The organism is Streptomyces sp. CB00316 (genome assembly GCF_001905595.1).
Classification (GTDB): Bacteria; Actinomycetota; Actinomycetes; order Streptomycetales; family Streptomycetaceae; genus Streptomyces.
Genome location: NZ_LIXI01000010.1, coordinates 1 through 57,208, shown reverse-complemented (window position 1 = coordinate 57,208; position 57,208 = coordinate 1). Strand labels below are relative to the sequence as shown.

47 protein-coding genes, 6 pseudogenes and 1 riboswitch (1 of these 54 cut by a window edge) are annotated in these 57,208 nt (G+C 70.8%); of the genes and pseudogenes, 37 read left to right on the top strand and 16 right to left on the bottom strand.

The window, feature by feature from the left end:
• From AMK21_RS25660 to AMK21_RS25645, 4 genes are all read left to right on the top strand, one after another.
• On the top strand, positions 1-1,053 hold the 3' portion of the coding sequence (locus tag AMK21_RS25660; RefSeq protein WP_073881549.1) for an alpha/beta fold hydrolase. It extends 486 nt beyond the left edge of the window; the window shows 1,053 of its 1,539 coding nt (coding positions 487-1,539); the start codon falls outside the window, past its left edge; it ends in the stop codon at positions 1,051-1,053.
• A gap of 12 nt (positions 1,054-1,065) precedes the next feature.
• Positions 1,066-1,719 (top strand): MBL fold metallo-hydrolase, encoded by a 654-nt coding sequence (locus AMK21_RS25655; protein ID WP_073881548.1) that lies wholly within the window; start codon positions 1,066-1,068, stop codon positions 1,717-1,719.
• 42 nt (positions 1,720-1,761) lie between these two features.
• The gene (locus AMK21_RS25650) at positions 1,762-2,541 is read left to right on the top strand and encodes an exodeoxyribonuclease III (protein WP_073881547.1); all 780 of its coding nucleotides are present in this window, start codon (positions 1,762-1,764) and stop codon (positions 2,539-2,541) included.
• 73 nt (positions 2,542-2,614) lie between these two features.
• Positions 2,615-3,361 (top strand): Clp protease N-terminal domain-containing protein, encoded by a 747-nt coding sequence (locus AMK21_RS25645; RefSeq protein ID WP_073881546.1) that lies wholly within the window; start codon positions 2,615-2,617, stop codon positions 3,359-3,361.
• Between the two features lie 20 nt (positions 3,362-3,381).
• Here the strand turns inward: AMK21_RS25645 and AMK21_RS25640 are convergent, their stop codons facing one another.
• Positions 3,382-4,161 (bottom strand): SDR family NAD(P)-dependent oxidoreductase, encoded by a 780-nt coding sequence (locus AMK21_RS25640; RefSeq protein ID WP_073881545.1) that lies wholly within the window; start codon positions 4,159-4,161, stop codon positions 3,382-3,384.
• Positions 4,162-4,590: 429 nt separating this feature from the next.
• Between AMK21_RS25640 and AMK21_RS25635 the strand changes: the two genes are divergently transcribed.
• Positions 4,591-5,232, top strand: coding sequence for a hypothetical protein (locus AMK21_RS25635; RefSeq protein ID WP_073881544.1), 642 nt, complete (start codon positions 4,591-4,593; stop codon positions 5,230-5,232).
• 50 nt (positions 5,233-5,282) lie between these two features.
• Here AMK21_RS25635 and uppS (AMK21_RS25630) read toward each other — a convergent pair whose 3' ends face one another.
• From uppS (AMK21_RS25630) to AMK21_RS25615, 3 genes and pseudogenes are all read right to left on the bottom strand, one after another.
• Positions 5,283-6,917 (bottom strand): polyprenyl diphosphate synthase, encoded by a 1,635-nt coding sequence (gene uppS, locus AMK21_RS25630; protein ID WP_073881543.1) that lies wholly within the window; start codon positions 6,915-6,917, stop codon positions 5,283-5,285.
• Positions 6,918-7,579: 662 nt separating this feature from the next.
• Positions 7,580-7,897: pseudogene (locus tag AMK21_RS25625) on the bottom strand (IS110 family transposase); the annotation flags it as partial.
• 1,046 nt (positions 7,898-8,943) lie between these two features.
• Positions 8,944-10,218 (bottom strand): PucR family transcriptional regulator, encoded by a 1,275-nt coding sequence (locus AMK21_RS25615; RefSeq protein ID WP_079181254.1) that lies wholly within the window; start codon positions 10,216-10,218, stop codon positions 8,944-8,946.
• Between the two features lie 166 nt (positions 10,219-10,384).
• Here AMK21_RS25615 and AMK21_RS25610 point away from each other — a divergent pair, with 166 nt between their 5' ends.
• A complete protein-coding gene (locus AMK21_RS25610; protein WP_199863286.1) occupies positions 10,385-11,257 on the top strand; it encodes an SGNH/GDSL hydrolase family protein in 873 nt (290 codons plus the stop codon).
• A 279-nt stretch (positions 11,258-11,536) separates the two neighbouring features.
• Entirely contained in the window at positions 11,537-12,424 is an 888-nt protein-coding gene (locus AMK21_RS25605; protein WP_073881541.1) for a bile acid:sodium symporter family protein, read from the top strand.
• A gap of 112 nt (positions 12,425-12,536) precedes the next feature.
• On the opposite strand, the gene AMK21_RS25600 is transcribed toward AMK21_RS25605, so the two are convergent.
• On the bottom strand, positions 12,537-12,704 hold the full coding sequence (locus AMK21_RS25600; RefSeq protein WP_420712523.1) for a hypothetical protein: 168 nt from the start codon (positions 12,702-12,704) through the stop codon (positions 12,537-12,539).
• A 905-nt stretch (positions 12,705-13,609) separates the two neighbouring features.
• Between AMK21_RS25600 and AMK21_RS25595 the strand changes: the two genes are divergently transcribed.
• The 4 genes from AMK21_RS25595 to AMK21_RS25580 all read left to right on the top strand — a co-directional run bounded on the left by AMK21_RS25595 (position 13,610) and on the right by AMK21_RS25580 (position 18,238).
• Positions 13,610-15,295, top strand: a complete 1,686-nt coding sequence (locus AMK21_RS25595) for a cellulase family glycosylhydrolase (protein WP_073881540.1) — start codon at positions 13,610-13,612, stop codon at positions 15,293-15,295.
• Positions 15,296-15,415: 120 nt separating this feature from the next.
• Positions 15,416-15,730 carry a hypothetical protein gene (locus tag AMK21_RS25590; protein WP_073881539.1) on the top strand — a complete coding sequence of 105 codons (315 nt, stop codon included), beginning with the start codon at positions 15,416-15,418 and terminating at the stop codon, positions 15,728-15,730.
• 172 nt (positions 15,731-15,902) lie between these two features.
• Positions 15,903-16,772 carry a polyprenyl diphosphate synthase gene (gene uppS, locus AMK21_RS25585; RefSeq protein WP_073881537.1) on the top strand — a complete coding sequence of 290 codons (870 nt, stop codon included), beginning with the start codon at positions 15,903-15,905 and terminating at the stop codon, positions 16,770-16,772.
• A complete protein-coding gene (locus tag AMK21_RS25580) occupies positions 16,769-18,238 on the top strand; it encodes an oxygenase MpaB family protein (protein WP_073881536.1) in 1,470 nt (489 codons plus the stop codon). Before uppS (AMK21_RS25585) ends, AMK21_RS25580 begins: the two co-directional genes overlap by 4 nt.
• Positions 18,239-18,550: 312 nt before the next feature.
• On the opposite strand, the gene AMK21_RS35180 is transcribed toward AMK21_RS25580, so the two are convergent.
• The gene (locus AMK21_RS35180; RefSeq protein ID WP_073881772.1) at positions 18,551-18,835 is read right to left on the bottom strand and encodes a hypothetical protein; all 285 of its coding nucleotides are present in this window, start codon (positions 18,833-18,835) and stop codon (positions 18,551-18,553) included.
• 580 nt (positions 18,836-19,415) lie between these two features.
• On the opposite strand from AMK21_RS35180, the pseudogene AMK21_RS37205 reads away from it, so the two are divergent.
• Positions 19,416-19,596 (top strand): annotated as a pseudogene (locus AMK21_RS37205) (winged helix-turn-helix domain-containing protein); the annotation flags it as partial.
• Between the two features lies 1 nt (position 19,597).
• On the opposite strand, the pseudogene AMK21_RS37200 reads toward AMK21_RS37205, so the two are convergent.
• A pseudogene (locus AMK21_RS37200) lies at positions 19,598-19,916 on the bottom strand (Hint domain-containing homing endonuclease); the annotation flags it as partial.
• Between the two features lie 299 nt (positions 19,917-20,215).
• On the opposite strand from AMK21_RS37200, the gene AMK21_RS37195 reads away from it, so the two are divergent.
• From AMK21_RS37195 to AMK21_RS25535, 6 genes are all read left to right on the top strand, one after another.
• Positions 20,216-20,497 carry a hypothetical protein gene (locus AMK21_RS37195; RefSeq protein WP_420712522.1) on the top strand — a complete coding sequence of 94 codons (282 nt, stop codon included), beginning with the start codon at positions 20,216-20,218 and terminating at the stop codon, positions 20,495-20,497.
• A 224-nt stretch (positions 20,498-20,721) separates the two neighbouring features.
• The gene (locus AMK21_RS25555; RefSeq protein WP_073881534.1) at positions 20,722-21,162 is read left to right on the top strand and encodes a DUF6278 family protein; all 441 of its coding nucleotides are present in this window, start codon (positions 20,722-20,724) and stop codon (positions 21,160-21,162) included.
• 137 nt (positions 21,163-21,299) lie between these two features.
• Entirely contained in the window at positions 21,300-22,043 is a 744-nt protein-coding gene (locus AMK21_RS25550) for an amino acid ABC transporter ATP-binding protein (RefSeq protein WP_073881533.1), read from the top strand.
• A gap of 13 nt (positions 22,044-22,056) precedes the next feature.
• Complete coding sequence (locus AMK21_RS25545; protein ID WP_073881532.1) at positions 22,057-23,004, top strand: glutamate ABC transporter substrate-binding protein; 948 nt, start codon at positions 22,057-22,059, stop codon at positions 23,002-23,004.
• A 16-nt stretch (positions 23,005-23,020) separates the two neighbouring features.
• On the top strand, positions 23,021-23,665 hold the full coding sequence (locus tag AMK21_RS25540) for an amino acid ABC transporter permease (protein WP_073881531.1): 645 nt from the start codon (positions 23,021-23,023) through the stop codon (positions 23,663-23,665).
• Positions 23,662-24,528, top strand: a complete 867-nt coding sequence (locus AMK21_RS25535) for an amino acid ABC transporter permease (RefSeq protein ID WP_073881530.1) — start codon at positions 23,662-23,664, stop codon at positions 24,526-24,528. Before AMK21_RS25540 ends, AMK21_RS25535 begins: the two co-directional genes overlap by 4 nt.
• A 32-nt stretch (positions 24,529-24,560) precedes the next feature.
• On the opposite strand, the gene AMK21_RS25530 is transcribed toward AMK21_RS25535, so the two are convergent.
• Positions 24,561-26,162 (bottom strand): CocE/NonD family hydrolase, encoded by a 1,602-nt coding sequence (locus AMK21_RS25530; protein ID WP_073881529.1) that lies wholly within the window; start codon positions 26,160-26,162, stop codon positions 24,561-24,563.
• 209 nt (positions 26,163-26,371) lie between these two features.
• On the opposite strand from AMK21_RS25530, the pseudogene murJ reads away from it, so the two are divergent.
• Positions 26,372-27,651: pseudogene (gene murJ, locus AMK21_RS25525) on the top strand (murein biosynthesis integral membrane protein MurJ); the annotation flags it as partial.
• A gap of 12 nt (positions 27,652-27,663) precedes the next feature.
• Here the strand turns inward: murJ and AMK21_RS25520 are convergent.
• Positions 27,664-28,407 carry a hypothetical protein gene (locus tag AMK21_RS25520; RefSeq protein ID WP_073881528.1) on the bottom strand — a complete coding sequence of 248 codons (744 nt, stop codon included), beginning with the start codon at positions 28,405-28,407 and terminating at the stop codon, positions 27,664-27,666.
• 104 nt (positions 28,408-28,511) lie between these two features.
• On the opposite strand from AMK21_RS25520, the gene ggt reads away from it, so the two are divergent.
• Together ggt and AMK21_RS25510 are read left to right on the top strand one after the other, a co-directional pair.
• Positions 28,512-30,329 carry a gamma-glutamyltransferase gene (gene ggt / locus AMK21_RS25515; RefSeq protein WP_073881527.1) on the top strand — a complete coding sequence of 606 codons (1,818 nt, stop codon included), beginning with the start codon at positions 28,512-28,514 and terminating at the stop codon, positions 30,327-30,329.
• A gap of 161 nt (positions 30,330-30,490) precedes the next feature.
• The gene (locus AMK21_RS25510) at positions 30,491-31,249 is read left to right on the top strand and encodes a glycoside hydrolase family 75 protein (protein WP_073881526.1); all 759 of its coding nucleotides are present in this window, start codon (positions 30,491-30,493) and stop codon (positions 31,247-31,249) included.
• Positions 31,250-31,266: 17 nt separating this feature from the next.
• Here the strand turns inward: AMK21_RS25510 and map are convergent, their stop codons facing one another.
• A complete protein-coding gene (gene map, locus AMK21_RS25505) occupies positions 31,267-32,040 on the bottom strand; it encodes a type I methionyl aminopeptidase (RefSeq protein WP_199863285.1) in 774 nt (257 codons plus the stop codon).
• Positions 32,041-32,107: 67 nt separating this feature from the next.
• On the opposite strand from map, the gene AMK21_RS25500 reads away from it, so the two are divergent.
• From AMK21_RS25500 to AMK21_RS25490, 3 genes are all read left to right on the top strand, one after another.
• Positions 32,108-32,377, top strand: coding sequence for a helix-turn-helix domain-containing protein (locus AMK21_RS25500; protein WP_073881525.1), 270 nt, complete (start codon positions 32,108-32,110; stop codon positions 32,375-32,377).
• A 29-nt stretch (positions 32,378-32,406) separates the two neighbouring features.
• Positions 32,407-32,787 carry a PPOX class F420-dependent oxidoreductase gene (locus AMK21_RS25495; RefSeq protein ID WP_073881523.1) on the top strand — a complete coding sequence of 127 codons (381 nt, stop codon included), beginning with the start codon at positions 32,407-32,409 and terminating at the stop codon, positions 32,785-32,787.
• A gap of 152 nt (positions 32,788-32,939) precedes the next feature.
• Positions 32,940-34,445 carry a hypothetical protein gene (locus AMK21_RS25490; protein ID WP_073881522.1) on the top strand — a complete coding sequence of 502 codons (1,506 nt, stop codon included), beginning with the start codon at positions 32,940-32,942 and terminating at the stop codon, positions 34,443-34,445.
• Between the two features lie 95 nt (positions 34,446-34,540).
• On the opposite strand, the pseudogene AMK21_RS33860 reads toward AMK21_RS25490, so the two are convergent.
• Positions 34,541-34,717: pseudogene (locus AMK21_RS33860) on the bottom strand (aldo/keto reductase); the annotation flags it as partial.
• Between the two features lie 368 nt (positions 34,718-35,085).
• Between AMK21_RS33860 and AMK21_RS25480 the strand changes: the two are divergent.
• The 5 genes from AMK21_RS25480 to AMK21_RS25460 all read left to right on the top strand — a co-directional run bounded on the left by AMK21_RS25480 (position 35,086) and on the right by AMK21_RS25460 (position 41,411).
• Positions 35,086-35,928 (top strand): nitrilase-related carbon-nitrogen hydrolase, encoded by an 843-nt coding sequence (locus AMK21_RS25480; protein ID WP_073881521.1) that lies wholly within the window; start codon positions 35,086-35,088, stop codon positions 35,926-35,928.
• A complete protein-coding gene (locus AMK21_RS25475; protein WP_073881520.1) occupies positions 35,925-37,208 on the top strand; it encodes an aspartate aminotransferase family protein in 1,284 nt (427 codons plus the stop codon). The genes AMK21_RS25480 and AMK21_RS25475 overlap by 4 nt, the downstream gene beginning before the upstream one ends.
• 145 nt (positions 37,209-37,353) lie before the next feature.
• Positions 37,354-38,754: a dihydropyrimidinase gene (gene hydA, locus AMK21_RS25470; protein WP_073881519.1), complete on the top strand. Its 1,401-nt coding sequence runs from the start codon at positions 37,354-37,356 to the stop codon at positions 38,752-38,754.
• 10 nt (positions 38,755-38,764) lie between these two features.
• Entirely contained in the window at positions 38,765-39,766 is a 1,002-nt protein-coding gene (locus AMK21_RS25465; RefSeq protein ID WP_073881517.1) for a TIGR03842 family LLM class F420-dependent oxidoreductase, read from the top strand.
• Positions 39,767-39,866: 100 nt separating this feature from the next.
• Positions 39,867-41,411 carry an NCS1 family nucleobase:cation symporter-1 gene (locus AMK21_RS25460; protein WP_073881516.1) on the top strand — a complete coding sequence of 515 codons (1,545 nt, stop codon included), beginning with the start codon at positions 39,867-39,869 and terminating at the stop codon, positions 41,409-41,411.
• A 59-nt stretch (positions 41,412-41,470) separates the two neighbouring features.
• Here AMK21_RS25460 and AMK21_RS25455 read toward each other — a convergent pair whose 3' ends face one another.
• Positions 41,471-42,232: a hypothetical protein gene (locus AMK21_RS25455; RefSeq protein ID WP_073881515.1), complete on the bottom strand. Its 762-nt coding sequence runs from the start codon at positions 42,230-42,232 to the stop codon at positions 41,471-41,473.
• 226 nt (positions 42,233-42,458) lie between these two features.
• Here AMK21_RS25455 and AMK21_RS25450 point away from each other — a divergent pair, with 226 nt between their 5' ends.
• The 5 genes from AMK21_RS25450 (at position 42,459) to AMK21_RS25430 (ending at position 49,327) form a co-directional block, all read left to right on the top strand.
• The gene (locus AMK21_RS25450) at positions 42,459-42,851 is read left to right on the top strand and encodes a hypothetical protein (protein WP_073881514.1); all 393 of its coding nucleotides are present in this window, start codon (positions 42,459-42,461) and stop codon (positions 42,849-42,851) included.
• 160 nt (positions 42,852-43,011) lie between these two features.
• Positions 43,012-44,490, top strand: coding sequence for an amidase (locus AMK21_RS25445; protein WP_073881513.1), 1,479 nt, complete (start codon positions 43,012-43,014; stop codon positions 44,488-44,490).
• 129 nt (positions 44,491-44,619) lie between these two features.
• Positions 44,620-46,842: an NADP-dependent isocitrate dehydrogenase gene (locus tag AMK21_RS25440; RefSeq protein WP_073881512.1), complete on the top strand. Its 2,223-nt coding sequence runs from the start codon at positions 44,620-44,622 to the stop codon at positions 46,840-46,842.
• A gap of 173 nt (positions 46,843-47,015) precedes the next feature.
• Complete coding sequence (locus AMK21_RS25435; RefSeq protein WP_073881511.1) at positions 47,016-48,608, top strand: molybdopterin-dependent oxidoreductase; 1,593 nt, start codon at positions 47,016-47,018, stop codon at positions 48,606-48,608.
• Between the two features lie 71 nt (positions 48,609-48,679).
• On the top strand, positions 48,680-49,327 hold the full coding sequence (locus tag AMK21_RS25430; protein ID WP_073881510.1) for a fasciclin domain-containing protein: 648 nt from the start codon (positions 48,680-48,682) through the stop codon (positions 49,325-49,327).
• 87 nt (positions 49,328-49,414) lie between these two features.
• Here the strand turns inward: AMK21_RS25430 and AMK21_RS25425 are convergent, their stop codons facing one another.
• From AMK21_RS25425 to AMK21_RS25415, 3 genes are all read right to left on the bottom strand, one after another.
• On the bottom strand, positions 49,415-51,076 hold the full coding sequence (locus AMK21_RS25425; protein ID WP_073881509.1) for an FAD-dependent monooxygenase: 1,662 nt from the start codon (positions 51,074-51,076) through the stop codon (positions 49,415-49,417).
• A 79-nt stretch (positions 51,077-51,155) separates the two neighbouring features.
• Complete coding sequence (locus tag AMK21_RS25420) at positions 51,156-52,025, bottom strand: oxygenase MpaB family protein (protein ID WP_073881770.1); 870 nt, start codon at positions 52,023-52,025, stop codon at positions 51,156-51,158.
• 44 nt (positions 52,026-52,069) lie between these two features.
• Entirely contained in the window at positions 52,070-53,134 is a 1,065-nt protein-coding gene (locus AMK21_RS25415; RefSeq protein ID WP_073881508.1) for a lipoate--protein ligase family protein, read from the bottom strand.
• A 250-nt stretch (positions 53,135-53,384) separates the two neighbouring features.
• On the opposite strand from AMK21_RS25415, the gene cobF reads away from it, so the two are divergent.
• A complete protein-coding gene (cobF, locus tag AMK21_RS25410) occupies positions 53,385-54,200 on the top strand; it encodes a precorrin-6A synthase (deacetylating) (RefSeq protein ID WP_073881507.1) in 816 nt (271 codons plus the stop codon).
• Positions 54,201-54,333: 133 nt separating this feature from the next.
• On the opposite strand, the gene AMK21_RS25405 is transcribed toward cobF, so the two are convergent.
• Positions 54,334-54,531, bottom strand: coding sequence for a hypothetical protein (locus AMK21_RS25405; RefSeq protein WP_073881506.1), 198 nt, complete (start codon positions 54,529-54,531; stop codon positions 54,334-54,336).
• A gap of 494 nt (positions 54,532-55,025) precedes the next feature.
• A riboswitch (cobalamin riboswitch) is annotated at positions 55,026-55,155 on the top strand.
• Positions 55,156-55,296: 141 nt separating this feature from the next.
• Between AMK21_RS25405 and AMK21_RS25400 the strand changes: the two are divergent.
• Together AMK21_RS25400 and AMK21_RS25395 are read left to right on the top strand one after the other, a co-directional pair.
• A pseudogene (locus AMK21_RS25400) lies at positions 55,297-55,680 on the top strand (aspartate aminotransferase family protein); the annotation flags it as partial.
• A gap of 119 nt (positions 55,681-55,799) precedes the next feature.
• Positions 55,800-57,185, top strand: coding sequence for a lysine N(6)-hydroxylase/L-ornithine N(5)-oxygenase family protein (locus tag AMK21_RS25395; RefSeq protein WP_073881505.1), 1,386 nt, complete (start codon positions 55,800-55,802; stop codon positions 57,183-57,185).
• The last annotated feature ends 23 nt before the right edge of the window (positions 57,186-57,208 follow it).

Sequence of the window (57,208 nt, the reverse complement as noted above, 5' to 3'; positions counted from 1 at the left end):
CTCGACGGGCTCGGTGTCCAGCGGTTCGGTTACGCGGGCTGCTCGATCGGCGGGGCCGTCGGGGCGGACCTGGCCCTGCGCCACCCGCACCGGGTGGCCTCGCTGGCGCTGGTGGCCTCCTCGCCCCGGTTCGGCACGGCCGACGAGTTCCGGCAGCGGGGGGTGATCGTCCGTACCAACGGCCTGGAGCCGATGGCCCGCACTGCGCCGGAACGCTGGTTCACCCCCGGCTTCGCCGCCGCGCAGCCCGCCATCGTGGAGTGGGCCGTGCAGATGGTCCGCACCACCGACCCCGGCTGCTACATCGCGGCCTGCGAGGCGCTGGCGGCGTTCGACATCCGTGACCACCTGGGCCGGATCGGTGTCCCGACGCTGGTCCTCGTCGGCGCCGAGGACCAGGTCACCGGCCCCGCCGAGGCGCGCACGCTGGTCGCCGGGATACCGGACGCCCGCCTCGCGCTCGTCCCCGGCGCCTCGCACCTGGCCCCGGTCGAGCAGCCCGCCGCCGTCTGCGACCTGCTCCTGACGCACTTCTCCACCGCCTGGCAGGACGCGCCCACCGCCGCCCCCGTACCGCCGCTCGTCCCCGGACCGGCCACGCCGGCCACCCCGTTCGCGCCCCTCGCAGAGATCGCCCCGGCGCCCGACGCGCCCGAGGCCGTGGGCCCGCGGGAGAGCCGCCACGAACGCGGCACGAAGGTGCGCCGCGAGGTGCTGGGGGACGCCCACGTCGACGCCGTGAACGCCTCCACCGACCCGTTCACCGAGGACTTCCAGGAGCTGGTCACCCGGTACGAGTGGGGCGAGGCCTGGAGCCGGGACGGGCTCGACCGCCGTACCCGCAGCTGCGTCACGCTCACCGCGCTCGTCGCCTCCGGCCACCTGGAGGGCCTGGCCGCGCACACCCGCGCCGCCCTGCGCAACGGCCTGACGCCGGCCGAGATCAAGGAGGTTCTCCTCCAGACCGCCGTCTACTGCGGCATCCCGGCGGCCGGCGCCGCCTTCACGATCGCGCAGTCCGTGATCCAGGAGGAAACCACCCCGCCCGCGTAGCAGGATGGAGCCATGAACGCATCGCCTCAGCCACTCACGCTCACCAAGAAGACCCACTCCTGCGTGCGGATCGAGAAGGAGGGGCGCGTCCTGGTCATCGACCCGGGCGGATTCTCCGAGGACGACGCGGCCCTCGGCGCCGACGTCCTCCTGGTCACGCACGAGCACCCGGACCACTTCGACGAGGCCAGGCTGCGGGCGGGCCTGGAGGCGAACCCGGCGGCCGAGATCTGGACCCTGCGCAGCGTCGCCGACCGGCTCTCGGCCGCCTTCCCGGGGCGCGTGCACACGGTGGGCGACGGTGACGCGTTCTCGGCGGCCGGGTTCGACGTCACCGTGCACGGGGAGCTGCACGCGGTGATCCACCCGGACATCCCGAGGATCACCAACGTCGGTTTCCTGGTGGCAGGTTCGGTCTTCCACCCCGGCGACGCGCTCACCGTCCCCGAGCGTCCCGTGGACACCCTGCTGCTGCCCGTGATGGCCCCCTGGAGCAAGATCTCCGAGGTCATCGACTACGTACGCGAGGTGAAGCCGCGCCGCGCGATCGACGTCCACGACGCCCTGCTGACGGACCTCGCGCGGCCGATCTACGACAGCCAGATCGGCGCCCTCGGCGGCGCGGACCACGGTCGGCTGGCCCCGGGCGGCGTCACGGAGCTGTGAGCCCGGCGGCCGCTGTCAGTGGGAGCCGCTAGGTTGGCTGCCATGCGCATCGCGACCTATAACGTCAATTCGATCACCGCCCGGCTGCCGAGGCTCCTGGCCTGGCTGGAGAGCAGCGGCACCGATGTGCTGTGCATCCAGGAGACCAAGTGCACGGCCGAGCAGTTCCCCGCCGAAGCCCTGCGCGAGGCGGGCTACGAATCCGCGGTCAACGCCACCGGCCGGTGGAACGGGGTCGCGCTGCTCTCCCGGGTCGGCCTCACCGATGTCGTCACCGGCCTGCCCGGCGGCCCGGAGTACGAGGGGGTGCAGGAGCCCCGCGCGATCTCCGCGACCTGCGGCCCGCTGCGCCTCTGGTCGGTCTACGTCCCCAACGGCCGGGAGGTCGAGCACGACCACTACGCGTACAAGCTGGCCTGGCTGGAGGCCCTGCGGAAGGCCGTGGCGGCCGACGCGGCGGGAGCCCTGCCATTCGCGGTCCTGGGCGACTTCAACGTGGCCCCGACCGACGAGGACGTCTGGGACCCGGAGCTCTTCGTGGGCGCCACGCATGTGACGCCGGCCGAGCGCGCGGCTCTCGCGGCCCTGGAGGGGGAGGGGCTGGGCGAGGTACTGCCCCGCCCGCTCAAGTACGACCGCGCGTACACCTTCTGGGACTACCGGGAGCTGCGCTTCCCGAAGAACAAGGGCATGCGGATCGACCTGACCTTCGGCAACCCCGCGTTCACCGCCGTGGTCAAGGACAGCTACGTCGACCGCGAGGAGCGCAAGGGCAAGGGCGCGTCCGACCACGCGCCGGTGGTGGTGGACCTGGACCTCTGACGGAGCGGCCAGGGAGCCGCCCAGGCGCAACCCAAGGTTGACACCCTCCGGACTGTCAACCTAAGGTTGACGCATGACGCAGCCACTTCCCGCGACGCCGTCCGTGCGCCTCGACGACTTGATCGAGGCCATCAAGAAGTCCAACCCCGACGCACTGGAGCAGCTCTCCGGCGCGGTCATCGCCGCCGACCACCTCGGGGACGTGGCCGACCACCTCATCGGCCACTTCGTCGACCAGGCACGCCGCTCGGGCGCGTCCTGGACCGACATCGGCCGCAGCATGGGGGTCACCCGCCAGGCCGCCCAGAAGCGCTTCGTCACCAAGAAGGGCGACGAACCGTCCGACCTGGACCCGAGCCAGGGCTTCGGCCGCTTCACCCAGCGGGCCCGGAACATCGTCTTGGCCTCCCATAACGAGGCCAAGGCCGCCGGCCACACCGAAATCGTCCCGGCACACCTGGCGCTCGGTCTCCTCGCCGAGCCCGAATCCATCGCCGCCCGGGTCCTCGCCGGTCAGGGCGTCTCACCGGACGCCCTCCGCGCGGCGGCGAGCCTCGCCCTGCCGACCGCCGCCGACGAGGTGCCGGAGCTGATCCCGTACGACGCGGACGCGCGCAAGGTCCTGGAGCTGACGTTCCGGGAGGCGCTGCGGCTCGGCCACAACTACGTGGGCACGGAGCACATCCTGCTGGCGCTGCTGGAGTTCGAGGACGGCTCGGGCCCGCTGAACGGCCTGGGCCTCACCAGGGAGGCGACGTCGGCGGCCGTCGAGTCCGCGGTGGCCGAAGCGGCGGCCGCTCTGTGGCAGCAGAGCTCCTGACGGCCTGTTCGGCGCGCGGCTCAGTGCACCGAGAACCCGCCGTCGACGAAGAGTGCCTGCCCGGTGACGTACGAGGAGGAGGGCCCGGCCAGGAACACCGCGGCTCCCGCGAAGTCCTCCGCCAGCCCGTTGCGCCCGACGAAGGTACGGGCGGCGAGCGAGGCGACCTTCTCCGGATCGGAGGAGAGTCGCTCGTTGAGTGGGGTCAGCACGAACCCCGGGACCAGGGTGTTCACGGTGACACCGTACGGGGACCACGCCTCGGCCTGGGACCGGGCGAGCGACTCGAGACCGCCCTTGGACACCCCGTACGCACCGCTGTTCACGAAGGCACGGTGGGCCTGCTGCGAGGTGACATGGATGATCCGCCCGTACCCCCGCTCGGCCATCCCGGGCCCGAACCGCTGCCCCAGCAGGAACGGTGCCTTGAGGTTCACGGCCATGGTGGTGTCCCACACGTCCTCACCGAGGTCGTCCATGGGCGGCCGCAGGTTGATCCCGGCACAGTTGACGAGGATGTCCGGTTCCCCAAACGCGGCCACCACCCCATCGGCGGCGCCCCGCACCCCCTCACCGGTCCCCAGATCAGCACTGACCCAGGCGGCCCGGCACCCTTCGCCCTCCAACTCCCCGACGGTGGCCTTCAGCTCGGCCTCCCGCCGAGCCACCACGACGACCTCGGCCCCCGCCCGGGCCAGCGCCCCGGCGATGGCCCGCCCGATCCCGGAACTGCCTCCGGTCACGATGGCGACCTTGCCGGCCAGCGAAAACAGCTCCGACACATACGTCTGCGCACTCATGCCCGAACCCTAGGTCACCATCCTCCAGGCCTCGCGGACTACGACCGCAGCTGCTTCAGAAAGCGAACCACACCCTCCAGCGCACCGAGAAACTCTGCCGCATCCATGGTGCACTTCTCGAACTGCCCGTACAGGTCCCCGATCTCGACCCGCTCCGGCTCACTCCGCCTCACGATCTCACTGGGGGAACCCAGTGTGTGGAGGGAGTGTCTCATCAACGGCTCCGGCCCGTAGTCGGTGGTGACGCCGGGTAGCGGTCAGGGTAGGAGGATGCGGTGCCGGAGGAGGTCGAATGTGTCGCGTCATCGGCCGGAGATTCCTTGCGTCCTTTCGGGTGGTTTGCGGGCTCTCCGCAGACCAGGCAGCAGGGTGCCTGAAGGATTCCTTGCGGGTCGTGCCCTACGGCCCGGGGAAGGATGGTGCGCATCGATGAGTGCGACACGACGAAACGTTCTGGGTGCCGCTCTGGCCGCGCCCTTGCTGGCGCAGTTCGCCGGGACGGCGTCCGCGGCGGATGAGAAGTACGGCACGGTCTCCGACGGCTGGGTCGAGGTCCGGTGGTCCCATCCGGTCCAGGCGGAGCTGGACCGGATGGGAGCGGTGGTCGAGGCCGTGGCCCCTGCCGAGATGGTCAAGTCCTCCGGTGGTCCGGCGGTGCGGTTCCCCGTGCGCTCCGGCAAAGGCGACCCCTCGCTGACGAAGCTGCCGAAGGCCAAGGGCAACGGTGCTCTCGACGGCGGAGTCTCGGTGCGGTCGCCGCTGGGCAACGTTCTGCTCACCGACCTGGAGGGCGCTCTGAAGGACGAACTGGCGTCGGGCAAGTGCAAGGTCAACGGCCTCGCTGTCGAACACACCTCGGCCCTCCGGTGCGGGGCGGAGAAGGGGAAACTGTCCACCGACAAGGTTCCGGTGGGCCAGCCGCTGAAGGTTCGGCTCAGTGAGGTGCCGCTGTACGCCACCGCCGAAATGCTCGAGGCATACACCGCGACGTTCGGCACGTCCACGTTCAGCGAAGACACGGTGCTGGGGTATGTGACCGTAACCGGCACGTACACTCCGCCGAAGCCGTGAGGTAAGCCTGGGCCCGGGCTCAGGACGCCCGGGTCCGGGCTCAGGGGGGCTTAAGCCGGCTTTGCTGAGCGGACTGGCTCTGTTGGCCGGGTGGGTCCGGGGAGAGTGCCGCCGAAGCGGCGTTGGCGGCCGGCGTAGATGGTGACCGCTTCCCGTAGCTGTTCCAGGCCGAAGCTGGGCCAGGGAGTGGGGTCGAAGACCATCTCGGCATAGGCCAGATGCCAGGGCAGGAAGTTGCTGATCCGCTGTTCACCGGAGGTGCGGATCAGCAGATCAACGTCCGGAAGGCCGGGTGCGTACATGTGCCGGTCCAGGTCGGCGGGGCCGATGTCCGCGGGCCGGATCGCTCCGGTGGCCGCTTCGGCGGCCAGTGCGCGGGCGGCCTCGACCAGTTCTTCGCGGCCGCCGTAGTCGACGCAGACGGTCAGCGTCAGCGTCTCGTTGTTCGACGTCATGCTCTCTACCAGGGTCAGTGCGGAGGCCAGCGACGGATCGATGCGGTCACGCCGCCCGCACCAGCGCACCCGCACCCCCAGGTCGTGCAGCCACTCCCCACCTCCGCGGGCCATCGCATCGCTCATGATCTCGAACAAAGCATCCAGTTCGTCCTGGGAACGGGTCCAGTTCTCGGTGGAGAACGCGTAAAAGGTCAGGTGCCGCACTCCCAGCCGCAGTGCGGCGTTGACCAGGCGCATCGCGGACCACTGACCCGCCTGATGCCCCCAGGAGGCCGGCCGGCCCTGCTCCGAGGCCCATCGGCGGTTGCCGTCCATGATGACCGCGACATGCTCGGGCACCGTGTCCACCCCCGCGTGCGCCCATACGGAGCGGCGGGAGGCTCCGTCGGCAGACACCAGCGGCTCGAGACCTTGAGTGAAGACCCGCTCCTGGCGGAGGGCGACCTCGTCGAACTGCAGATGAGCCCCCAGCACCAGCACGTGCAGGAACGGCTGATACTCGCGCTCCACCATTCCCGTCACCGGCGCCGCCTGCTCCAGCAGGACCTTCCAGCGGCCGAGTTGCATGCGCACCAGTTCCGCCAGCGCCCCGGGACGTTCACCGCGCACAAGATCACTCACCTCCAGTCCCAGCGCCCGCAGATCGCCGCGCGGCAGGTAGCACCGGCCGGCAGCGAGGTCCTCCGGCATATCCTCGAACTGGTCCACCGCCTGGCCCGCCTCGCCCAGCAAAGAGGTCAGCGCCAGCACCTTCGGATCCCTCAGACCTACCAGCGGGGACCACAGCTCGAAGTGCGCACCCGTCACCCCCCTCAGATATCGCCGCTGGTCCTGGAACGTCTCGAAGACGGGGGGACTGACGCAATCGGTCTCCAGGACGCCCAGATGCTCCTCGATCACCGCACGGTCGAGCTCCCACCGCCACACCGTGTCCACGAACGCCCGCAGCACCGGATGCCCGCTGTCCCCCGACCGCAGCCCCTCGCGGACGGCGGAATACCACCGGGCAAGCCGTCGCTCACGCTCTGCCGCGGTTCCGCCCCTGTCGGCGATGGCGTCAGTCCACAGAGCGAAGCCGTTGACAGCATGCATGTGCGGGCGCACCGGAGCGGGCAGCAGTTCACCCGCCCGCCACAGCGGCGCATGGGACTGCCTGGTCACCGTCTCGCACAGCTCGTAGGACTCACGCAACTCGGACGAACCAAACGAAGTCGCACCACTCGTCATGCACAGACCTCCCCTTCAACCACGCTGCCGCCAGCACACCGCACCCGTGCAGCGCGGCCGACGAAACCGCCTCCTCACCGACGATGGGCGGGCGACCCTCCCATCACTAACGAGACGCCGACCGGCTGGTACCGGGCAGCAAAGTGCTGGCGGGCCTGCAAAATCGTCGATTGGACGAGCGACTCGCTCTGCGCCTGGCGGGCCATCAGAGTCCAAGCCGTGCGCCGGGCGCGGCGATGACGACGACCGCTCGAACGAGAGTGGGGGAACAGCCGGGTCCGCTGACATCCCTGCGGTCGGCTGACCCCTGTCGTCCCTTGCTCTGACGAGGCATCTACCTACTCGTGCCACAACGCAGAGTATCTACCGAACAACCTCAGCGTCTTCTGCCAACAAGCGTGCGAGTTCGCCAATGTGAGGCTTCGTCACACCCGGTGGTTTCGGTCACGGACGAAACGGCTGGCCAAGGGGTTCAACCGGGCGAAAGCGGATGTGGTCGGTGGGTGGCCGTCAGGCGGCGGTCAAGGGGTGGCTTCGCACGGTGGCCCCAGGTGGCACCTGTGGCACGTGCGCCGTGAAGCGCCGATTGAGACGACCGACGAGATCACCGCCGAGCTGACCGTGCTCCGGGTATCTGCTCGCGGAAGGTCTGTCGGCAGCCGCGCGTGGGCCGCGTCCGAGATCACCGCGGCGTCCTTCGCGCCGGTCGTGGCCGCCCCGGGGTAGAGGCCGGCGATCTGTCGCATCGCCAGTCCGGGCGGGTAGGCGACCTTGCGGCCCGGGGCATGGGCCACGGTCAGCGGGAGAGCGCCGATGGAAGCGGGCTGGTCCAGGATCACCAGGACGTTGCCGAACTTCGCGGTCAGCTTGTCCAGCTTCGGCTCACTGTCGGGCAGCGGCTTGTCGAAGACCTTCTGTTTGCCGGCGTCGTCGGCCGCGGGACCATCCCCGCGTGCGCGGGGAGCAGCGCTACACCGAATTGGGCGGCCGTTCCAGCTTCCGGGGCGCACGGGCCAAGGCGCGCGGCTGCCGCTCGTCCAGCTGGAGGGCCCGCCGTGGACGCGGAAGGTCCAAACCTGCCCACCAACGGCGTCCGTCCGGCGTCGTCTCGACCCCGACGTCGCAGGCACCGAGGGCAGCAACAGTGCGCATGTGCTCGGCGTCTCGGAGTACCTGATCGTCGTCACCGGGCAGCATGTCCTGCCTGTGGCTGAGTGCCAGAACCATCACCTGGTTCCGTTCCTCGTCGTCGGCCAGGTGAAGCGAGACGCGTCGGCCGCCGTCCTCGGCTGCGGAGCGGAACAGCAACTCGACGACCTTCTGGAGCTGGTCGTCGTTCAGCCGATAACCCCACCGATGGAGCGCCTGCGCAACCTGTCGGCCCGCCCGGGCAGCGGCGGCCGGGCTCGCCGTGAATACCCAGTTCCGAACACTGCGGCCGCGGATCGTGACAGGGACGGGCGGCGGGGCGTCCTGCTGCTCTGGCCGAGGAACCTCTACGGGCCGCTTGGGAGGCGGCGGAGACTTGGGCGGGTAGTCGGGACGGTGTGGCGACACAGCAGCCTCCCGGCGGGAACGGAAGTCCCCATCGTAGGGCGGCGCCGCCAGACCAGAGACCGCTTCGGGCCAACGCTAGAGACATCCGCTCCGGCCGCCCTCTCGGACCTGCGCGTAGTTCCGCGCTGTACGTGCAGGAGACGGGTCCGTTTTGAACGCTGAAGCCCGCCTGTGCAGGTGCTGAGACGTGCGTGGCAGCGGGGAGCTGTTCACCAGAACGCGGGACCGTCCCAAGTGCGTGGGGAGCAGCAATGCCAGGCGGAGACCACCCAGTTCGCGGGACCAGCCCCGCAGGAGCGGAGGTGGGCCGGGGCCGTTGGACGCCGAGCCCGGTGAGGTGCTCTCCGCGCGAGCGGAGGTGAGCCGATGATGGCGCTCGCCTCGCCGTCGATCGCGATTCCTTCACTGCGACGCGCCCCTGCCGCCCAGCACCCTGACAGGAGACCTATCAGCGGGGGGAGGTAGACCGTCAGGCGTTGGCCGGTGTCCGGCTGCGGGTGGGGGAGTCCTGGGCGGTGCGACAGGTGAGGGCTGCGTGGAGGGTGGGCAGGTCGGCGGGGTGTGTCGCGTCGAGGCCGGTGAGCTTGGTGATTCTGCGGAGCCGGTAGAGCACCGTGTTGGGGTGGACGTTGAGGGCTGCGGCGGCGGCGCGCCGGTCCAAGTCGTGGCGCAGGAAGGCGGTCAGCGTGAGCAGAAGGTCGGGATAGGCGTCCAGCGGGTCGAGGAGGCGGGCGACGTGGGCGCGGGCGGGGCCGGGCCGTGAGAGCTGGTACTCAAGGGCGAGGTCTTCCAGCCGGTACAGGCCCGGGGGGCGTGCGGAGGCGGTGGCGATGTGGGCCAGCTCGGTAGCCACGGGGCACATTTCGGCGACATCGCCGAGCAGGGCCGGCACTGCCGCGGCGAGGACGGTGGCGCCTCCAGCGCGCTGGAGGCGGGTCAGGAGCTGGCGGGTGTCGTCCCAGTGAGCCGGGCCGTATTCGACGGGTTCGGTGCTGCTGGGCAGGAGGATCAGGCCGCCGTCGGGGGTCAGCGAGGACAGGGCTGCGCCACGGCTGTACAGGGCGAGTTCCGTGCGCAGGCGGCGGAGTTTGCGCATGGCCGCGGCGTTCGTGTCGATGCCGGGTGTGTGCTCGTCGGCGTGCGGCGCTATAGCCAGGGCGAGGATGAGATAACCGGGAGGGAGGGGGAGGCCCGCCGCCCTGGCCGCCTCCTGGTCGACGCGCCCTTCGAGCAGGGCTGTCAGCATCAGTTGGCGGGCACCGTGCCGTTCACCATCGGTGATCTGCATCTGTTGCAGGTAGCCGGCGGTGACGGCGGTGGTGACGTGCTGCAGGTATTCCAGCAGCAGGCTGTACATCGTGGTGACGGCCGGCAGGTCTTCGGGGCGGGCTGTCGCGGCGACATCGTCGAAGCAGAGACGGGCGCCGAGGAAGTAGGCGGAGACGATCGCTTCTGCCGGCAGCCCTTCCTCCGCCCGACGGGTCGCCGAGCTGGTCAGCAGGGCGAGCTGTTCGGGGCCCAGCATGCGGCCGCTTCTCAGCGCCTGGACGAAGTCGTCGATGCTACGGCGGATCATGCGCGCCACATCACCGGAGAGCTGCTCGGCGGGGAGCTTGCGGTAGACCGGGAGCTCCGCTGTCAGCCGCTGGAGGATGGCGGCCTCCAGCCGGGACGCGGAGCCGATCAGGTGCTCCCGCAGCCCTTCTCCGTTGGTTCCGGCCTGGATGTTGTTGTACGTGGACACAAATCACCTCTCGGAACACTGTTCTCCGGACCGGGTGCACGCGGGGCGCGGGCCAACATGATGTATCGCACCACAAACTTGCCGGCCGGTATACAGGGGCGGGCCATCCCTGGATCCCCGACCTGCGGGCGCGTCCGCGCGCCCCGATGAGTTGAAGGAGCCGCACGTGAACCTCAGTCTGCGAACCACGCTGGCAGCTGCCGTGGCTGCGACAGCCATGGCGACGACCCTCGCAGCCCCGGCCGCCGCCGAGAGCGCCGAGCCCCTCGACTACGTGGCCCTGGGCGACTCGTTCGCCGCCGCCCCCCTCGTACTGCCGGTCGATACCTCGAACCTGCTGTGCCTGCGATCCCTGGCCGACTACCCTCACGTCGCCGCCAAGGCGCTGGGAGCCAGACTCACCGACGCCAGCTGCTCCGGTGCGACCGCCGAGCACCTCACCACCTCCCAGTACCTGGGGACCAAGCCCCAGCTCAAAGCCCTCAGCGAGGACACCGACGTCGTCAGCATCACCATCGGAGGCAACGACACCGGCCTGGTCACCGCCGCCCTGGGATGCCTCAACGTGCTGCCCAAGCCCCTCGGCAGCAGCTGCGCAGCCAGGAACACCAAGGACGGCGTAGACAGCGTGAAGGCGGGAATCGACGCCTGGGCACCGAAGTTCGCCACCGCCCTGAACCAGATCAAGCAGCGCGCCCCGCACGCCAAGGTGTTCGTCATCGGCTACGGCAACTACATCCGCCCCGGCGGCTGCTTCCCCACCCAGCCCATCTGGGACGTCGACGCCACCTACATCCAGGGCGCCACCGACCATCTCAGCGCAGCACTGCGTACCACGGCCCGGCAACACGGTGCGACGTTCGTGGACACCTACTCCCTCGGCATCGGCCACGACGTCTGCGCGGCACCCGCCGACCGGTACATCGAGGGCATCATCCCCGCCCACATCGCCACGCCCCTCCACCCCAATGCCAAGGGTTCCGAGGCCATCGGCAGCGCTCTGGCTTCCTCAGTGCTCTCCGCCATCCGTACCGGCTGAACCCGCGCGTGCGGGCCGAACAGATACGACAAGCTGCCGGCCTCATGCGCAAGCCCTGAGAACGTGCGCGTGTCCCTGCAAGGGTCGGCCGGAAGGTCCCCGCGGCGCCTTCCCACCTTCGTGGGATCAGGGCAGGCTGGGGCCCGCGTCTGAGGGGTGGGCGGCCAGAGGCTCACCACTCCCTGATGTTGCGGACGGCCATCGCGCAGCTCGGTCCCCTTCACGTATGCCAGAACCCCCTTGCTGTGCGCCTGCTTCTTCTCAATCCATAGGACACTGATGAATGACTCAGCACTTATCTCCACCGGCCTGCCGATCGCCCTGGCGATCATCATGTTCGGCCTCGGGCTGTCCCTGACCACCGACGATTTCAGGAGGGTCACCCGGTCACCGAAGGCGGTGGTCGTCGCGCTGGTGCTGCAGGTGCTGGTGCTCCCGCTCGTGGCCTTCGGGCTGATCAAGATGTTCGACCTCGACCCATTGCTCGCCGTCGGTGTGATGCTGCTGGCCGCGTCCCCCGGGGGGACCACGGCCAATCTGTTCAGCCACCTCTTCCGCGGAGACGTTGCCCTCAACGTCACGCTGACCGCGATCAACTCGGTGCTCGCCGCCATCACCATCCCGATCATCACCAACCTGGCCATCGACCATTTCGACGCCCAGGGCGACCTCGGTCTGCAGCTCGGCAAGGTGGTGCAGGTGATCGCCATCGTGCTCATCCCGGTCGCCATCGGTATGGCGGTCCGCCGGCGCTCCGCGGACCTCGCCGCACGCGCCGACCGTCCGGTCCGGATCTTCTCCATCGTCGTGCTGGTGATCGTTTCGGTTGGTGCCCTGCTGGGTGAGCGGGAGAACCTGGCCGACTACATGCAGCAGGTCGGGCTGGTGACCGGCATCTTCTGTCTCGCGAGCCTCACCCTTGGCTACTCCGGTGCCCGGCTGCTCCGCCTCGACAAACCCCAGGCGATAGCGAGCTCCATGGAAGTCGGAATCCACAACACGACCGTGGCACTCACCATCGCGCTCAGCGTTCTGGACAGCACCGAGGTCGCGATCCCCATCGCCGTCTACTCGGTCCTCATGTACATCTTCGCGACAGCCTTCGGTTACGCGGTGTCCCGGCCGCACCGGAGCGCCGAGAAGAATCTGCACCAACCAACCGGATGACCACGTGGGCGTCTTCGGACGAGCCGCTGGACTCAGTGCTCGCCAGAGGCGGGTTCGTAGGCAGTTCTACGAGCAGCCGAGTGCGGGGGGAGGGCTGGAGCCCTAGGTGTAACTACCCGTGCGGTTGGGGAGGTTGGGGACGCGGTCGGCGGGTGGTTTGCCTGCGAGCACGGTGTGTCCGCCGTGGTCGGTGGTGATTGTAGGTGTGCGGCCACTTCGGGAACGCGTCGTGTCGTTCCTGCTCTGAGCGGTAGGGCTTCGCGTGGGCCCACTCGTCCAGGAGGGTGCGGTTGAGGCGTTCGACCTGGGCCGGTTGGGCAGCAGGTCGAGTTGGTGCTCCGCCGCCCCGAACGCAAGCTGCTCGGCCGGCCGGTCACCGACGCCCCGGCCGCGGACACCCTTCTCCTTCACTGCGCGCACGGCTGGGAACATCCCGGCGGAGCCACTTTCACCTCCCTGCCGCGGCTGGAGCAGGCCACCAGCTGCAGCGCAACGGACCTCCGCGACGCCCTGCACGGCCTCGCAACCGCAGGTGAGGTCCAGCTGCACCACGGCGTATCGGTGAGAGCGGCGGACCTGCCCGTGCGTGTCGGCTTCGTACCCGTCGTGGATTGGCCACGCGTCAACATGCACCGGCACCAGGGTGTGGAGCGCCACCTGGTGCAGTTCTGGCCGCCAGCATGTGAACGCCAGGGGGAGGGGGCCGGCAGGCCGACCCCCTCCTGCAGGACAGCTCAGGCACCCACCCATGAGGTGATTCTGGCGATGAATCCGTCCTCCGGGCCGTCGATGATCCGGTTCTTGGTCATGAACTGGCCCAGCAGGATGCCCGCGTCCTCACAGCAGTGGCTCGGCCGGCCGCCGCGCCCGCGGCCACATGTCGTTCTGACCGTGGCTCCCCGGCCCACGACTGCGGTAGAAGGCACCAGTGTCGGGAGGCACCTTCGTCCTGCCCTACGCTCCCCGCGCTACCAGGCGAACGCCTCCGGCGAGGGCCCCGGGGGCCCGCGCTGAGCGGCATAGCCGTCATGGCGGGGATGGGGAGCAATAGGGATCGGACGGTTCGTCGGCCTGTATACCGCAGGCGCAATGCCTTGACGTGCCCTTGTCGATCTGCCTTCATGGGAGCGCTCCCACATTTGCGTCGAGCGTCACGTCACCCGGCACCTACTTCCTGGAGTCGCAGTGAGACCAGCAACGAGTACGGCACGTCACAGGCAGAGCCCCTTGAACGTCCTGGTGAGAAGTCTGGCCGCCGCTCTCTGCGTCGTTCTGCTGGGCGCGCTTGGCCCCGCCGCTGCGCAGGCCCGGCCCGCCGCGGCGGAAGCCGCGGTCACTGGCCTGCACGTCAGCAACGGCCGCCTGCTGGAGGCCAACGGCAACGACTTTGTCATGCGCGGCGTCAACCACGCGCACACCTGGTACCCCGGCGAGACGCAGTCGCTGGCCGACATCAAGGCCTTGGGTGCCAACGCCGTACGCGTCGTTCTCTCCGACGGGCACCGCTGGACGAGGAACGGCCCCGACGAAGTCGCGGGCATCGTCGACGACTGCAAGAGCAACCGGCTGATCTGCGTCCTGGAGGTGCACGACACCACCGGATACGGCGAGGACGCTGCGGCAGGCACCCTCGACCACGCCGCCGACTACTGGATCAGTCTCAGGGACGTACTCGCGGGCGAAGAGGACTACGTCATCATCAATATCGGCAACGAGCCCTGGGGCAACACCGACCCCGCCGGCTGGACAGCGCCGACGACCGCCGCCGTCCAGAAGCTGCGCGGCGCGGGGTTCGCTCACACGATCATGGTGGACGCGCCCAATTGGGGTCAGGACTGGCAGGGTGTCATGCGCGCCAACGCCCAGACCGTGTACGACGCCGACACCACGGGCAACCTGATCTTCTCGATCCACATGTATAGCGTCTACAGCACGCCTCAGGCGATCACCGACTACCTGCAAGCCTTCGTCGACGCCCGGCTGCCCCTTGTCGTAGGTGAGTTCGGTGGACCCGCCGATCAGTGGGGGGACCCTGACGAGGACACCATGATGGCCACCGCCGAGGCACTCGACCTCGGCTACCTGGCGTGGTCCTGGAGCGGCAACACCGACCCGGTCCTCGATCTGGCCATCGACTTCGATCCCGGCCGTCTGAGCTCCTGGGGTGAGCGCATCTTCCACGGACCCAACGGCATCGCCCAGACTTCCCGGGAGGCCACTGTCTTCGGCGGTGGCGGAAATCCGGACGACACGGAGGCCCCGACGGCCCCCGGCGCTCCGGTCGCCTCCATGGTGACGGCGGCCTCAGTCACCTTCACCTGGCCCGCAGCATCGGACAACGTTGCTGTCGTCGGTTACGACGTCGTCCGGGTGAGCGGCAGCGTCGAGACCACAGCCGTCTCGTCCGCCACCACCAGTGCCACTGTGACGGGGCTTGCCGCGGACACCGTGTACACATTCGCGGTGTACGCCCGTGACGCGGTCGGCAATCGCTCTGCCCGTTCCGCCACGGTGAACGTCACCACGGACAAGAGCGGGCCCACGCCGGGCGTGGGCTGCTCCGTCGGCTACCGGGTGGTCGGCGAATGGCCCGGCGGGTTCCAAGGTGAGATCACCATCCGTAACACCGGCACCACCGCCATCAACGGCTGGAACCTCGCCTTCGTCTTCGTCAACGGCCAGAAGCTCTCCAACGTATGGGGCGGGACCGCCACGCAGAGCGGCTCGACGGTCAGCGTCGCTCCCGCCGGATACACGGCGGTGATCACAGCGAACGAATCCATCATGCTCGGCTTCACCGGCACCAGGAGCACCACCAATACAGCGCCGACGGCCTTCACCCTCAACGGCAACACCTGCACGACGGCCTGACAACGGCCGGTCCGCCGGCTGGCGGGGAACCCCGCCCCTGCCGGCCGCGGGCCTTCCTCCGTTCCCGGGCCTCCACCGCTCGGGATGACTACGCGGCCCCCCACAGCCTGGGATGACGTCGTGGGTGCCCTCCAGAGGGAGGCCGTTGGGCCGCAGGTGACCGAGGTCGCCCGCTCGGGGTCGGTGGGAGCCCCCGCTGGGCTGAGTGAAGAAGGCCCGGTCCTGCGTGGCATGTGGACGGTCACCGTCGTCGTCGGCGCCGAGTGGCCTGCCGTCGCCCACTGCGACGAAAGCACTCGGCTCTGTGACCCGTACGGCGACGCCTGGGAGAGTCCTCTGTCGTCACGTCACGGGGAGTACCGAAGCGCGGTCGCCTTCGCGCCGCGCGGCAGCCGGTACGCCGCGGGCCACCTGCGACTGGAAATGGCCGAGTAGGAAGAACCCGCGCTGCCCAGCGCCCGCTCAGAGCGCCGATACCGAAGGGAATCGTGCAGATGAGCCAGGGGTGACGGGCCCCTATTTGATCGACCAGGCCCCTTCCATTCCGCCAGACTCCTGGAGAGCGACGCGCCGGTGGGGCGTGCGTAGGGGGCGATACGGGGTGGGTGTGACCGAGCGCGGCAGGGCAGACCGTGCTGCTCAGGGCGAGACGGAGCAGGGCGTGACGGGCCACGGCATCCAGCGCGCACGCGCGGTGACGGGGGACCGGGTGGGTGGGCGACCGGACAGCGACGAGCTGCGGCCAGTCGACGGGCTGGTACGTGCGGTGCCGCGGCACGTGGCCTGCGTGATGGATGGCAATGGTCGCTGGGCGCAGTCGCGTTCGCTTCCCCGGACGGCGGGCCATCGGGCTGCGGAGACCACCGTCATTGACATCATCGAGGCGGCCCGGGCCTCCGGCGTGGAGTGGCTCAGCCTGTACGCCTTCTCCACCGAGAACTGGAGCCGTCCTGATTCGGAGGTGGACTACCTGATGCGCCTGGTGCGTCGGGTTGTGCGCAAGCACGCGCCACTGTTGCTCGCCCGCGGTATCCGCTGCCGCTTCCTCGGAGCGACGGACCCGCGCATCCCCCGTGCGCTGGCACAGGATTTCGAGGATCTGGCGACGCTGACCGCCGACAGCCGGGGGATGACCCTGACTGTCGCCTTCGACCACGGAGGACGCCGGGACATCGTGGAGGCCGCCCGGTCGCTGATTCGCAGCGGAACGCCGGCCGACGAGGTGAGCGAGCGGCTCTTCGCGGACCACCTGCCGTTCCCCGACACCCCCGACGTGGACCTGGCCATCCGCACGTCCGGCGAGCAGCGCATCTCCAACTTCATGCTCTGGCAGGTCGCCTACGCCGAGTGGATCTTCCCCCAAGCCCTCTGGCCCGACTTCCGGGCCGCGGACTTCCTCGCCTGCCTGCACACCTACCGCCGGCGTGACCGCCGCTTCGGCGGCGTGCCGCCCCAGACGAACGGACACCCGTCATGACGACCGGAACCACCACAACAGCCGGAGAAACTCCCCTGTTCGGGCCGCAGTCGCAGTTCCGCGACTTCTTCGACGACCCGCGCTGGGCACTGGCCATGATCCGCGCCACCGTGCTGGAGGCCGCCCACCCGCAGATCGGCGCCGCCCTCGCCGACAACTCCACCTTCGTCACCCACCCCTGGCGCCGACTGCGCAACACCTTCCTCAGCATGCGGCGCATGTTCGACGCCGACCCGGCGGTACGCGAACGCGAGGCCGCCCGGCTCAACAGGCTGCACGCCCGCATGAGCGGCTCCGACTCCCGCGGCCGCGCCTACGACGCAATGGACCGCGCCGCCCGCGCGTGGGTGGTCGCCACCCTCTTCGAGAGCGCCGTCACCATGTGCCGGCTCAGCGGCCAGCCGCTCGACCAGGCCACGATGGAGCGGATGTACGCCGAGTACCGTGCGTTCCTCGCCGCGCTCGACGGCGATGCCGGGGAACTCCCCGAGGACCTGAACGACTTCTGGCGGTACTTCGACAGGGTCGTCGAGGAGCAGCTGGAGAACACCGAGGCAGCCCGCGTCATCCTCTACCGGCTCTTCGACCACCTGCCCGCCCCGGCACTGCTCGACGGCATGCCGACCCTGTGGGCGGCCGGCCGGGCTGTCGTCGGTCCGCTCCTCGGCGCGATCACCGTCGCCTCGCTCCCCGAGCCCTACCGGCGCAGGGCCGGCCTGCCCGAGATGCCCGGCATCCCGACTCTCATGCAGGGCGCCTACCTCGTCGCCGGGCTCACCCGTTTCCTGCCCGAGGGCTGGATCAACGCCGAAGTCATCATCGAGACCCTCTCCCTCTCGCCCGACAGTGACGATCCCCGCGCCCGGACCGTGACCGCGCTGCGCGCCCGCATGAAGCGGGCCTCGGCCCTGCTCCGCCTCCTCACCCCACCGAGCGGCGACACCGGACCCGACCCCCGCCCGGCCCCGACGACAGCCACGGGAGAGGGCCGGCGCTCGGCAGAGGAGTTCTTCCGCCAGGTACTGGACCAGACCGGCGACGGCCACCTCGACTGGCCCGACCTCGCCGCCATGGCACGCGAACTGGCCACCCGCCTCGACCTGGACGAACCCGAGGAAACGCGGCTCTACGACGCCTTCGCCGCATGGTGGCGCGAACTCCAGGCCGCCCTCGATACGGATGGGGACGGCCGCGTCAGCGCCGACGAGTACGCCGCCGCCGTCCCCTCCCTCGCCGGGCCCGCTCTCATCCGCGTCGCCGAGGTCCTCTTCGACGCCACCGACAAGGATGGCAGCGGCACCATCGACGCTGACGAGCACCGGACGCTCTTCCGTACCGCCTTCCACCGAGACCTCACCACCAATGCCGCCGCCTACGGCCGCAGCGCCTTCGTGGGCGACTTCCTCGCCTTCATGTCAGGCCGTCGCACGAACACCTCCTATGACCCTCTGCTCACCGACGCTTGACGTTCGCGGAGCCCGGCTGGAGAGGGCAGACCGGCGGCCTGCACAGCGAGGCGGAGCAGCCGGACAACCCGCGCGCCGCCCACCTGTACGACCCTCGGGTCGCCAAGGTCTGATGGGACGGCCGCCCGGGGCACGGGCCCGGCTGCGCGCCGGAAGTGCTCGCCTTGCGGACGACGTGGCATGCGCGGTGCCTGGTAGCCGACTTCGGTGAAGGGGCGGACGCCCGGACCGCGTGGGCGACCGTCAGGTTGGCGGGGTGCGGACGTTGCGGGCGTGGTGCTGCCGCTGGCGCGGTGTCGACGCAGGGGGACTTTACTGCCAGGCTCCGGGCTCGGCACGGAGTACGGCGCGGACGGTCTGCTCGTAGTGCTGGTGGCCGCTGGCGACGCAGTGCCCTGCGATCCAGCGGGTCAGTTCGTCCGGGGCGTGCAGGGTGCCGGATGTGGCACCGCAGTTGTGTTCGGCGCCGGTGACGCAGAGCGCCGCGAAGGCCAGCAGCGCAGGGGGTCGGGGACGGTGATCACGTGGTACGCGGAATCGGTAGCGGCCTCGGGTAATGCCGCGCGCCGGTGCGTCTGCGTTCGTTGCGTCAGGCATCGCCGTCACCTCCTGGCTCTCCTTCCTCCTCCGCTTCGTCCTCCGGATCCGGGAGGCGTTGTCCCCGCGAGTCGGCGACCCTGAGTGCGTCGGCCTGGGCTTCGGTCAACCGGCAGGCCAGCCAGCGGAATTCGGTGGCCGACAAGGTCTCGCACCGGGGGCCGTGGAGTCTCGGGCGTACTCCAGCAGGTCCTTTCCCGCGCCGATCTGCACCGACTCGATGTTGTCGGCGAGGTTGGCAAGGTAGCCGCGGCCGTCGGTGCTGAGGTAACAGGGCTTGCCCTCGGGCGTGGTCCACGGCAGCAGGCGCGGCCTTGTGAGTCCTGCTGCCGCGTCGTGGAGATCCGTGCGACGCATGCGGTCCGCGTCGCTCCTGGGCTGGCTCATCGTGTACCCCCGGGCCTGGTCGCTGTTCAGGACACGAAGACCATAGATACTGATGCGCTGTCGCTCCATGTATGCATCAAGGCCGTTAGTGAGGCATAGCGCGGAAAGTGTTGCGTTGCGTGGCAGTTACTGAGGCTGAACTCGTGATGTCGTAGGGGTGACGGCTGGCCTGTGCTGCGGTATCGCCGGAGGTATGCGGTATCCACAAGGGGGCGGGTTGACCGCCGAACGGCAGCAGTTTCGCGCGGAGTTACGGCTCAAGGCGGGTTGGCCGTGCACGGGTGGGAGGACCAGCGCTGGACGCTGGCCCGGGTCAATACGGTGATCGGCCGACGCTTCACCTGACCTACACCATCCAGGGTGTGCGCAAGCTGTGATCTCGGCGGTGACCGTCTCGATCCGGGTCTCGCCGGTCTTGGGGTCGGTGGCCTTGACTTTGTCGCCGACCTTCACGTCCTCGATCGGTTTTGTCGAACCGTCGGCCATGAGGACCTTGGTGCCGGGCGTGAAGCTGTGGTTGATCGGGCAGGAACCGCCGCTTGCCTTCACCGGTCTTGCCCGACCCACCGCTTCCGCTCGTCCCGCCATTCGAACGGACCGAGCCGCCGGAGGAGCCGCCGGGCTTGGCCGTGGCCTTGGCGCAGCCGCCCGAGCCCTTGCTGACGTTGGCGGCCGAAGAGGCCACCGGCAAGGCGGCCCTGATCAGCAAGCACTCCGACGTCTACCCGGGCGACGGCGTCACCGACCTCTTCGCCCGCACCCCCGACGGAGGCTTCTGGCTCTACCCGGACGATTGGATACGGCAGCTTCAACGTCGACAAGCGGCTGCGGGTGCGGCTGCCGTCCAACGCGCCGGCCCCGGCCACCTGGGAGCAGATCAAGGCGGTCGGGGACATCACCGGCGACAAGCTGCCGGACCTGTTCATACGGGCCGGGGCGTCCTTCTAGGCGCTGACCGGTTACACCGGCGCCGGATTCCAGCAGGCGACCCGGATGGACGCCGACGCCTGGGTCGCCCGCGAGGTCATCGACGTGGCCGACATCGACCTGGACGGCACGCCTGACCTGGTGTGGCGCAACCTGGTGAACGGCAACATGTATGTGCGCCACGGCAAGCCGGGCACCGTCACGGGCAGCGTGGACCTGGTCTCGCTCACCACGGCCGCCAACTCCCGTGAGGGGGACGTCCCGTACGGGGCCAACTGGACCGAGACGAACATCTCCGCCGTCATCGGTGTCCCGGACCTGAACGGCGACCGGATACCCGACAGGTAGGCCCGCTTCAAGGCGGACGGTCAGATCCGCGTCTACCACCCGTCGAAGACGAACACCAATCCGCCGGCGAAGAACGTTCCGAGTTCGGACTGGAGCGCCTTCAAGGCATTGGCCTGAGTCGCCGCATCAGCCCCCCCGGGGCTTTCGTCGAGGCCGCTTCGGCTTCCCCCAGGTCCCCGCGCGTCCTGTGGTGCGGACCCTGGCAAGGGTGGGACCCTAGTGGTATGAACATCCCTTTCTTGGACAACTGGCGTAAGCGTCAGGGCAGTACGCAGGGGCACGCGCTCACGGCCGCCGTCGAAGCTGATCCCGACGGCGTGGCCGAGCTGCTCGCCGAATGCGAACTGCTGCGTGCCCGGGTGGGGCAGCAAGGACTCGAACTCGACGACACCCCGGCTTCGTTGGCCGCACTCGACCAGCTGCCGCCGCGCTGGCGCGACGACCCCGAGGAACTGCCCTGGCTGGGCAACGACGCCGGTCTCTACCTGGGCACCGTCATCGTGCGCACCGTTGCGGAGGCCGCGTGGGACATCTGGCCGAGCGGGCAGCCCGTGGTGCGGCTGGAGTCCGGGCGGGAGATCGACGTCGTCGCCGCCGGGCTGGACTGGGCCATGACGGGCAGCCCCGAGCTCTCGCAGGTGTACGCGGAGTCGGCGGAGAACTGATTGCCGAGGCCGAGAAATCATCACCAAGCGCAATAAACAGCCTTATGTTCCATTTGGGCGTGTCGGGTGCGAAGTCCCTTTCCGGGCTGCATAGATTGCGCTGACCTCGACACAGCGACAAGTGGGTAGGGCAGCGCATGGCCGTCGATCCGTTGATCGAACTGAGGGACGTCAACAAACACTTCGGAGAGTTGCACGTACTTCAGGACATCAATCTCACCGTCGGCCGTGGGGAGGTGGTGGTGGTCATCGGCCCCTCCGGCTCCGGGAAATCGACCCTCTGCCGGGCGGTCAACCGGCTGGAGACGATCGAGTCCGGCTCCATCCTGATCGACGGCAAGCCCCTCCCCGAGGAAGGCAAGGGCCTGGCCCAGCTCCGCGCCGAAGTCGGCATGGTCTTCCAGTCGTTCAACCTCTTCGCCCACAGGACCGTGCTGGCCAACGTGTCACTGGCCCAGCTCAAGGTCCGCAAGCGCAAGAAGGAGGAGGCCGACAGGCGCTCCCGGGAGTTGCTTGAGCGGGTCGGCCTCGCCTCCCAGGCCGACAAGTTCCCCGCCCAGCTCTCCGGCGGCCAGCAGCAGCGCGTGGCGATCGCCCGCGCCCTGGCCATGGACCCCAAGGCGCTGCTCTTCGACGAGCCCACCTCGGCGCTCGACCCGGAGATGATCAACGAGGTGCTGGAGGTCATGCAGCAGCTCGCCCGGGACGGCATGACCATGGTCGTGGTCACCCACGAGATGGGCTTCGCCCGGTCCGCCGCCAACCGCGTCGTCTTCATGGCCGACGGCCGCGTGGTCGAGGACCGCACCCCGGAGGACTTCTTCACCGCCCCGGAGAGCGACCGTGCCAAGGACTTCCTGTCCAAGATCCTCAAGCACTGACGGGGGGCTATTCGTGCCGCGTACCAACAGTTCTCGTACCACCCGTGACCGTACGGGCCGCCGTGGCGCCGCCCTCGCCCTCTGCCTCCTGCTCACCGTGCTCGCCGCGGCCTGCGGCAAGGAGGGCAGCCCGCCGGTCAAAGGACCGGCGCCCGAGGCGCTGCCCGTCTACCAGGTGAACCAGGCCTTCGAACTGCCCGCGTCGCCCACCTGGCGGAAGGCGCAGCGGCGCGGCTACCTGATCGTGGGCGCCAAGGAGGACCAGCCCTACCTGGGCGAGAAGGACCCCGCCAGCGGCATCTACTCCGGTTTCGACATCGAGATCGCCCGGATGCTGGCGGCCTCGCTCGGCTTCGAACCGAAGACCATCCGCTTCCGGACCATCGCCTCCGCGAACCGCGAGACCGCCCTCCAGAACGGCCAGATCGACTACTACGTCGGCACCTACACCATCAACGACATGCGCAAGAAGCTCGTCGGCTTCGCCGGGCCCTACTACATGGCGGGCCAGGGGCTCCTGGTGCGCACCGACGAGAACGACATCGAAGGCCCCCAGGACCTGGACGGCAGGACGGTCTGCTCGGCGGCCGGCTCCACGCCCTACCAGCGCATCGCCGAGGACTTCCCCAAGGCGGTGCTCGTCGCCTACGACACGTACTCGATCTGCGTCGACAACCTGCTGACCTACCAGGTCGACGCCGTCACCACCGACGACGCGATCCTGCTGGGCTTCGCGGCCAAGGCGCCCGACGAGATGAAGGTCGTCGGCAAGCCCTTCTCCGAGGAGCCGTACGGCATCGGCGCACCGCGCGACGACAACGCGCTGCGGGCCGCCCTCAACGACGCGCTGGAGGCGAACGAGAAGAACGGCAACTGGAAGAAGGCGTTCGAAGCGACGCTGGGGCGTTCCGGCGTGCCCGCGCCGACCCCGCCGCCCATCGACCGCTACCCGGCGAACTGAGGGGACGGCGCCAGCCATGGACGTACTGACAGACAACTTCTCCCTCTACGGCAAGGGCTTCCTCGGCACCGTCGAGCTGACCGTCTACTCCTCGGCCCTCGCCCTCGCCCTCGGCTTCGTCATGGCCTCCTTCCGCGTCGCGCCCGTCGGCTCGCTGCGGGTGCTGGGGACGGTGTGGGTGACCGTGCTGCGCAACACCCCGCTGACGCTGCTGTTCTTCGCGGTCCTCCTCGGTCTGCCGCGCTTCGGCCTCGTGCTGCCCTTCCAGCTCTTCGCCGTCCTGGCGCTCGGTTGCTACACGTCCGCCTTCATCTGCGAGGTGCTGCGCTCCGGCATCAACACCGTGCCCACCGGCCAGGGCGAGGCCGCCCGCAGTCTCGGGATGACCTTCGGACAGACCCTGGGCGAGGTCGTCCTGCCGCAGGCCTTCCGCTCGGTGATCCCGCCCGTCGGCTCCACCCTGATCGCGCTGGCCAAGAACTCCGCGATCGCCGGCGCGTTCAGCGTCACCGAGCTCCTCGGCACCTACCGGACGCTCAACGAGCTGGGCTACAGCATCATCTGGACGTTCGTCTGGATTGCCGTCGGCTACCTGATCATCACCCTCACCATCAGTGCGCTCTTCAACGTGATGGAGAAGCGCTGGGGAGTCGCACGATGACCCATGTCCCCTCGGCCACCGCGCTCTACGACATCCCGGGGCCGCAGACCCGCAGACGGCATCTCCTGTACGGGATCGTCTCGACGGCCGTGATCCTCGCCCTCGTCGGCTGGATCATCTATCTGCTCTTCGACACCGACCAGTTCACCGCCGTGAAGTGGCGCCCCTTCGCGTACAAGGGCATCCAGGAACTGCTCCTGCGCGGGCTCGGCAACACGCTCAAGGCGTTCGCGTACGCCGCGGTCCTCTCCCTCGCCCTCGGCGCGGTCCTCGCGGTCGGCCGGCTCTCCGTGCACCGACCGGTGCGCTGGATCTCCACCCTGCTGGTCGAGTTCTTCCGGGCCATGCCGGTGCTGGTGATGATCTTCTTCATCTTCGTGGCGCTGAAGGTCCAGGCCCTGCCCGCCCTGGTCGCCGGACTGACCCTCTACAACGGCTCGGTCCTCGCGGAGGTCTTCCGGACCGGGATCAACTCCGTGGACCGGGGCCAGCGGGAGGCCGCGTACGCCCTCGGGATGCGCAAGACCCAGGTCACGACGTTCGTCCTGGCACCCCAGGCCGTGCGCGCGATGCTGCCGACCATCATCAGTCAGCTGGTGGTCGCCCTCAAGGACACCTCACTGGGTTACCTGATCACCTATGAGGAATTCCTCCACGCGGGAAAGCTGATCGCGTCGAATCTCGACTACGATCTTCCCTTCATCCCTGTCGTGATGGTGATCTCTCCGATCTACATCGGCATGTGCATGTTGCTCTCGTGGTTCGCCACCTGGGTGGCGCGAAGGCAGCGGCGCAATCCGAAGACGGAGGCGGTGGGGGTGGCCCCGGCCGAACCGGGGACGCTGCTGCCAGGAGGGCAGTAGCCGGGCAGTGCCCGCCCGGCAGCAGTCGGTGATCACTTCTCGCGCAGCGGGACCGAGAGATGACTCGGGTCCGTGGAGGGCGAGGAGAAGGTCAGCTGCGCGCCGGTCGGGTTGTGCTCGATGTACAGCGGATCGACGGTGTCGATCACCAGGGCGAGCCGGTGACCGGCCGGGACGTCGTAGGCCGTGGAGAACAGCTCCAGGTCGACGGGGAACGGCCGGCCCGGCGTCTGCCCGTGGAACGTGTACGGGGCGTTGCTGACCAGCTTGCCCATACCGAGCGGGCCGACGTCGTAGAGGTACGCGACGAAGGTGCCGCTCGACTTGGTGCTGGTGACCGTGGTGTGCAGCTCGGCCGTCCCCCGGACGCGCTGCTCGGAGCCGTACCTCTCCGACTGCCAGACGCTCGCGAAGGTGCGCGGCAGCAGGGGTACGGAGACGGTCGGCGGCAGCTTCAGGAACTGGTCCAGCGCGTTGGAGAGCAGCGTGATGCCCCCGTTGGCGCCGGAGTCGACGTTCGCCCACACCTTCTTCGTACCGTCGAGCTGTATACGGTTCTTCGCCGCGCCCACCGACTTCCAGTCCGGGTAGCCCTCGTACCCCTTGTCGGTACGGGACTTGAGCTGGACCGGCCGCTCGGTGTCGATCCCGTTGCGCTCGCCCTTGAGGTAGCGGTCGAACCAGCGGCGGGTGCTCGTCCAGGTGTCGTTGGGCAGCCCGAACAGTCCGGTCAGCTCGGCGGTCGCGTGGTCGCCGGGGCGGAACTCCAGCCGCTTGGGGCCGGTGAGCTTCTCGTAGAACGAGGCGTACTGGTTGGGCGGGAAGATCGTGTCGCCCCAGGCGTTGCCCATCATGATGGCGGCGCCGTTGGCGTTGATCCGGTCGAGGTGGGTCGCGGGGGAGCGCTTGGCGCCCCAAGCGATCATCTCCGGTTCCTTGTCCAGCTTGGAGCCGAGGAAGTCCTCGAGCGTCCGGGAGAGTTCGTCGCTGGGGCGGCCGGTGATCAGCCCGGCGCCGCCGAGGAGGGCGGCGGCCTGGAGGTGTTGGGTCCGTCCGCTGTAGATCGAGTCGATCAGGTCGGCCCAGCCGCTGAGCGCGGCCACCGCCTTGATCCGCGGGTCGTGCCCGGCCGCCAGCAGGCTGATGCCCGCCCCGTAGCTGACCCCGCCCATGCCGATCCGGTCCGGGTCGGCCGAGGTGTTCGCCAGCGCCCAGTCGATGACGGCGGAGGCGTCCGCGATGTCCGGCGGACCCGCCACCTCGATTTTCCCGCCGGAGAGCCAGAAGCCGCGCGAGGTGTAACTCACCACGACATAGCCGGAGTCGGCGAGCTTCTGGGCCTGCGCCAGATACTCGATCTGTGGCATGGCCCAGCTGGTCGGGAAGACGATCAGCGGGTGCTTCACCCCGGCCGGGGCCGGCGCTCCGGACGGTCTGAACACATTGCCCTTGAGCGTGATGCCGTCGGAGCCGGGGATGTCGTGGAACGTCAGGTTCGGCGCGGAGGCGCTCGCCGAGGTGAGGGCGGGCGCCGCGCCGGCCGCCGGAGCCGCGCCGAGGGCGGCTCCGGTCAGCAGGACGACGGCGGTGGTGATCGAAGCGGTGGTGCGCAGTGCTGGTTTCGGACGTACCACGGGTCACTCCTCACGCGTGTCAGTGCAAAGTGACCCGACGGTAACCCCGGTTGTTTACCGCTGGTAACTACTGGGCGTGTTGCGTGAAGGTAACGATTGTTGGACGTGGTGTCAGTAGGTCTTCCGCTGTACGGAGGTGAGCGCGCGGCTCACTTCAGCGCACTCTTCGCCTGCCAGTCGACCCACGACACGTTCCACGCGCCGTAGCCGTTGTGCTCACCGCGCTCGCCGTGGCGGCGGCGCCCCTGATCGTCGGCGTCTACACCGACTACGAGGGCCGCCAAGCCGAGCTGACCGTGGCGCTGGCCCGCTACTGCCTGCCGCAGATCCTCTTCTACGGGCTCTTCATCCTGCTCGGCCAGGTCCTCAACGCCCGCGGCCGGTTCGGCGCTATGACCATCGGGGTGTTCGGTCTCTACATCGCCGTCGCCGCGAACTCCGACGGTGCCCTCTCCGACAGGGACGCCCACCTCCTGGGCTGGGGCACCACCGCCGGATTCGCCGTGCAGACCCTCGCGCTGCTTCCCGCGCTGCGGGCCGCGGCATTCCGCTGGCGGCCCCGCTTCGACTGGCGCGGCAGCGGACTGACCCGGCCGATGCGCTCGGCCGGCTGGCTCGTCCTGCTGGTGCTCACCAACCAGCTCGCGTACTGGGTCGTCACCCGGCTCTCCACCACCGCCGGCCAGGCGGCCTTCGAGCAGCAGGTGGCGGGCGGGGCGGGCTACACCGCTTACGGCTACGCCTACCAGCTCTGAGTCGTCCCGCAGGGCATCATCACCGTCTCGCTCGTCACCGCGCTGATGCCCCGGATGGGCCGGGCGGCGGCCGACAAGGACCTCGCCGGGGTGCGGCGCGATGTCGCGTACGCCCTGCGGACCAGCGCCGCCGTCGTCGTGCCCGCCGCCACCGCGTTCCTGGCCCTCGCGCGCTGGGTGATGGGCTCCGTCTTCGGGTACGGGCGCATCACCGACGCAGACATCACGGTGATGGCCGGAATGATGATGGCGTTCGCCCCGGGCTCGTCGCCTTCTCCGGGCAGTACGTCCTCTCCCGAGGCTTCTACGCGATGAGCGACACCCGCACCCCGTTTCTGCTCAACCTCGTGGTCGCCGCCGTCAACGCGGGCCTCTCCGCCGCCGCGTACTGGCTGCTGCCCGCCCGCTGGGCCGTGACCGGGATGGCCGGAGCGAGCACGGTGGCCTTCGTCGTCGGCTTCGCCGTCACCGGGTACGTGCTGTCCCGGCGGATCCCGGCCACCGGGGCCGGGACCCTGCTGCGCTCACCCACCCTCGGCGCCCACCTCCGGCTGATCGCCGCCTGCCCGCCCGCCGGAGGGCTCGCCTGCGCGGCCGAGGGCGCGGGGCACATGGCCGCCGTCGGGGCGGGCACCCTCGCGCTGCTGCTCGTGGTGGTGCTGCTGGCCCGACCGCTGAGGATCGGTGAGATCACCGCGATGGTGGACGGCGGCCGGGCCCGGCTGCGGCGATGAGCCCGGCTGCGCTCAGCTGCCCGCCCGGTGGGAGGCCGGGACCGTTGGTACGGGGGCCTGCGCCGCGCGGGTCACATCGCCGACGACCTCCACCACATCGGGGCCGTACGCCTGGGAGTTGACCACCTTCAGCAGCAGCGCGAACGACTTGTTGCCGTGCTTGCGCAGCAGCTTCTCGTAGTGGCGCGACACATAACGGGTCGCCGCCTGGTTGGTGATGGCCCGCTGCCCGCAGAACAGGAAGACGGGGCGAGCCTCCTGACCACCCGTCAGGCGGGCGAGCAGCACGTACTCCGAGATCCCCGGCTCCAGCCGGTAGCGCTCCGAACCGATCTGGAAGGCGACGCGGTCCGGGCCGGGGTCCGGGTCGGTGTTGATCCGCACGCCGGGGAGCAGGGTCCGCAGGTGGGCCGCCATCCGCTGGTTGGACGTCGGACCGCCGACGCAGAACTCCGTACGCTCCCCGAAACCCTGCTGCGCCACGTCGTGCGTCACGATCTGCGCGTTCGCCGCACAGTCCTTGATCAGCGCCGAGAGCTCCAGCAGCGCGAAGACGTCGTACCGGTGCACGGACCCCTCGGCGCCCGCGTACCGGTTGACCACCAGCAGGCACTCGGAGTGGGACGGCAGCCCGAAGAACGCCTGCTTACGGCGCAGCTTGCGCCGCAGGAGGTAGGTGCGGGCCAGCCAGCCCAGCGATCCGCTGACCCCGGCGGCTATCACGCCCAGCACGATGTTGCGCACGTCGTCCGTCATGGCCGGGCATGTTATCGGTCATTCGGGTAACCGTTCGAGGCGGTCCTGACGATCCGGGTGCCCGCGGGCTAGCCTGCGCGGAGATCCGTTGACTGGAGGTTCGTATGCACCGTTCCGTCGGCCGGAACATGTCGATAGTGGCCGCCCTCGCCGTCGTCGCCTCGCTCGGGGCCACCGCCCCCGCCGGCTCCGCGCAGCCCGCGCACCGGCACCCCGCGCCGCCCAAGTCCCCGGTGGCGGTGGGTCACGGGGGAGCGGTGGCCAGTGTCGACCGGGACGCGTCCGCGGTCGGGATCGAGGTGCTGCGCAAGGGCGGCAACGCGGTGGACGCGGCCGTGGCGACCGCCGCCGCGCTCGGGGTGACCGAGCCGTACTCGGCGGGCATCGGCGGCGGAGGCTACTTCGTCCACTACGACGCCGAGAAGCGCACGGTGCAGACCATCGACGGCCGCGAGACCGCACCCCGCAGCGCCGACTCCTCCCTCTTCCTGGAGAACGGCAAGCCCATCCCGTTCGTGGAAGGCGTCACCAGCGGCCTCGGCGTCGGCACCCCCGGCACCCCCGCCACCTGGGAGCGCGCACTCGACACCTGGGGCACCAAGTCCCTTCGTACGCTGCTGAAACCGGCCGAACGCCTGGCCCGGGACGGTTTCGTGGTGGACGGCACCTTCCGCTCCCAGACGGCCGCCAACCAGGCCCGGTTCGCCGACTTCCCGGCCTCCGCGAAGCTGTTCCTGCCCGGCGGTGAACTGCCTGTCGTCGGTTCGGTGTTCAAGAACCCCGACCTGGCCCGTACGTACGAGAAGCTCGGCCGCAAGGGCGTCGGGGAGCTGTATCGGGGCGAGTTGGCCGACGACATCGTGCGTACGGTCCGCAAGCCGCCCGTCGACCCGCAGGCCACCCGGACCGTCCGTCCCGGCGACCTGACCCGCAAGGACCTCGCCTCGTACCGCACGCTGAAGCAGAAGCCGACGAAGGCCGGCTACCGGGGCCTGGACGTGTACGGCATGGCGCCCTCCTCGTCCGGCGGTACGACGGTGGCCCAGGCCCTCAACATGCTGGAGCGCACCGACCTCTCGCGGGCGAGCGGGACCCGCTACCTCCACCGGCTCATCGAGGCGAGCCGCGTCGCCTTCGCCGACCGGGGGCGCTGGGTCGGCGACCCGGCCTTCGAGGACGTCCCCACGAAGGAACTGCTGAGCCAGCGGTTCGCCGATGCGCGCGGATGCCTGATCAGGGACGACGCGGTGCTGACCAGCCCGGTGGCGCCCGGTGACCCTCGGAACCCGGCCCGCTGCGGGAGCGGTGGTATGGCCGCGCCCACGACGTTCGAGGGCGAGAACACCACGCACCTCACGACGGCCGACAAGTGGGGCAACGTCGTCTCCTACACACTGACGATCGAGTCCACCGGCGGCAGCGGCATCACGGTCCCCGGCCGCGGCTTCCTCCTCAACAACGAGCTGACCGACTTCTCCTTCGCACCGGCCAACCCGGCCGTCCACGACCCGAACCTCCCGGGCCCGGGCAAGCGGCCCCGCTCGTCCATGTCCCCGACCATCGTGCTCAAGGACGGCAAGCCGGTCCTCGCCCTCGGCTCGCCGGGCGGCGCCACGATCATCACCACCGTGCTCCAGTCCCTGACCGGCCACCTCGACCGCGGGCTCCCGCTCGTCGACGCGATCGCCGCACCGCGTGCCAGCCAGCGCAACGCGGCCACCACCGAGATCGAGCCGGACCTGTGGAACAGCCCGGTCCGCGGCGAGCTCGAAGCGCTCGGCCACGCCTTCCGGCAGAACCCGGAGATCGGCGCCGCCACCGGCGTACAGCGGCTCCCCGACGGCCGCTGGCTGGCAGCCGCGGAAAAGGTGCGGCGGGGCGGCGGCTCGGCCATGGTGGTGCGGCCGGGCGGCAGGAGCTGACCCGGCCTCACGCAGCAGGGGCGGCGGGACCGGCCGTACGCGGACGCGCCGCGCACGCCCGGAACCGCCGCCGGGGGAGGGGAGAGCCGGAGATCCCGTGCCGGCAGCCGAGGAGGGGCCGCACGGGTCCCTCCGGTCGACTGGAAGGGCCGTCCCCCACGATGCGCACCCGAACGTTCGCTCTGACCGCCGTCACCTCCGCGGCCTGCGGCGCCGCCCTGCTCGGCCCGGCGGCGATGCCCGCCACCGCCGACTTCCCCGTACCTGACACACCGCCGGATGCCCGGGTGGTTCCCGCGCCGGGGGGCCTCGGGGACGCGCCGGTGAGTGCGGACCTTCCGGTGAGCGCGGAGGAACTGCTCGCCGAGGTCCGTTCCTGCCGGCAGATCTCGCGGGGCGAGTACCGCACGGACGCGAACCGCTCGAAGGCCACCGTCCCCGTCTGCGGCACCACGGACGCCGTGTTCTGGAAGGCGGACCTGGACATCGACTGCGACGGCCGGAAGACGAAAGCCTGCAACACGAAGTCCGACCCCTACTTCCAGCCGCAGACCGCGTTCCAGAGCTCCCGCGGCACACCGCTGGACTCGGCCCGGCTGCCGTTCGTGGTGGTACCGGCGCCGGGCCGGATCTGGGACTACCGGGAGTCCGGGCTGACCGGCGGCAGCGTCGTCGCCGTGATCCACCAGGACCAGGTGCGGTACGCCGTCATCGGCGACACCGGGCCCGCCGGGATCATCGGCGAGGGGTCCTACGCGCTGGCGGAGGAACTGTCCATCGACCCCCACCCGACGACCGGCGGGGCCGCGTCCGGCGTCACGTACATCGCGTTCAAGGGCTCCCGCGTCTCACCGATCGAGAGCCGCGCCGAGGCGGAGAGCCGGGGGGAGGGGCTGGCGCGGTCGTTCGTCGGACGCTGAGGGCTCCGAGAGAGCTGTCAGAGGGCGGTGAGGACGCGCGGGCCGTCCTTCGTGATGGCCACCGTGTGCTCGGCGTGCGCGGCCCGGCTGCCGTCGGTCGTCCGCAGCGTCCAGCCGTCCTCGTCGTGGCGGAACTCGTCGAGGCCGCCGGCGAGCAGCATGGGCTCGATCGCGAGGACCATCCCGTGGCGCAGCGGCATGCCGCGCCCTGGATGTCCCTCGTTCGGCACGGACGGGTCCTCGTGCATCGAACGGCCGATGCCGTGGCCGCCGTACCCGTCGAGGATGCCGTAGCCCTCCTTGCGGCAGACCGTGCCGATGGCGTGGGCGATGTCGCCGATCCGGTTGCCGACGACCGCCGCCGCGATGCCCGCCTCCAGAGCGGCGGTGGCCGCGGCGATCAGCTCGGTGTCGGCGGGGCGGGCCTCGCCGACGGTGAAGCTGACCGCCGCGTCGCCCGCCCAGCCGCCGAGGAGGGCGCCCGTGTCCACGCTGACCAGATCCCCGTCGCGCAGCGGTTCGGCGGAGGGGATGCCGTGGACGACCGCGTCGTTCACGGAGACGCAGACGGCGGCGGGGAACGGGGTGGGCGCGAAGTGCGGCTTGTAGTTCAGGAACGGCGAGGAGGCCCCCGCCTCGCGCAGCACCTCGCGCGCCGCCTCGTCCAGCTCGCGGGGGGTCACGCCGATCGCCGCGACCTCCTGGGCGCGGGCCAGGATCCGCGCGACGACGCGTCCGGACTCACGCATGGCTTCGATGGATGTGTCTGTCTTGATGTGCACCATGCCCATTACTATACCGGTCGAAGCGGTATAGTAATGACGGTATGAGAATGGTGAACCGTAGTAGAATGGCCTCATGGTCCGCACCCCTCTCACCCCTGAAGAGCGCCTCCGCGGCGAACGGCTCGGCCGTCTGCTCCGCGAGGCGCGCGGGGAGCGCAGCATGGTCGCCGTCGCGGCGAGCGCCGGAATCTCCGCCGAGACCCTCCGCAAGATCGAGACCGGCCGCGCCCCCACCCCCGCCTTCTTCACGGTCGCCGCGCTCGCCGGGGCGCTCGGCCTCTCCATGGACGAGCTGCTCGGCCGCTGCGCCCCCGAACCCTCGGTCGTGCCCCTGATCGCGTAACGGCCCGTGCGGTGCGTAGGGTCACGCCTGTGACTCTCCAGGACTTCGCGCGCAGCGAATACGTCAGCCTGACCACCTACCGCAAGGACGGCACGCCCGTGGCCACGCCCGTATGGGCCGCGGCCGAGGGCGAGGTGCTCTACGTCTGGACCCGCTCCGACTCGTGGAAGGTCAAGCGGCTCCGCAACAACACCGACGTGGTCGTCACCGTCTGCGACGTACGCGGCCGGATCGCCGAAGGCGCCCCGAAGGCCGAGGGCACCGCACGCCTCCTCGACGCGGATGAGACCCGCAAGGTGCGCAAGCTGCTGGCCCGCAAGTACACCTGGAAGTTCTGGCTCGTCGACTGGCCCGCCACCATCGCCCGCTTCGGCAAGCGCCCGCACACCGGGATCGCCGTCACCTTCTGAGCCCGGCCGCCGTCGGGCCGGGGGGCGCACGGCGGCCGGCGCGTGCACCTGCCGCAGCGCGGACGAAAGCTGCGCGTAGCCGCCCCGTAACACACCTGCGGTCGAATGCCTGCGGACTGGAAGGCTCCAGTCGACAGTCGGCGAGGGCGACGATGACGGTGCATCAGCATGCGGTGGATGTAGGCACGTTCGCGCACTACCTACGGGAGGTGACGGCACGGCTCGACCCCGGACGCGGGTGGTACCAAGTCTTCACCCGGCGCGACCCGCACGGGATGCGGTCCTGTCTCGACGGGGTGGAGATCCCGCCCTGGGACGTCGTGGAGTCGCTGCTCGCCGACCTGGCCACGGTCCACGGCGCGCACTTCGCCGAGCAGGTCTCGGTACGGGCCGCCGCGCTGTACTCCGCCGCCGCGGCCGCCCATGACCGGCGGCCCGGCGGACGCCAGGAGCTGGTCCACCGGCTGGAGTTGATGATCCGCGAGCAGGGCCGGGCGGCCGAGCGGCTGCGCACGGCCGGGGCGGGGGGCGTGGACCCGGCCGCCCCTGAGGCGCTGGCCTGGGCCCACGACGACCACCGTCGTGCCTCGGCCCGGTGCGCGGAGCTGCGCAAGCGGCTGGCGGCGGTGACGGTTCCGCACCCGTGCGCCGGGGCGGACCCGGAGGGCGGCTCCGGTCCGCGTGGCCCGGGGCGCCGGGGCGCCGAGTGGCCGGCGGGGAGGGCCGGGGAGCATCCGGCGCAGGAGGCCGCGCAGGCGCCGGAGCCCGTACGGGAGCGCGTATCGGAACCCGTTGCGGAGTACGCGCCGGAGTTCGTTGCCGAGCGCGCGCCGGAGTTCGTCGCGGAGCCCGATCCGGCTCCGGAGACCCCTGGGCCCTTCGGGCGGTCCCGGTCCCGCAGGGCCGCTTCCGCTCCCGAGCCCGCACCCAGGCGCAAGAAGCCGCGCGGCGCCCGGTTCGCCGGTCTCGACGTGGACGACGAGGAGGAGACCGCGTACGTCCCCTCGCCCGTTCCCGCCCTGCTCGTACCCCCGCCGGAGGGCGGCTCCGTCCTGCGCGGCGCCCGTTTCGGCGGTGGGCCGGCTCAGGCGGAGGAGGCCCCCGCCCCGGCCGCTCTGCCGGACCCGGGGGCCGGAGAGGCCGTGGCCACCGCCGTCGGGCGGCTGGTCCGGCTGCGGGCGCAGGGGCGCAGCGGTGAGGCCCATGTCGTGCTCTGCGAGGTGGCGGCCTGGCCCGCGCCGCGGCTGCCGGTGCTGGCGGTCGCCCTCTACCGGGCCGGCCTGGCCGCCGACTGGACGACCCTGCTCTGGGAGGCGTCCTCGCTGCCGCCCGCGGGGTTCGCCGCGGCGGCGGGGGCGCTGGCCGCGGCGGGCCGGGACGAGGACTGTGGGCTGCTGCTCCGGCAAGGGGTGGCCAGGCCCGCCGCCGAGGTCGCCGAGGCGGTCCTCGCCCTGGACGGCGCGGGCCGCGAGGGCGAGGCGCGGGCGCTGCTCGGCGCCTTCGTCCGCGTACGTACGCCCCGGGAGGCGGCCGAGATCGCGGGCGGCGGCAATGGCCGTGTCCTGCCGCACCTGCTGGCGGCGGCCCGCGAGGTGTCGGTGGAACGGGAGTGGGACCTGGTCCACGCGCTGCGGGTGGCCGGGGTGCCGGGGGTGTGAGGGTGCTGGGCGTCCGCCGCGAGGGCTCAGAGCACCTCGGAGGTGGTACGCCGACAGGTCGAGCGCCGGTCCTCGATGGCCGCCCAGCGATCCCCCTCCCGGGCCGGCCAGTCGGACACGCCCACGTACACCACCCTGCCCGTGCGTACGAGGTCGTCGAGGGCGCGCATGACCTCCTCGACCGGGGTGCAGCTGTCCCGGGCGTGCACCCGGAGGACATCCGACCGGTCCGTGCGCAGCCGCCCCAGGCTCGCTTCCGCGGACTGCACCAGGGGGTCATGGCGCCGAGCGCGAGCTCGCTGACGCGCAGACCGGTCCTGCCGAAGAGTGTGCAGCGCATGAAGGATCCTTTTCGCTCGACGGATCCCAGGTGACGCCCACAGACGCGAGCAGGCTATGAGCCGGGGCGCACTTCAGGGCAACTCCCCCAGGGTTCCGCGTGACGCGCCGCGTATGCGCGGAGTGATGCGTACCGTGACTGTTGTGGACCGCTCGGGTGCGAAACATGATCGACTCAGCCGGTTCACGGCGATGGTCTTGCCCCGCCGGACAGAGGGGCTTACGTTCTCCATTCATGCACCGATCTACGTGCGTAGAAATCGCGTAGAGGCTCTCTGACGCCGCGTCGAAGGAGCAGCTCATGTCCCACGTCGTACGCGCCGCACTCGTCCAGGCGACCTGGACCGGCGACACCGAATCCATGATCGCCAAGCATGAGGACCATGCGCGCGAGGCCGCCCGGCAGGGGGCGAAGATCATCGGGTTCCAGGAGGTGTTCAACGCCCCCTACTTCTGCCAGGTCCAGGACCCCGAGCACTACCGCTGGGCCGAACCGGTCCCGGCCGGGCCGACCGTCCGCCGGATGCAGGACCTGGCCCGCGAGACCGGCATGGTGGTCGTCGTCCCGGTCTTCGAGGTCGAGCAGTCCGGCTTCTACTACAACACCGCTGCCGTGATCGACGCCGACGGCTCGTACCTCGGCAAGTACCGCAAGCACCACATCCCGCAGGTCAAGGGGTTCTGGGAGAAGTACTACTTCAAGCCCGGGAACGCCGGCTGGCCGGTCTTCGACACCGCCGTCGGCAAGGTCGGCGTCTACATCTGCTACGACCGGCACTTCCCCGAGGGGTGGCGCCAACTCGGACTCAACGGAGCCCAGTTGGTCTACAACCCCTCGGCCACCTCGCGCGGCCTCTCCGGCTACCTCTGGCAGCTGGAGCAGCCCGCGTCCGCCGTCGCCAACGAGTACTTCGTCGCCGCGATCAACCGGGTCGGCCAGGAGGAGTACGGCGACAACGACTTCTACGGCACCAGCTACTTCGTCGACCCGCGCGGCCAGTTCGTCGGCGAGGTCGCCAGCGACAAGGAGGAGGAACTCGTCGTCCGCGACCTGGACTTCGGCCTGATCGACGAGGTCCGCCAGCAGTGGGCCTTCTACCGGGACCGCAGGCCCGACGCCTACGACGGGCTGGTGGAGCCGTGAGCGGGCTGTACGAGCGCCACCTCGCCGTCAGTCCCGAGTGGCTGGCCCTCTACTACCGCCACCCCATCGAACTCACCCATGGCGAGGGCCGGTACGTCTGGGACGCCGACGGCAACCGCTACCTCGACTTCTTCGGCGGCATCCTCACCACCATGACCGCCCACGCCCTGCCCGAGGTCACCAAGGCGATCTCCGAGCAGGCCGGGCGGATCATCCACTCCTCCACGCTCTACCTCAACCGCCCCATGGTGGAGCTGGCCGAGCGGATCGCCACCCTCTCCGGCATCCCCGACGCCCGGGTCTTCTTCACCACGTCGGGCACCGAGGCGAACGACACCGCGCTGCTGCTCGCCACCGCGTACCGCCGGTCCAACCAGATTCTGGCGATGCGCAACAGCTACCACGGCCGCTCCTTCTCGGCCGTCTCCATCACCGGCAACCACGCCTGGTCGCCCACGACCCTCTCCCCGCTCCAGACGCTGTACGTCCACGGCGGCGTCCGAAGCCGTGGCCCGTACGCGGAGTTGAGCGACGAGCGGTTCATCCGGGCGTGCGTCGCCGATCTGGAGGACCTCCTCGGCCACACCCGGGAGGCCGCGGCACTGATCGCGGAACCCATCCAGGGCGTCGGCGGCTTCACCTCGCCGCCCGACGGGCTGTTCGCCGCGTTCCGCGAAGTCCTGGACCGGCACGGCATCCTGTGGATCTCCGACGAGGTGCAGACCGGCTGGGGGCGTACCGGTGAGCACTTCTGGGGCTGGCAGGCGCACGCCGAGCACGGCCCGCCGGACATCCTCACCTTCGCCAAGGGCATCGGCAACGGCATGTCCATCGGCGGAGTCGTCGCCCGCGCGGAGGTGATGAACTGCCTGGACGCCAACTCCATCTCCACGTTCGGTGGTTCACCTGTCACCATGGCGGCCGGCCTCGCCAACCTCTCGTACCACCTGGAGCACGACCTCCAGGGCAACGCGCGGCGCGTGGGCGGGCTCCTCATCGAGCGGCTGCGGGGGATCGCTGCCGGATCGGCCGCCGTACGCGAAGTGCGCGGCCGGGGCCTGATGATCGGCATCGAGCTGGTGAAGCCCGGTACGGAAGAGGCGGATCCGGAGGCGGCCACGGCCGTCCTGGAGGCGGCACGCGCGGGCGGGCTGCTCATCGGTAAGGGCGGCGGCCACAACACCAGCGTGCTGCGGATCGCCCCGCCCCTGACCCTGACCGTCGCCGAGGCGGAGGAGGGCGCGTCGGTCCTCGCCGACGCCCTGCGCGCCGCCGACTGAACACCGTCGAGCCCCGACGGAACGACGTACGAGCGCTCACTGAACACCGTACGAGCGCTCACTCGGCACCCGTACGAGCGCCGACCGAACAGCGTACGGGGGCCCATGTGGAGGGCCCCCGTACCGCCCCAGCGAGGAGGTACCCATGAGCCGCACCGTCATCCGCGGTGGTCTGGTCATCACCGCGTCCGACGAGATCCACGCCGACGTCCTCGTCGAGGGCGGGCGCATCGCCGCACTCGCCGCACACGGCACCGACGCCGCGGAGAGCTGGAACGCCGACCGCAGGATCGACGCCACCGGAAAGTACGTCATCCCGGGCGGTGTCGACGCGCACACGCACATGGAGATGCCGTTCGGCGGCACGTACGCCGCCGACACCTTCGAGACCGGCACCCGGGCCGCCGCCTGGGGTGGGACCACCACCATCGTGGACTTCGCGATCCAGGGCGTGGGGAAGTCCCTGCGCGAAGGGCTCGACACCTGGTACGCGAAGGCCGACGGGAACTGCGCCATCGACTACGCCTTCCACATGATCCTCGCCGATGTGAACCCGTCATCGCTCAAGGAGATGGACCGGCTGGTCGCCGAAGGCGTGACGTCCTTCAAACTGTTCATGGCGTACCCGGGCGTCTTCTACTCCGACGACGGCCAGATCCTGCGGGCCATGCAACAGGCCTCCGGCAACGGCGGGTTGATCATGATGCACGCCGAGAACGGCATCGCCATCGACGTCCTGGTCGAGCAGGCGCTCGCCGCGGGCCGCACCGACCCCCGCTACCACGGAGACGTACGCAAGGTCGCTCTGGAGGCCGAGGCCACCCACCGCGCGATCCAGCTCGCCCGGGTCGCGGGATCACCTCTCTACATCGTCCACGTCTCCGCCGACGAGGCCGTGGGGGAGATCGCCGCCGCCCGCCACAAGGGGCTCCCGGTCTTCGGCGAGACCTGTCCGCAGTACCTGTTCCTCTCCACCGACAACCTCGCCGGGCCCGACTTCGAGGGCGCCAAGTACGTCTGCTCCACCCCGCTGCGCCCCAAGGAGCACCAGGACGCACTGTGGCGGGGCCTGCGGAACAACGAGCTCCAGGTCGTCTCCACCGACCACTGCCCCTTCTGCTTCTCCGGCCAGAAGGAGATGGGCCGTGGCGACTTCTCCAAGATCCCCAACGGGATGCCGGGCGTCGAGCACCGGATGGACCTGCTGCACCAGGCCGTCGTGGACGGGCACATCACCCGCCGCCGCTGGATCGAGATCGCCTGCGCCTCCCCGGCCCGGATGTTCGGCCTCTACCCGAAGAAAGGCACCATCGCCCCGGGTGCCGACGCGGACATCGTCATCTACGACCCGCACGCCGAGCAGACCCTCTCCGCCGAGACACACCACATGAACGTCGACTACTCGGCGTACGAGGGCAAGCGGATCACCGGCCAGGTCGAGACCGTGCTCTCGCGCGGTGAACTCGTCGTCGACGGAAGGAAGTTCACCGGCCGCGCCGGACACGGCATGTACACCCCCCGTGCCACCTGTCAGTACCTCGACTAGGAGATCCCGCATGGACTTCGGACTCGTCCTCCAGACCGACCCGCCCGCCTCCGCCGTCGTCGGCCTGATGCGCCGCGCCGAACGGAACGGCTTCCGCTACGGCTGGACCTTCGACTCGGCGGTGCTCTGGCAGGAGCCGTTCGTCATCTACAGCCGCGTCCTGGAGCACACCGACCGGATGATCGTCGGTCCGATGGTCACCAACCCGGGCACCCGCACCTGGGAGGTCACCGCCTCCACCTTCGCCACCCTCAACGACATGTACGGCAACCGCACGGTGTGCGGGATCGGGCGCGGCGACTCCGCGATGCGGGTCGCGGGCCGCCGGCCCAACACGCTGGCCCGGCTGGGGGAGGCCATCGACGTCATCCGGGACCTCGCGGAGGGCCGGGAGGCCACGGTCGACGGGCAGCCGGTGCAGATCCCGTGGGTGAAGGACGGGCGGCTGCCGGTGTGGATGGCGGCGTACGGGCCCAAGGCCCTCGCGCTGGCCGGGCAGAAGGCCGACGGCTTCATCCTCCAGCTCGCCGACCCCTTCCTCGCCGAGTGGATGATCAAGGCGGTACGGGACGCGGCGTCCGACGCCGGCCGGGACCCGGACTCCCTCACCATCTGCGTCGCCGCCCCCGCCTACGTCGGCGACGACCTCGACCACGCCCGTGAGCAGTGCCGCTGGTTCGGCGGGATGGTCGGCAACCACGTGGCCGACCTGGTCGCCCGCTACGGCGAGCACTCCGGCCTGGTGCCCGAGGCGCTCACCGCGTACATCGCGGGCCGCTCGGGCTACGACTACAGCCACCACGGGCGCACCGGCAACCCGGACACCGCCTTCGTCCCCGACGAGATCGTCGACCGGTTCTGTCTGCTGGGGCCCGCCGAGGCGCACATCGAGAAGCTCCAGGCGCTGCGGGACATGGGCGTCGACCAGTTCGCCGTCTACAACATGCACGACGCCCGTGAGGCGACCATCGACGCGTACGGATCGACGATCATCCCCGCACTGACCGCCTGACCCCCCACAGCCCTGTTCCGCCCCCACCGTTCTGTCCCCCCACCGCTCTGTCCCGCCCCGCCCCGCACGGCACCGCTCCCGAGCGAAGGGCTCAGCCGCCATGACCGCCACCGTGCCACCCACCCCGCCCCCCACCCCGCAGGACGCGATACCCGGCGAGGCCGCCGCGTCCGACCGCGTCGGGCTCGCCCACGGATACGTCCCCGACGACGCCCGCTTCGCCAACGACGACCTGCTGCCCGTCCCCGTGGAGCGGCGCACCTGGACGACGTACAACTTCGCGGCCCTGTGGATCGGGATGGCCCACAACATCCCGTCCTGGCTGCTCGCCTCCGGCCTGGTGGCGCTCGGCATGGACTGGAAACAGGCCGTGTTCACCATCGCGCTCGCCAATGTGATCGTGCTCGCCCCGATGCTGCTCACCGGGCACGCCGGACCCAAGTACGGCATCCCCTTCCCGGTCCTGGCCCGCGCCTCCTTCGGGCTGCGCGGCGCCAACCTCCCCGCCCTGATCCGGGCGGCCGTCGCCTGTGCCTGGTTCGGCATCCAGACCTGGATCGGCGGCGTCGGGATCTTCACCCTGCTCGGCAAGGTCTTCGGCGGCTGGGCGAACGCCGGGGAGATCGGCGGGCAGCCGTGGACGCTCTGGCTCTGCTTCACGCTCTTCTGGGCCCTCGAACTGGCCATCATCTACCGGGGGATGGACGCCCTGCGTCGGTTCGAGAACTGGGCGGCGCCCTTCGTCCTGGTCGGTGCAGTCGCCCTGCTCGTCTGGGTCGCGGTCAAGGCGGGCGGCTTCGGCCCGTTGCTGGACCAGCCGTCCGCGCTCGGCTGGGGCGCCGACTTCTGGCCGGTCTTCTTCCCGTCACTGATGGGCATGATCGCCTTCTGGGCGACGCTCTCCCTCAACATCCCCGACTTCACCCGCTTCGGCGCGGGCCAACGCGCCCAGATCTGGGGCCAGTCGCTCGGTCTGCCGACCACGATGACGTTCTTCGCCCTGCTGTCGGTCTTCGTCACCTCCGGCTCACAGGCGGTGTACGGGGTCGCCATCTGGGACCCGGTCCGGCTCGTCGCCCGAACGGACAACGTCTTCGGGCTCCTCTTCGGCCTGGTCACCGTTCTGATCGCGACGATCTCCGTGAACATCGCGGCGAACGTGGTCTCACCGGCGTACGACCTGGCCAACCTCGCGCCGAGGTTCATCAGCTTCAAGGGCGGGGCGCTGATCACGGGCGTGGTCGGGGTCGTCATCATGCCGTGGAAGCTCACCGAGACGCCCGAGCTGTACATCTTCACCTGGCTGGGGCTGGTCGGCGGGCTGCTCGGTACGGTGGCGGGCATCCTGATCGCCGACTACTGGATCATCCGCCGAACGGTCCTCGACCTGGCTGACCTCTACCGGCCCGGGGGCCGCTACTGGTACCGGGGCGGCTGGAACTGGCGGGCGGTGGCGGCCTTCGCGGTGGGCGGTGTCCTGGCGGTGGGCGGCTCGCACTCGGCTCCGGGCAAGGGACCGTTTTCGGCCGATGGATTGATCCCGTTGCTGAAGCCGCTCGCGGACTACGGCTGGGCGGTCGGGCTGACCTCTTCGCTGGTGCTGTACGTGGTGTTGACGGGACGGGAGAGTCGGGAGCGGGCCTGATGTGGCGGGTCCGCTCCTGTGCGGTGTGTGGGGGCCGGACCCGTAACCGAAGCGCGTGCTCACACCGGCTTGACGCTGCGGCCCAGCAACGCCGTCACATCCACCGTCTCGGACGCCGCCGGAGTCTCGGCGGGCACCGGCCGGTCGAAGCCGGAGAAGCTCACGGTCCCCTCCTCGTCCGCCCCCCGCACGGTGATCCGCACCGGGTACGGCTCGCCCTCGGTGGCCACGTCCACCGTCAGCCGCTCGTCCCCCTGTGTGCGGGTCACCGGGATGACGGGCGCGCCGTTCACCTCGGTCTCCCGGCCCTTCGTCAGCGTGCCGCGCTCGGCGGCGTCGGGGTTGTCCGTGATCAGCTCGCGGAAGGTGTCGAGATCGCACACCTCGGTCACCGTCAGCAGCCGGGGGTCGTCGGCCTTCGCCTTCATGTAGCGGCCGTCGAGGATCGCGTCGAAGGTGGAGCCGCCGATCGGGACGTGGGTCTCCCAGAACGCCCTGTCCGGCTTCAGCCAGACATCGTCGGCGCGCTTCACGATCTCCACGGAACCGTCCTCGCCCATGTCGACCCCGCCCGCGCAGTTGCCCTCCCGGTCGAGCGTCAGGTCGACACTCATCCGGTCTCCGCTCCCGTCGAGATCGCCCCGGGCGCTCACATGCAGGGAGGAGACCCCGAGCAGGGCGTCGCGCGAGCGGTCCGCGATCTGCTCGGCGGTGAGCGAGGCGATGTCGTCGTCAGCCTGCGCGACCGCGCCACCCGTGATGGTGAGAGCGACGGCCGCCGCGCCCGCGGCCGCCCGTGCGGCCCAACGGTGTCCGCTCACGTCGCCTCCTCCAAAAGGCCCCGGTCAGGGCATGCGAACCAGAGTGACCGGCACATTCGAGCGTACGCCGGGAGCGGGGGCGCCGCCCGGCGCGCGTACGGAGAGTGAAGCGCGGCGGTGTTTTCGGCCACGGAGTGTGGGCAGAGCTGCGGCGATCCCGCCCGGGATTCCGTACGGACGCACCACGAAGGTCACGTACGCGCAGGCACTTCCACGAAGGAGAACCATGAACCTGTTCACGGGGACGAGGAGCAAGGGTGGCGCGGCCACGGGAACGCGGTCCCGGTCCGTCCTGCGGATGCTCGCCGTCATGTCGACGGCCGCCGCGCTGGCGGTCCCGGTCACCTCGGCGACCGCGACGCCGGCCGCCGCCCCGGCCGCGATTCCGCCCGGTCTCTCCTGCCACACCGGCAAGCACGCCATCGACGAGTACACGGGCTTCGCGCTCTGTCGCAACAACGGGAGCCGGACGCAGACCTTCTGGGTCCACCTGGTCTGCGGCTGGGCACCGGACGTCGACGGCAACCGCGTCACGGTGAGGCCCGGCGAGTCGGACCAGTCCACCGCGCACTGCGGGAAGATCGGCACGGGCATCGGCGAGATCCACGTCCGCCCGTGACGCCGGGGCCGTAGGCCCGTGACACCGCGGCAGCCGGAGCGGCCGGAGTGGCCGCAACGGTTGAGCGTGCCGCCTCCTCTCGTTACCCTCCAGTAAGTACGTGTGGGCACCGGCCGGGACGACCGGCCGACCCCGCGGCCACGAGGGAGGCGGCACGCCCATGTCCTCAGCGGAGCCCACCGAGCAGACCGGCCCGGCCGTACGGTCGCAACCCGAGCAACCCGAGCACACCCCGCGTCCGGAGCCCGTACCCGGCCTCGCGGAGAGCGCACGCCTGCTCGCCGGCTCCACCACCACCTCCACCGCACTCGTCGCCGACGCCCTCGCCCGGATCGAGGACGCGCAGCCCACCCTCAACGCCTTCCGCCACCTGCGGGCCGAAGCCGCCCTCGCGGAGGCCGCCGAGGCCGACCGCAGGCTCGCGGCGGGGGAGCGGCTGCCGCTGCTCGGCGTCCCGGTCGCGGTCAAGGACGACACCGATGTGGCCGGCTTGCCCACCCACTTCGGCTGCGACGGCGAACGGCCCCCGGCCACCACGGACAGCGAGGCGGTCCGTCGGCTGCGCGCCGCCGGGGCCGTCATCGTCGGCAAGACCAACTCCTGCGAGCTGGGCCAGTGGCCGTTCACCGAGGGCCCCGCCTTCGGCGCCACCCGCAACCCCTGGAACACCGCCCACACCCCTGGCGGCTCCTCCGGCGGATCGGCCGCCGCCGTCGCCGCGGGCCTCGTCCCCGCCGCCCTCGGCTCGGACGGCGCCGGGTCCGTCCGCATCCCCGCCGCCTGGACCCACCTCGTCGGCATCAAGCCCCAGCGCGGCCGCGTCTCCGTCCACCCGCACCACGACGCCTTCCAGGGCCTCACCGTCAACGGCCCGCTCGCGCGTACGGTGGCCGACGCGGCGCTCCTGCTGGACGCGGCCGCCGGCGCCCACCCCGACGACTTCCACCGCCCGCCCGCCGTCCGCGCCGCCGAGGCCGCCCGCCGGGACCCGGGCCGCCTCCGGATCGCCCTCGCCTGGCGCCCCCCGCTCACCCTCACCGGCGCCGGACCCGACCCCGAGGTGCGCCGGGCCGTCGCCGCGCTCGCCGAGACCCTGGCCCGGCTCGGCCACCACGTCGAGGAGGCCCGCCCCCGGTACGGGCTGATCGGCCTCGCCTTCGTGCCCCGCGCCACGGCGGGCATCGCCGAACTCGCCGCCCGCCACCCCGAGCCGGCCCTCCTCGACCCCCGCACCCGCAGCGCCCTGCGGACCGGGACGCGGCTCGGGGGCCGGGTGGTGCGGGCGGCCCGCGCCCGCGAGGTGCGCCAGCACCGCCGCATCGGGGCCCTCTTCGACGCCTCCGGGTACGACGTGCTCGTCACACCGACGACCGCCGCGCCCCCGCCGAATATCGGCACCTTCGACCAGCTCAGCGCTTGGCGCACCGACGTCACGATGGCCGCCGCCTGCCCCTACGCCTGGCCGTGGAACGTCCTCGGCTGGCCCGGCATCAACGTCCCGGCCGGCTTCACCGGCTCCGGCCTCCCCGTCGGGGCCCAGCTGCTCGGCCCCTCCCGCAGCGAGGAGCGCCTGATCGCCCTGGCCGCCCAGTTGGAGGACGACCTGCGGTGGTACGAGCACCGCCCGCCGACCCCGTAACCCGGAGTGATCGAACGCTCGCCGGGACCCGTACGGACTGTGAAGCCGTACGGGGGCCTTGTGGAGCCACGGGCGGTGACGAGATATCTTGATGTCAAGCAATGTTGCAGACGTGGAGCGGAGCACCCGGTGACTGACTCGACCATCATCTATACGCACACCGACGAGGCCCCTGCCCTGGCGACCTATTCGCTCCTGCCCGTCGTCGAGGCCTACGCCTCGACCGCAGGAGTCACGGTGGAGCGCCGTGACATCTCCCTCGCGGGGCGGATCATCGCCGGCTTCCCGGAGCACCTCAAGGCCGAGCAGCGTATCGATGACGCACTCGCCGAGCTCGGCGAGCTGGCCAGGACCCCCGGCGCGAACATCATCAAGCTGCCGAACATCTCGGCGTCGATCCCGCAGCTCAAGGCCGCGATCGCCGAGCTCCAGGAGCAGGGTTACGCGCTCCCGGACTACCCGGACGACCCGCAGACCGACGAGGACAAGGACGTCCGCGCCCGGTACGACAAGGTCAAGGGCAGCGCCGTGAACCCGGTGCTGCGCGAGGGCAACTCCGACCGCCGTGCCCCCGCGTCCGTCAAGAACTACGCCAAGGCCCACCCGCACCGCATGGGCGCCTGGTCGGCCGACTCGAAGACGAACGTCGCCACCATGGGCGTCGACGACTTCCGCTCCACCGAGAAGTCCGCGGTCATCGCCGAGGACGGCTCGCTCCGGATCGAGCTGCACGGCGACGACGGCACCACCACCGTGCTGCGCGAGTCCGTACCCGTCCTCAAGGGCGAGGTCGTCGACGCGGCCGTCATGCGCGTCGCCGCGCTGCGCGAGTTCTTCACCGCGCAGGTCGCCCGCGCCAAGGCGGAGGGCGTGCTGTTCTCCGTACACCTCAAGGCCACCATGATGAAGGTCTCCGACCCGATCATCTTCGGCCACGCGGTCCGCGCCTACTTCCCGAACACCTTCGCCAAGTACGGTGACCAGCTCTCCGCCGCCGGCCTCACCCCGAACGACGGCCTGGGCGGCATCCTCAAGGGCCTCGACTCGCTGCCGAGCGTGGGCGCCGAGATCCAGGCGTCCTTCGAGGCCGAGCTCGCCGAGGGCCCGGCCCTCGCGATGGTCGACTCCGACAAGGGCATCACCAACCTGCACGTCCCCAGCGACGTCATCGTCGACGCCTCCATGCCGGCCATGATCCGCACCTCGGGCCACATGTGGGGCCCGGACGGCAACGAGGCCGACACCATCGCCGTCCTCCCGGACAGCAGCTACGCCGGTGTCTACCAGGTCGTCATCGACGACTGCCGCGCCAACGGCGCCTTCGACCCGGCCACCATGGGCTCGGTGCCCAACGTCGGTCTGATGGCGCAGAAGGCCGAGGAGTACGGCAGCCACGACAAGACCTTCGAGATCCCCGCCACCGGCACCGTGCGCGTCGTCGACACGGACGGAAACGCCGTGCTGGAGCAGGCCGTCGGCGCCGGCGACATCTTCCGGATGTGCCAGACCAAGGACGCGCCGATCCAGGACTGGGTCAAGCTCGCCGTCACCCGCGCCCGCGCGACCGGCAACCCGGCCGTCTTCTGGCTGGACGAGGGCCGTGCCCACGACGCCAACCTGATCGCCAAGGTCACCACGTACCTCGCCGACCACGACACCGACGGCCTGGACATCTCCGTCAAGACGCCGGAGGAGGCCACCGCCTTCTCCCTGGAGCGCATCCGCCGCGGCGAGGACACCATCTCCGTCACCGGCAACGTGCTGCGTGACTACCTCACCGACCTCTTCCCGATCCTGGAGCTCGGCACCAGCGCGAAGATGCTCTCCGTCGTCCCGCTGATGAACGGCGGCGGCCTCTTCGAAACCGGCGCCGGCGGCTCGGCCCCCAAGCACGTCCAGCAGCTCGTCAAGGATAACTACCTCCGCTGGGACAGCCTGGGTGAGTTCCTGGCCCTCGCGGTCAGCTTCGAGCACCTGGCCACCACCACGGACAACGCGCGGGCCCAGGTCCTCGCCGACACCCTGGACCGGGCGACCGGCACGTTCCTCAACGAGGACAAGTCCCCGAGCCGCCGCCTCGGCGGTATCGACAACCGCGGCAGCCACTTCTACCTGGCCCTCTACTGGGCCCAGGAGCTGGCGCAGCAGACCGACGACGCCAAGCTCGCCGAGGCGTTCGCGCCGCTCGCCAAGACCCTGGCCGAGCAGGAGGAGACCATCGTCGCCGAGCTGGTCGCGGTGCAGGGCTCCCCGGCCGAGATCGGCGGCTACTACCAGCCCGACCCGGCCAAGGCCGAGGCGATCATGCGCCCGTCCGCCACGTTCAACAAGGCGATCGCGAGCCTCGCCTGACACCGGGTGAGGGTGGCCGCCTCCACCCTCACCGCGTTCCGCCCCGGTCGGCCCCGTGCCTGCCGGGGCGGTTCGCGTTCTGCCCTTACGCCGGTACGCGCACCCGCCGCAGGCGAACCCCTGAGTTTCACGTGATCGGGTGATCGACCAATCCGCCCGCCCCACGGCTCCGAATGACGACCGTGAGAATCACCCGGACAGCCCTGACCCGCGGAACGCTCGCAGCCCTGAGCGGACTGCTGGCGGGATTCGCCGCCCTGACCGTCGCCGAACTCGTCTCGGCGGCCGTCAGACCCGAGGCGAGCCCCGTGACAGCGGTCGGCGGGGCGGCCATCGACCGGACGCCCGCCGGCGTCAAGGATTTCGCGATCCGGAACTTCGGCGAGAACGACAAGTTCGTCCTGCAGCTGGGCATCGTCGTCACGCTCGCCCTGTTCGCCCTCGCCGTCGGCGTGCTGGCGCTGCGCTTCCGGCGTACGGGCTCCGCCGCTGTCCTGGGCTTCGGTGTGGTCGGCGCCGCCTCGGCCGTCAGCCGCCCCGACTCCACCGGCATCGCCGACGGGCTCCCCTCGCTGGTCGGAGCGGTGGCCGGGGCGGTCCTGCTGTACGTCCTCATCGGCAGGCTCACCCGGCCGCGCCGGATCTCGGGGGAGGAGAAGCAGGAGAACGAGGGCGCCTGGGACCGGCGGGGCTTCCTGATCGCCGCCACCGCCGCGGCCGCCGCCTCCACCGTGGCGGGAGCGGTCGGCCGGACACTCAACCGCCGCGGCGCCCAGGACGCCGTCGCCTCCCGTGAGGCGGCACGGCTCCCCGCCCCGGCCTCGCCCGCCGAGCCGATTCCGGCGGGAGCGCAGCTGAGGGTGCCCGGTCTCCCCCCGTTCACCACCCCCAACAACACGTTCTACCGGGTGGACACCGCCCTGGTGGTCCCCAAGGTCGACGCCAGTACCTGGCGGCTGCGCATCCACGGCAAGGGCGTACGCCGGGACCTGGAGTTCACCTACCAGGACCTGCTGGACCGGCCCCTGATCGAACGTGAGATCACCCTCTGCTGCGTCTCCAACGAGGTCGGCGGCCCCTACATCGGCCACGCCAGATGGATCGGCGTACGCCTGGCCGACCTGCTCAAGGAGGCGGGCGTCAAGCCGCCGTCGCGGGGAGGCAAGGCGGACCAGATCATCGCCCGCTCGGTGGACGGCATGACGCTCGGCACCCCCGTCGAGGACGTCATGGACGGCCGGGACGCGATGCTGGCCGTCGGCATGAACGGCGAACCGCTCCCCTTCGTCCACGGGTTCCCCGCCCGCATGCTCGTCCCCGGTCTCTACGGGTACGTCTCGGCCTGCAAGTGGATCGAGGACATCGAACTCACCACGTTCGACGACTACGACGCGTACTGGGTGAAGCGCAAGTGGGCCCGCAAGGCGCCCATCAAGACCCAGTCCCGCATCGACACCCCCAAGCCCTTCGGGCGTCCCGAGGCCGGCACGGTCATGGTGGCCGGAGTGGCCTGGGCCCAGCACCGCGGGATCGAGAAGGTCGAGATCCGCGTCGACGACGGTCCGTGGCGCCCGGCCCAGCTGGCCGAGCAGGACACCGTCGACACCTGGCGCCAGTGGTCCTACCCGTGGAAGGCAACCCCCGGCGGCCACACCCTCACCGTCCGCGCCACCGACGGCACGGGCGAGGTCCAGACCGAGAAGCGCACCAAGACCGTCCCGGACGGTGCGAGTGGCTGGCACTCCGTCGTGGTCACCGTCGACTGACCTCACCCAACAGGCCACCCAGTAGCAGCACTTCATCCCGTCTCCCCTTACGACCGACTCAGGAGAATTCCATGAACGCCCTTCGCCACCGCCGTGCAGCCGTCGCCGTCGTCGCCGCCGTGATGCTCCCCCTCACGCTGACCGCCTGCTCGGACTCCGGCTCGGACAAGGCCTCCGACAGCTCCTCCGCCGCGGGCTCCACCCCCGAGGAGTCGAAGCCGGCCGCCGGTGACGACGCCACCACGGACAAGCCTTTCGGCCCGGCCTGTGCCGGCGTTCCGAAGGGCGGTGCGGGCAGCTTCGACGGCATGGCCAAAGACCCGGTCGCCACCGCCGCGTCCAACAACCCGGCGCTCTCCACACTGGTCGCCGCCGTGCAGAAGGCCGGTCTGGTCGACACCCTCAACAGTGCGGAGAACATCACGGTGTTCGCCCCGACCAACGACGCCTTCGCCAAAATCCCGAAGGCCGACCTGGACGCGGTCCTCAACGACAAGGCCAAGCTCACCGAGATCCTCACCTACCACGTCGTCGGCGAGAAGCTCACCCCGCAGCAGCTGGAGAGCGGCACGTTCGACACCCTGCAGAAGAGCACGCTGACCACGGCGGGCTCCGGTGAGTCGTACAAGGTCAACGACAGCGCCAACGTGGTCTGCGGCAATGTTCCGACCGCCAACGCCACCGTCTACATCATCGACACGGTGCTGATGCCCAAGTAGCCCGGCCGGCAGCCTCGCTGCCGCGACACACCGCTCCGCTGCGGGAGGGCCGCCATCAACCTCCAAGGCCCTTTTGCAGCGGGGCTTCTACGTTCCTTGGGCGAAGACCCTCCCCAGCGCCTCCTTCAACTGCCCCACCGTCGGAAGGCGGAGGCAGGCGCTGAGGTAGCCGTCCGGGCGTACGACGAACGCCGCGCCCTCCTCGACGCCGTACTGCCGCGCGAACTCGCCCCGGCTGTCGTGGTGATGGGGGACCCCCGCCGCTTCGTCCGGAGCGTCGACGGGCAGGATCCGGCACGTCTCCATTCGGCCCCGGGACAACTCCCTTGCCGCCGCCGCGAGATCGCCGGGCGTGTCACCGGCCGGATGGCTCCCGTACACCAGCAGGACGTGACCGCGCCCGCGCAGCAGGTCGAACAGGCGCACCGGGTACGCGGCGATGTCCCCGGTGAGGCCGCCGCAGTCCGGGGCCCGGTCGCCGGGCCGGAGCGCGGCCTCGTCACCCGGGGGCAGCGGCGTCACGAGCGGGCTCTGCCGGTAGTTGACCAGGAGTTGGGCCTCGCGGAGCAGCAGCGTCTCCGGAGCCGTCGGATCGGCCTGGACGCCCTCGGCGGCATGGCGCACCGTCCGGCCCACCACTTCCTCGCCCACCGGATGCCGTTCGCCGTCGTAGCTCGGCAGCAGGCGCGGGTGGGCCGCGTCCCTGACTGCCAGGGCCAGCTTCCACGCCAGGTTGCAGGCGTCCTGGACCCCGGTGTTCATGCCCTGGGCGCCGGTCGGCGGATGGACGTGCGCCGCGTCCCCGGCGACGAACACCCGGCCCTCCCCGTACCGGTCCACCAGCCGGTGGCTGATCCGGAACACCGAGGACCAGCGCAGTGCGGACGCGGTGACCGGCTCCGGCGCCAGCCGGTCCAGGACCTTCTGGATGTCGGCGAGGGCGGGCGCCGCACCGCCTTCGAGGCCGTGCGAAACTCCGTCGTCACCCGCCCCGTCGCCACCCGCCCCACCGGTGGCCTGCCGCGCGGCCGACAGCTCCGGCGGCACCAGCATCGACATCCGGTAGCGGCCCTGGCCCGGCAGCGGGATGCAGACCAGCAGATCGTCGACCGCGCCGTCCTCCCCGCGGTGCATGGACCGTACCCCGTACCCGGGCGGCAGCCCCCACCCCACCTCCACATCGGCGAGCATGTACTCCTCGGGGAACGCCCCGCCCTCGAAGGTGAGCCCGAGCGCCTTGCGAACCACGCTGTGCGCCCCGTCGCACCCCACCAGGAACCGGGAGCGGACCTCCTCCTCACCGCCGGACGACGACCTCAGTCGGCTGGTCACCCCCACGGGGTCCTGGGCGAACGCCACCAGCTCCGTCGAACGCTCGATCCGGGTGCCGAACCGCCCGAGGAACTCCTCCAGGACGCGTTCGGTCTCGTACTGCGGCAGGGCGGCGAAGCCGTACGGCACATCGGGCGGGAGGACGAGCTCGATCCGGCCCTGCTCGGCCCCGTTCACGTACGTCAGCTGTCCGCGCATCACCACCGCCGCGTCCAGCACGTCCCGCACCAGGCCCATCCGGTCGAAGAGCTCCAGGGTGCGCGGCTGGATGCCCACCGCCTTGGCGTACGGCAGCCGGGCGGGAAGGCGGTCCACGATCCGGCAGGAGACGTCCGAGCGCCGCAGCTCGGCGGCGAGCGTCAGCCCGACCGGGCCGGCGCCCGCGATGAGTACGTCGGTCGATGCACTGCGTGCCACCGGGGCCTCCCGCCGTGGGCCCCCCTGCGTACGGTCCCCTCCATCGTCCTGCCGCCGGCCGACCTCGGCACCCGGAGGGTCAGCTGGGCGCGGGCGGCGGGGTCATCGCCCACCGGATGGTCCGGGTCAGGGCCTTCCCGGCGGGGCGTACGCAGACCTCCTCGACCCCCGGCACCCGGGGCAGCCGCAGCGGCTCCCGGGCCCACGGCGGGAGCGCGGCCACGGCGTTCGCGGCGAGTACGGCGTACGGGGGGCGGGCCGCCCAGGGCAGCGGCGGGTGCAGAAGGACGAAGCGGGCCGCGTCCAGGGCCTCCTGGGTGGCGCGCAGCTCCGGTCGGTAGGCGGCGATCCGTTCGGCCAGCTCCGCCCGGTCGTGCGGCGGGTCGGGGACGCCGAGGGCGTGGGCCACCGTCGCCATGTCGTGGATGTACCCGTCGCATCCGGCGCCGTCCAACGGCCGTGCCCCGTACCGCTGGTGGGCGCGGAGGAAGCTGTCCACCTCGGCGATGTGCACCCAGCACAGGAGGTGCGGGTCGGCCGCGTGGTACGGCTCCCCGGAGGACGCGGTCCCACGCACCCGCTCGTGCACGGACCGTACGCGGTCGACCGCCTCCTGGGCGTGCTCGGCCGTGCCGAACGTGGTCACCGCCAGGAACGTGCTGGTTCGCTGGAGCCGCCCCCACGGATCGCCCTTGAACCCCGAGTGGCCCGCGACCGCGGCCATGGCGAGGGGGTGCAGCGACTGGAGGAGCAGGGCGCGGAGCCCGCCGATGAACATGGACGCGTCCCCGTGCACCCGGCGCACCGGTCGGTCCGGGCCGAACCAGCGCGGGCCGGGCGTGCTGTGGATACGGGCCCGGTTCTCCGGTCCGGAGGGCCCCGCCACCCGGGAGAACAGGCTCCGGCCGAGCCGCTCCCGTAGCCCGGATCCTGGCGCCGCCTTGTCCATGGGTCCCAGTATGCCGGGCGGCGCGTGGGACGGACGGGGCTTCGCTACGGCACCCGGGCCGTCCACTCCGGCGTGGCGAACTTCGTCCGTACGAGCTCCTCGGCGCGCGCCAGCTCGGCGTCGGTCACGCGGCCGTCCGTCAGGCCGTGGCGCTTGCGGAAGGAGTCGATCATCCGCTCGATCACGACCGGGCGGGGCAGGCCGGTCTGCCGGCGCAGCGGGTCGACGCGCTTCTTCGCCGACCGGGTGCCCTTGTCCGACATCTTCTCCTTGCCGATGCGGAGCACCTCCAGCATCTTGTCGGCGTCGATGTCGTACGCCATGGTCACGTGGTGCAGCACGGCCCCCGGCCCGCCGTCCGGCCCCACGACCCGCTTCTGGGCCGCTCCGGCGATCTTGCCGATGTCGGTGGCGATGTCGTTGAGGGGCTGGTACCAGGCCTTGATGCCCATGTCCGCCAGCGCTTCGAGGACCCAGTCGTCCAGGTAGGCGTAGCTGTCGGCGAAGGAGAGCCCGGACACCAGCGACTGCGGGACGGCCAGCGAATAGGTGATGGTGGAACTCGGCTCGGCGAACATGGCGCCACCGCCGGAGATCCGGCGTACGACGTTCACGCCGTGCCGCTCCACACCCGCCGGGTCGACCTCGTTGCGCAGCGACTGGAAGCTGCCGATGATCACGGCGGGGGAGTCCCACTCCCAGACCCGAAGGGTCGGCGGCCGCACCCCAGCCGCGACCTCGGCGGTGATCACCTCGTCCAGTGCCATGTGCAGCGCGGGCGACTGCGGTGCCTCGTGGATCAGCTGCCAGTCGTAGTCGCTCCACTCCGTGGCCTGCGCCAGCGCCCGGCGTACGGATACGGCGACGCCCTCCGCACTCAGCCCGAGCATCACCGTGGAGTCGGGCAGCGCCGCCTCGATCCGGGCCGCGAGCCCGGCGGTGTCGGTGGTGGCCGGGGCGCCCTCCAGCGCCGCGTCGATCGCGAGGATCGCGTCGTCGGGTTCGAGGAAGAAGTCCCCGGCCACGCGGACGTTCCGCAGCGCCCCGCCCTCCACGTCCAGGTCCACCACGACCAGCTTGCCGCCGGGAACCTTGTACTCACCGTGCACAGCGCCGCCTCCAGCTTCGGTACTCCGTTACGGCGGCCGGCTCGAGGGAGCCGGACACCACCGCATACAACGCGCGTCACGGTAGGGATCATCCCCGGACGGCTTCGCACCAGGGCTCCTGACCGCCGAGAACCGAACGCCGGGGCGCAGGTCGAGTGGGGCGAGTGGGGCGTCGGCGATGGCCGCCTCGCCCCGGCTTCCTCCCGGCCCGGGGTGATCGCGCGCACCGCTCCTGGCATGATCGGCCGGCATGAGCGACGCACCACGGCACATCCTCGTCATCGGCGTGGGCGCCGGCGACCCCGACCACCTGACCCTCGCCGCGGTGAAGGCGATGCGCAGGGCGCAGGTCTTCTTCGTGCTCGGCAAGGGGAGGGAGAAGGAGTCCCTGACCCGGCTGCGGCGGGACATCCTGACCGAGCACCTCACCGGCCCCTACCGGGTCGTGGAGGCCGAGGACCCCTGGCGGGACCGTACCCAGGACGACCGGGGGCGCTACACATCGGCGGTGCACGACTGGCGCCACCGCCGCGCCGACATCTGCGAGCGCCTGATCATCGAGGAGCTGGCGCCGGGGGAGACCGGCGCGTTCCTGGTGTGGGGCGACCCGTCCCTGTACGACAGCACCCTCGCGATCCTGGAGGACATCCGGGACCGCGGGACGGTGGAATTCGGCCATGAGGTGATCCCCGGGATCAGCAGCGTGTCCGCGCTCGCCGCCCGCCACCGCACCTCCCTGAACCAGGTCGGCCGCCCCGTCCACATCACCCCCGGCCGACGGCTCGCCGAGGGGTTCCCGGATGACGACGGCGACATCGTGGTGATGCTCGACGGCCATGAGAGCTTCACCCATCTGACGGGCAGAGGGCTGTGGATCTACTGGGGCGCCTACATCGGCACCCCCGACGAGCTCCTGGTCTCCGGACCGCTCGACGAGGTCGCCGAGCGGATCAGCCGGGTGCGCGCCGAGGCCCGGGAGCGTCACGGCTGGATCATGGACACGTATCTTCTGCGCCACCGGCCGGAGGGTACGGACGCCACGGGCGGCGCGGACCGGTCGAGGTAGTGGGCGCCCCCCTTGTGCCCATGGCTCGCACGGCTGAAGGGCCCCGGCCCCCGAGCGGGGGCCCGGACGGGAGGCGGCGGGGCGCGTCGAGGCGCGGGCGGCCGCCGCACCTCGTCGTCGGACCGGCCGGAGGTCAGCTCCGGGACTCGTGCGCCCGGATCACTCCGAGCCCGTGGCCGAGGCTCGGGCATTCGGCGGTCAGGTCGTTCCCCCGCACCAGATAGTTGTGCACGCGCCCGTCGGCGGGCCGCTCGACGGCCCGGTACAGGGTGCCGTTCACGGTGATCGTCCAGTCGTCGCCGTCCTGGGCCCACCCGACTGTCTTCTTCATTAGCGCTTCCCTCGCTCGTCGCCGCCGCGGGTCGGCGGCTGTGTATTGGCAACAAGAACGGCCTGTGGCGCTCAGTGGTTCCGGCTCGTCTACGCCATTTGGTTACATCTGGGTCACCGTGCCACCACGACCTGACCGGAGGTCAGCGAACCGGCGACGAACGGCGGAACAGGGTGAGGAAGGCCGGCGGGCACTGCCTGCCCGGGCCCGGATCGTGCCAGGATGCCGGATCCGGTCCCGGGCAGTGATGCAGGAGCGCCCGCTCCGCGCCCCTGTGCTGACCCTTCGGCGCCACCGGCCGGGTCGGATTGGTGCGCGGACCGTTCCGACGCCTTCTGTCACCCGTTCGGAGGGCGTTCCACGGCGGTTCGGAACGCGCCTGGAGGCCGCGTCTCATATCGCCGGCCGAAGTGTGAACTACGGTGTGCGCCCGGCGGTCGTCCCCTTGAGGTGACCGGTGCAGCTGGTTCGCCCTGTCCGCCAGGCGGGTGCCGTAAGAGGGAACCCGGTGGGAATCCGGGACTGCCCCGCAGCGGTGGGTGGGAACCACCGCCGTCATGCGCACCGGGGCACGCGACCCCGACTCGGTTCGGGGGCAAGCCGGTTCGGAAGTCCGGCCGACCGAGCGCGTTCTTCCTCGGCGGCGGAGTTAGGTTAGCCTAACCAGCGAATCCCGGTTGTGGATCTTGCACTCCGATCGAAGGGCTTCGCCATGGAGCGTGCTCAGGGCCTGCTGTTCGCCGAACTCCCCCTGGGGCGTGCGGTATGAGCGACGGTACGGGAGGAGTGTTCCACGCGGGCGGCGTCCACGGCCCCGGCCACCTGCGCGCCCTGGCCGCGGTCGTCCTGGACACCCTGGAGACCGCCGCCCGGGCCCGGGGCGGACCGTTGCCCGCCGAAGGGCCGGACGAGGTGGCCCGGCGGACCACCGACCTGGATGCCCCGGTGCTGTCCGAGGAGGGCATCGGGGCCGAGGCCGCGCTCGCGGACCTGGTACGGGCGACCGCCGAGGGGGCCGCCGACCCGGCCGACCCCGCGTGCGTCGCCCACCTGTACTGCCCGCCGCTGGCCGTGGCGGCCGCGGCGGAGCTGGCAGGGGCCGCACTCAACCCGTCCATGGACTCCTGGGACCAGGCGCCCGCCGCCGGGGCCGCACTGGGCCGAAGCCGGCGACAGCCCTTCCGCCGCCGACGATACCGGCGCCCCGGCGGCGGAAAGGCTGTCGCCATGACGTTGCCGACGCGCACGAATCCCGTGGGAGGAACCCGATGACGCCCGGACCGCGAACCCCGCCCCTCGATCTGCTGGGGGTGGGCGCAGGACCCTTCAACCTGTCGCTCGCCGCACTGGCCGACGGCGTACCCGGCCTGCGCAGCGCCTTCCACGAACAGCGCACCGCCTTCCACTGGCACCCCGGCCTGCTCATCGAGGGAGCAACCCTCCAAGTCCCCTTCCTGGCGGACCTGGTGAGCCTGGTGGATCCGATCAGCCCCTGGTGCTACCTCAATTACCTCAAGGCGCGGCGCAGGCTCTTCCCGTTCTACTTCGCCGAGCGCTTCCACATCCACCGCTCCGAGTTCGACGACTACCTGCGCTGGGTGAGCACCGAACTGCCCTCCACCCACTTCGGCCACCGCGTCGACGCCATCGCCTGGGATGCGGGGGAGGGCGCGTTCGCCGTCGACTCCACCCGGCTCGGCCCCGACGGCGAGAGCCTCGGGATCGGGCTCACCCACGCCCGTAACCTCGCCCTCGGCGTCGGCACCGCGCCCTACGTCCCCGAGCCGCTGAGGGCCCTGGAGGCGGCCCCCGTCCCCCTTGTCCTGCACTCCGCCGACTACCTCGCCCAGCGGGACCGGCTGCTCGCCGCCCGGCACGTCACCGTCGTCGGCTCGGGGCAGTCGGGCGCCGAAGTCCTGCTGGACCTGCTGCGGTTGAGGCCCGAGGGCACGGAGGGGCTCACCTGGCTCGCCCGTACCCCCGCCTTCGCGCCCATGGAGTACAGCAAGATCGGCCTGGAGCAGTTCACCCCGGACTACACGCGCTACTTCCACGGGCTCCCGCAGGCCACCCGGGACCGGCTGCTGCCCGGCCAGTGGCAGCTCTACAAGGGGGTCAGCGGGGACACCCTCGGGGACATCCACGACGAGCTCTACCGGCGCAGCCTCGGCGGCGGCTGGCCCGACGTGACCCTCACGCCCGGCATCGAGGTCACCGGCGCCACCGTCGCGGGGAGCGGCCGCATCGAACTGGCCGTGGAGCACGGCCAGCAGGAGGCCCGGGGCAGACTGACCACGGACGCGGTGGTCCTCGCCACCGGGTACCGGGAGCGCCCCGTCGATGCGCTGCTCTCCGCCCTGGACCCCTACATCGTCCGCGACGACGCCGGGCGCCCGCAGGTCGACGAGGCCCAACGGCTGGTCCTCGCACCGGAGATCGAGGGCTCTGTCTTCGTGCAGAACGCGGAACGGCATACGCACGGGGTCGGCGCCCCCGACCTGGGCCTGGCCGCCTGGCGCTCCGCCGTCATCATCAACGCGCTGACGGGCAAGGAGACGTACCCGCTGCCGGACCGGACCGCCTTCACCACGTTCGGACTTGGTGCGGACGACCGGGCCGGGGTGCCGGGCCGCATAGCCGAAGAGCGGCGGTGATACGGCGCTGGGCCGCGCGGTGG

What these genes read in the sequence shown, in the direction of transcription:
- AMK21_RS25605 (WP_073881541.1), top strand. Translation starts at nt 11,537, where the DNA reads ATGAATGACTCAGCACTTATCTCCACCGGCCTGCCGATCGCCCTGGCG.
- AMK21_RS35180 (WP_073881772.1), bottom strand. Translation starts at nt 18,835, where the DNA reads ATGCCTGACGCAACGAACGCAGACGCACCGGCGCGCGGCATTACCCGA.
- AMK21_RS25535 (WP_073881530.1), top strand. Translation starts at nt 23,662, where the DNA reads ATGACCCATGTCCCCTCGGCCACCGCGCTCTACGACATCCCGGGGCCG.
- AMK21_RS25395 (WP_073881505.1), top strand. Translation starts at nt 55,800, where the DNA reads ATGACGCCCGGACCGCGAACCCCGCCCCTCGATCTGCTGGGGGTGGGC.
- AMK21_RS25650 (WP_073881547.1), top strand. Translation starts at nt 1,762, where the DNA reads ATGCGCATCGCGACCTATAACGTCAATTCGATCACCGCCCGGCTGCCG.
- map (WP_199863285.1), bottom strand. Translation starts at nt 32,040, where the DNA reads ATGGGCATGGTGCACATCAAGACAGACACATCCATCGAAGCCATGCGT.
- AMK21_RS25580 (WP_073881536.1), top strand. Translation starts at nt 16,769, where the DNA reads ATGACGACCGGAACCACCACAACAGCCGGAGAAACTCCCCTGTTCGGG.
- AMK21_RS37195 (WP_420712522.1), top strand. Translation starts at nt 20,216, where the DNA reads ATGGACGCCGACGCCTGGGTCGCCCGCGAGGTCATCGACGTGGCCGAC.
- AMK21_RS25490 (WP_073881522.1), top strand. Translation starts at nt 32,940, where the DNA reads ATGACGGTGCATCAGCATGCGGTGGATGTAGGCACGTTCGCGCACTAC.
- AMK21_RS25540 (WP_073881531.1), top strand. Translation starts at nt 23,021, where the DNA reads ATGGACGTACTGACAGACAACTTCTCCCTCTACGGCAAGGGCTTCCTC.
- AMK21_RS25480 (WP_073881521.1), top strand. Translation starts at nt 35,086, where the DNA reads ATGTCCCACGTCGTACGCGCCGCACTCGTCCAGGCGACCTGGACCGGC.
- AMK21_RS25645 (WP_073881546.1), top strand. Translation starts at nt 2,615, where the DNA reads ATGACGCAGCCACTTCCCGCGACGCCGTCCGTGCGCCTCGACGACTTG.
- AMK21_RS25465 (WP_073881517.1), top strand. Translation starts at nt 38,765, where the DNA reads ATGGACTTCGGACTCGTCCTCCAGACCGACCCGCCCGCCTCCGCCGTC.
- AMK21_RS25405 (WP_073881506.1), bottom strand. Translation starts at nt 54,531, where the DNA reads ATGAAGAAGACAGTCGGGTGGGCCCAGGACGGCGACGACTGGACGATC.
- AMK21_RS25430 (WP_073881510.1), top strand. Translation starts at nt 48,680, where the DNA reads ATGAACGCCCTTCGCCACCGCCGTGCAGCCGTCGCCGTCGTCGCCGCC.
- AMK21_RS25640 (WP_073881545.1), bottom strand. Translation starts at nt 4,161, where the DNA reads ATGAGTGCGCAGACGTATGTGTCGGAGCTGTTTTCGCTGGCCGGCAAG.
- AMK21_RS25555 (WP_073881534.1), top strand. Translation starts at nt 20,722, where the DNA reads ATGAACATCCCTTTCTTGGACAACTGGCGTAAGCGTCAGGGCAGTACG.
- ggt (WP_073881527.1), top strand. Translation starts at nt 28,512, where the DNA reads ATGCACCGTTCCGTCGGCCGGAACATGTCGATAGTGGCCGCCCTCGCC.
- AMK21_RS25510 (WP_073881526.1), top strand. Translation starts at nt 30,491, where the DNA reads ATGCGCACCCGAACGTTCGCTCTGACCGCCGTCACCTCCGCGGCCTGC.
- AMK21_RS25500 (WP_073881525.1), top strand. Translation starts at nt 32,108, where the DNA reads ATGGTCCGCACCCCTCTCACCCCTGAAGAGCGCCTCCGCGGCGAACGG.
- AMK21_RS25435 (WP_073881511.1), top strand. Translation starts at nt 47,016, where the DNA reads ATGACGACCGTGAGAATCACCCGGACAGCCCTGACCCGCGGAACGCTC.
- AMK21_RS25460 (WP_073881516.1), top strand. Translation starts at nt 39,867, where the DNA reads ATGACCGCCACCGTGCCACCCACCCCGCCCCCCACCCCGCAGGACGCG.
- cobF (WP_073881507.1), top strand. Translation starts at nt 53,385, where the DNA reads ATGAGCGACGCACCACGGCACATCCTCGTCATCGGCGTGGGCGCCGGC.
- hydA (WP_073881519.1), top strand. Translation starts at nt 37,354, where the DNA reads ATGAGCCGCACCGTCATCCGCGGTGGTCTGGTCATCACCGCGTCCGAC.
- AMK21_RS25420 (WP_073881770.1), bottom strand. Translation starts at nt 52,025, where the DNA reads ATGGACAAGGCGGCGCCAGGATCCGGGCTACGGGAGCGGCTCGGCCGG.
- AMK21_RS25635 (WP_073881544.1), top strand. Translation starts at nt 4,591, where the DNA reads ATGAGTGCGACACGACGAAACGTTCTGGGTGCCGCTCTGGCCGCGCCC.
- AMK21_RS25450 (WP_073881514.1), top strand. Translation starts at nt 42,459, where the DNA reads ATGAACCTGTTCACGGGGACGAGGAGCAAGGGTGGCGCGGCCACGGGA.
- uppS (WP_073881543.1), bottom strand. Translation starts at nt 6,917, where the DNA reads ATGACGAGTGGTGCGACTTCGTTTGGTTCGTCCGAGTTGCGTGAGTCC.
- AMK21_RS25655 (WP_073881548.1), top strand. Translation starts at nt 1,066, where the DNA reads ATGAACGCATCGCCTCAGCCACTCACGCTCACCAAGAAGACCCACTCC.
- AMK21_RS25550 (WP_073881533.1), top strand. Translation starts at nt 21,300, where the DNA reads ATGGCCGTCGATCCGTTGATCGAACTGAGGGACGTCAACAAACACTTC.
- AMK21_RS25520 (WP_073881528.1), bottom strand. Translation starts at nt 28,407, where the DNA reads ATGACGGACGACGTGCGCAACATCGTGCTGGGCGTGATAGCCGCCGGG.
- AMK21_RS25445 (WP_073881513.1), top strand. Translation starts at nt 43,012, where the DNA reads ATGTCCTCAGCGGAGCCCACCGAGCAGACCGGCCCGGCCGTACGGTCG.